Raw genomic sequence first — 52,606 nt, 5'->3', positions numbered from 1 at the left:
GCAGGCGAAGAAAACGCTCGCGTCCACTATGTGGTTCCCGATATACGGTCGGGACACCACCACCCCACCATAGGTGGGGGGTTATGACTGTAAATCAATAGTGTTACGGCGGCCATAGCGAGAGGGAAACGCCCGGAAACATTCCGAACCCGGAAGCTAAGACTCCCAGCGCCGATGGTACTGCAGGGGCGACCCTGTGGGAGAGTAGGACACCGCCGGACTCCTTTCAACGGAATGGCCACCCAACGAGGTGGCCATTCCGCATTTAACACACGAACAACACCACACGGCATCCGCGCCCACTATGCGACGGGAAGGATTGTGCACATGGCACGAGACGATCGAGGCGATCGAGGGGAAGATCGCGACGACTCCCGGCGGAGTACTGGCGGCGAAGGTGACCGAAGAGGACCGAAGAACGGGCGTCCTGACGGTGGTCGGCCGGAGCAGCGCCCGTCGACGGGACGCGGCGGAGGGCGGGACGGACGATACGGACGTCCGCGTTCCGGTGACTCTGGGAGCTTTCGCCCGCAGCGCGGAGACGCGAACGGGGAACGGCGGAGTGGTCCGAACAGGGGTGCGGATAGCTCGCGGTCGCGGGTGGACCGGACAGCGACGCCTCATTCGAACGATCGTGATCGTCGGTTCGGCGATCGCGACCGGCGCCCTGGCGATCAGGGACGCAGTGGCGACGGACGCGGAGGCCGGGACAGCGGTCGGTTCGACCGTCCAGGCTCGGACGAACGCCGTCGCGGTGATCGCTGGTCCTCAGACCAGCGTCCTGGCGGTGATCGTTCGTCCTCGGGCGACCGTCGTGCTGGTGGGTACCGGCGCGCGAGTGGCGCCGACGAGTGGAATGAACGGCGTACCGACGGTTCGCCCCGGCGGGACGATCGGCGTACGGGCGGAACAGGCGCCCAGAATGATCGGCGGCCGAGTCGCGATGGTGGCCGCGACAACGGTCGACCGTACGGGGATCGTCGCACCGGGTCGGGTGACCGCGGGAATGGCGGTCGCGATTATGGAGACCGCGGTCGGACCGGGTTGGGTGACCGCGGGAATCGCGATGGCGGTCGCGATTATGGAGACCGCGGTCGGACCGGGTCGGGTGACCGCGGGAATGGCGGTCGCGGTCGCGATTATGGAGACCGCCGTCGCACCGCACCGGGTGGCCGCGGGAACTCCGATGGTCGCCGCGACTACCGAGACCAAAGAGGCGCCGACGGTGCAAGCGGGGCCGGCCAGCGCCGCTACAACGAGGGCCGCACGGGCGCCGATCGTGGTGCCGGCGGTCAGCAGCGGGACCGAGGGGAGCGCGAAGGTGCCCGCGATTACGGGCGTGACAGCGACCGTCGTAACGCCCGTGGATATGGACATGACGGGGGTCGCGACCGCTCGCAGAAGGGTCCGTGGTCGGAGTCGCGGCGGGGAGACAACGATGCACAGGGGGGCGAGCGCGGATTCGCGCCACGGAGTGTGCGGCCGCGTCACAATGACCCCGAGCTGCCCGAATCGATCACATCGAAGGACCTCAACAGGGCGGCTCGGAACGAGCTGAAGACTCTCAGCAAGGAGAACGCCGAAGAAGTGGCCCGGCACCTTGCGATGGCCTCCCAGCTCATCGGCGAAGACCCGGAACTGGCGCATCGGCACGCGCTGGCCGCCGCACGACGAGCCGGACGCATCGCGATCGTTCGCGAGACGCTTGCGATCACCGCGTACGAGACGGGAGACTTCGCCCTGGCACTGCGCGAGCTGCGCACCTATCGACGCATCTCCGGTAAGAACGACCAGCTGCCGCTCATCGTCGACAGCGAGCGGGGTATCGGCCGGCCGGACCGGGCCCTCGAGGAGGGACGTTCCGTTCCGCGTTCGGAACTCCCCAACGAGGTGCAGGTCGCGCTGGCCATCGCCATGTCCGGGGCACGTCTCGACCTCGGGCAGACGGATGCCGCCCTGGCCGAGCTCGAGATCCCGCAGCTGGACCGTCGGCGCGCGTTCTCCTACAGTCCGACGCTCTTCGACGCGTACGCGACGGTGCTGGAAGACCTGGGCCGTAGTGCTGAGTCCGAGGAATGGCGCAACCTCGCGGAACGCGCCCGGGAGGCGCTCGGGCAGAACGACGAGGACGTCATGGTCGTCGAAGACGAAGGCGGAGACGCGATCGGCGACGGATATGGCGGGGACGCCACCAGCGACGGGGTCGTCGAAGAGCTGCCCGGCGACGGTGATGCCGCCGACGGTGAGCCCACCGATCATGCGGGCGACGGAGCATCCGAGGTCGATACGGCGACGGATGACGATAGCGCGCGCGGCGAGGCATCCGGTGAGCGCGGCGATGGGGAGTGACGGCCGGCGTCGGCTGTTCCGCCGAGATGCGGAGCGATCGCCGCTCGACGGGGTTGACGTCATCCTGGCCGATCTCGACGGGGTGCTGTACTCGGGCGCCGAGCCGATCCCGCATGCGGCCGAGGCACTGAGGCGCGCCCAGGACAAGGGCGTGCGGGTGGGATGCCTGACGAACAACGCCTCGCGCACCGACCGGTCCGTCGCCGATCACCTCAACCAACTCGGCTACGCGGTGCACGCGGACGACATCATCACCTCGCCTCAGGCGGCTGTCATGATGCTGCACGATCTCATCCAGCCCGAGTCCACAGTGCTGGTGGTCGGGGGAGACGGGCTCGTGTCGGAACTCGACAAGGCCGGGTACCACGTCACGCGCTCGGCCGAGGACCGTCCGGCCGCCGTGGTGCAGGGGTTCGCGCCGGACGTGGGGTGGGCGCAGCTGGCGGAGGCGGCTTTCGCGCTGGCGGATGAATCCGTGCAGTGGGTCGCGACGAACACGGACTGGACGCTTCCACAGCCACGGGGAGTGGCTCCCGGAAACGGAACGCTCGTCTCCGCGGTGCACACCGCAGTCGGGCGGCTTCCGATCGTCGCCGGAAAGCCGGAGCGGGCGATGTACGACCTCGCGGTGCAGCGATTCGGCGCGAAGGCACCGCTGGCGATCGGCGACCGGCTCGACACGGACATCCTCGGCGCTAACCGGGCAGGCGTGCCGTCTCTGCTCGTGCTCACCGGCATCGACCGAGCGAAGCAAGTGCTGGCAGCTGGCCGGGACGAGCGACCGCAGTACCTGCTCTCCGATCTCCGTGAGCTCGACGAGCCGTATCCGGCGGTGAAGGTGTCCCGATCCGGCGATGCGGTCGAGGTGCGGAACGCATTCGTGCGCCTCCAAGGCAGCGCGGTGCAGATCGTGCGCAGGGGCGATCGGGAGATCGACCTGCTTCGGGCGGCCAGTGCGCTCATCTGGAACTGCGGCCGGCCCATCTACGCGCTCGAGGTTCCCGAAGAGTTGTACACGTGAGCGGTGTCCGGGGCCCCGAGGCGATAGCCCTCGCGGTACCGTGGACTGATGCTTGACCAAATGGTGCACGAGGGAGACGACGGGCTCCTGTCCCGGCTGCGCCTCATCGAAGAGCGTCCGCTCGAGGAACGCGCGGACGCGTACACACGCATTCACACGGAGCTCGCCGAGGTGCTCGAGGGCCAGGACGACCACCGTCAGGATGCCTGAGGCCGCGGCGGGAGCCGACGGGGTGGCCGAACGGGCTTCCGCGACCACGGGCTCTTCGGGCGACGGCTCGTCGGGCGCAAGGTCGGAGACGGGTGATCAGCGCCTCGATGCGGCCGTGACCGCTCGAGGACTGGCGCGGTCGCGCACCCACGCGGCTCGGCTCATCGCCGACGGGCGGGTCAGCGTGGATGGCAAGCCCGTGGTCAAGGCATCCGCCCGGGTACGTGAGGGCGGCGAGATCACCGTCGATGCGCCGGACCACTACGTCAGTCGTGCCGCGCACAAGCTCATCGCCGCGCTGGACGGATTCCACCTGGACGAGACGGTCGCGGATGCCACCGCGCTCGATGTCGGCGCATCCACAGGGGGCTTCACGCAGGTGCTGCTCGAACGCGGGGCGCGGCGGGTGATCGCTCTCGACGTGGGGCACGGACAGCTCGCGCCGTCCATCGCCTCGGACTCGAGGGTCACGGTCGCCGAGGGCGTCAACGTTCGGTATCTCGGCACGGCGGAGCTCGGCCAGCTCACCGGTGGCGAGGCGATCGGGATCGTGGTCGGCGACCTGTCGTTCATCTCGCTGACTCTGGTGCTGCCTCCGCTCGTGAGGGCGGTCGGGCGTGACGCAGAGTACGTGCTCCTCGTGAAGCCGCAGTTCGAGGTGGGCCGCACGGGCATCCGCGAGGGCATCGTGCGCGATCCCGCGCTGCGAGAGGATGCGGTCACGTCGGTCATGTGGGCGGCGTGGGATCTCGGGATGCCGACCGCCGGCATCCTTCCGTCCCCCATCGCGGGAAGCCACGGGAATCGTGAGTACCTCATCCGGCTCAGCACACGCGCGGGTCGGCATCCGACAGAATGGTTGAACGACATCGGCGCGATGGTGGGAGAGTGAGCGTGGGCGGACCCCGGCGGTACTTCCTCGTGGTTTCGCACACCGGTCGTGGGGACTCGATCCAAGCGGGCATCCAGGTGTGCCGGCAGCTCATCGCCGCCGGAGTCGTTCCGGTTCTCGGAGCGGATGAGCGCGCCGAGCTCGTGGACGCCGCATCCGATCTCGCATCGCTGGCGGTGCTCGGCGACGATGTGATGCCGGATCAGCTCGAGCTCGTGATCGTGCTCGGGGGCGATGGAACGATCTTGCGCGCGGCGGAGACCGTGCGGGACTGCGACGTTCCGCTGCTGGGCGTGAACCTCGGACACGTCGGATTCCTCGCCGAGAGCGAGCGGGACGACCTGGAGCTCGCGGTGAGCCGCGCCGTCGCCAGGGACTACACCGTCGAGGAGCGCATGACATTGTTCGTGCGCGTGAAATCCGGCACCGAGGTCATCTACACCAGCTGGGCGCTCAACGAGGCGAGCATCGAGAAGGCCAGTCGCGAGCGCATGATCGAGGTCGTCGTCGAGGTCGACGGCCGGCCGCTGTCGAGCTTCGGATGCGACGGCGTTGTGATGTCCACCCCGACGGGGTCGACGGCGTACTCGTTCTCCGCCGGGGGTCCCGTCGTGTGGCCCACCCTCGATGCACTCCTGCTCGTGCCGCTGAGCGCGCATGCCCTGTTCTCGCGCCCGCTGGTCGTGGCCGCCGACTCTGTGCTCGCCGTCGAGTTGGTGCGTCGCACCGACACGCCGGCCGTGCTGTGGTGCGACGGCAGGCGGGCCTTCGACCTTCCGCCGGGCGCGCGGGTGATGGTCGCGCGATCCGACACCCCCGTGAAGCTGGCGCGGCTGCACACGGCGCCGTTCACCGACCGGCTGGTGCGCAAGTTCAACCTGCCGGTCACAGGCTGGCGAGGACCGAACGCCCGTGATTGAGGAGATCTCGATCCGCGACCTCGGGGTCATCGAGAGTGCCACGCTGCCGCTCGGGCCCGGGTTCACGGCGCTCACCGGCGAGACCGGTGCCGGCAAGACCATGGTCGTGACGGCGCTCGGGCTTTTGCTGGGTCAACGTGCCGACAGCGCCGTCGTTCGGTCAGGCAGCGCGCAGTTGTGGGTGGAAGGACGGTGGCTCGTCCCTGCTGACGGAGAGGTCGCCGAGCGGGTCAGGGATGCCGGTGGCGACCTCGACGACTCCGGTCAGGCATCCTATGGCGAGCTCGTGCTGAGCCGCTCCGTCGCGGCGGAGGGCCGCAGTCGCGCGGTGGTCGGCGGTCGCGGGGCGCCCGTCAGCGTTCTCGGCGAGCTCGCGGAGCAGCTCGTTGTCGTGCACGGACAGTCGGACCAGATCAGGTTGCGGTCGGCGACGGCACAGCGTGAGGCGCTTGACAGGTTCGCCGGGGCGCCCCTGACGGAAGCGCTCGACGCGTACCGTCAGGTGTTCCGGCGCTGGAGCGCGAATCGGGAGGAACTGGCCGAGCTCATCGACGAGCGGGATCGCCGCGCCCGCGAGGCCGACGACCTGCGGGTGGCGCTCAGCGAGATCGAGGCCGTGGCGCCAGAACCGGGCGAGGACGAGGCGCTCGCGGAGCAGGCGGAGCGGCTTACGAACCTGGAGTCGTTGCGCATAGCGGCGTCGGTCTCCCGGGAGGCACTGTCGGCGGAGGACTCCGACGGGCCAGACGTGCGGGGGCTCCTGGAGACGGCGCGCCGAGAGCTCGAGCGCGCCGGCGCGCACGACCCGGCACTCCAGGCGCTGGCGGACTCGATCGCGGGGCTCGGATTCCAGGTCGAGGATGCCGCAGCGCAGCTCTCCACCTACCTGGCGGCGCTCGACGCGGATGGCACGCGAGACTTGGAAGTGATCCAGGAGCGCCGTGCCGAACTGACCGCGCTCGTACGCAAGTACGGCCCCAGCCTCGACGAGGTGCTGGAGCGCGCCGCAAGCGGTGGAACGCGTCTGGCAGAGCTGGAAGGCGACGAGGAGCGCATCGAGCAGCTGAGCACGCTCGTCACGGAGGACGAGGCGGAGGTCGACCGGCTGGCGGCATCCGTCTCACACCTCCGGTCGAAAGCGGCACACGAGCTCGCCGCACTCGTGACGGAAGAACTCGCGGCGTTGGCCATGGCGGATGCCGAGGTCGTCGTGGACGTGCAGCGGCGCGACGACTACACGCTCGCAGGCCGTGACGCCGTATCGATCCTGCTGCGACCGCACGCCGGCGCCGAGCCGCGACCGCTCGGCAAGGGCGCGTCCGGCGGGGAGCTCTCGCGGGTGATGCTGGCCATCGAGGTGGTGCTCGCCGGGAGCGATCCCGTGCCGACGTTCGTTTTCGACGAGATCGACGCGGGGGTGGGCGGGGCGTCCGCGATCGAGATCGGCCGACGACTGGCCAAGCTCGCAGAGACCGCTCAGGTGATCGTCGTCACGCACCTCGCGCAGGTTGCGGCATTCGCGACCAACCACCTGACCGTGGTCAAGGCGGGGGACGGATCTGTGACGGCATCGAGCGTTCGGCAGCTGGACGGAGACGACCGCATCTCCGAGATGGCGCGCCTGCTTTCCGGGCTCACCGACTCGGAGAGCGGCCTCGCCCACGCACGGGAGCTCATCGAGCTTGCGAGGGACGGCGTGGGCGCCCGGTCGTAGACCGGGTGGGTATCACGATCAGCTCGTGACATCCGCCGTCGCAGCCGATCCGAGCGCCGCACCAAGGGCATCCAGCTGATGCTCGATGCCTTGCGTTCTGTATTCCGGCTGGTCTTCGCCGTCGAGGTAGACGCCATGCTCGGTGAGCACCAGTTTCGTACCCGATCCTGATTGGTGGAACTCCACGGTGGTGAGGGACACCGAGATGCGTGTCTCACCTCGCAGCATGAAGTTCGTGTACACGATCCGCTCGTCGGGCACGATGTCGTCGTAGCGCGCGACGTAGGTGTAGACCGCGCCGTCCGGTGCGCCGCTGCGGCAGAATTCGCGGCCGTCGACTCGGAAGTCGAGCTCGTACTGGGTGCTCGAGGCATCCTCGTCAGCCTCGCCGAGGAACCAGGCGCGTTTGGCGCGCGCGTCGGTCCAGGCATGGAAGACCTTTTGCGGGTCTGCGGGGTAGGTGCGCTCCAGCACCATCGTGTCGTGAGTGACGTATCGTTCGGACATCTTTCGCTCCTTCGAATCTCTTTCTGATCATTCGTGCTCGTCGGCGAGGTAGTCGCCGAGCCGGTCGAGCCGGTCGTTCCAGGCGAGTCGCCTTTCGACGAACCACTTCTCCGCTCGGTCGAAGACGGCGCGGTCGAGGCTGCAGGTTCGCACTCGTCCCGTCTTGCGGCTGCGCACCAGCCCGCTGGCCTCCAGCACGGCGAGGTGCTGGAGGACGGCAGGCAGCGACATCGTCAGTGGACGGGCGAGTTCGCTGACCGCCTCGTCGCGAACAGCCAGCTGCTCGACGATGCTTCGACGGGTGGGGTCGGCGAGCGCGCGGAACACGTCGTCAATTTGGTTAAGCACATCCTTAACTAATCATGCCAGGAGCCCCAGGTCAAGCGTCATCTCGGCCCGGGCATCGAGGCCGGTGTGTCGTGCTCATGCGTCCGCTGCGGGCGCAGACGCGCTGATAGGATGAAAGCCCGTGGTGGAAAAAACTGACGCGGGCCCTTCAACTGATCGCAGCAAGCCGAACGGCACTACCAAGCACATCTTCGTGACAGGTGGTGTCGTTTCTTCTTTGGGCAAGGGCCTCACGGCCGCCAGTCTCGGCAATCTGCTGACCTCCCGCGGACTGCGGGTCGTCATGCAGAAACTGGACCCGTACCTCAACGTCGACCCGGGAACGATGAACCCGTTCCAGCACGGTGAGGTCTTCGTCACCGACGACGGCGCCGAGACCGACCTCGACATCGGCCACTACGAGCGGTTCCTCGACATCAATCTCAGCCAGGCCGCCAACGTCACCACCGGGCAGATCTACTCGCAGGTGATCGCCATGGAGCGCCGCGGCGAGTACCTCGGCGACACCGTGCAGGTCATCCCGCACATCACCGACGAGATCAAGCGCAGGATGCGGCTGCAGGCATCCGACGATCCCCAGCCCGACGTCATCATCACCGAGATCGGCGGGACGGTCGGCGACATCGAGTCGCAGCCGTTCATCGAGTCCGCCAGACAGGTGCGCCACGAGCTCGGGCGCCAGAACTGCTTCTTCGTGCACGTGTCGCTCGTTCCGTACATGAACGCGTCGGGCGAGCAGAAGACCAAACCGACGCAGCACTCGGTGGCGGCGCTGCGGTCCATCGGAATCCAGCCGGACGCGCTCGTGCTGCGCAGTGACCGTTCGGTCTCCGAGGGCAACAAGAAGAAGATCGCGCTGATGTGCGACGTGGACGAGCGCGCCGTCGTGAACGCCGTCGACGTGCCGAGCATCTACGACATCCCGAACATGCTGCACGACCAGGGACTCGACGACTACATCGTCGACCAGCTCGGCCTCGCCGCCGAGCAGCCCGACCGGGAGAGCTGGGAGACCCTGCTCAAGGTGGTGCACGAGCCCAAGCACGAGGTGACCATCGGCCTCGTCGGCAAGTACGTCGACCTGCCGGATGCCTACCTGTCGGTCACCGAGGCGCTGCGGGCCGGCGGCTTCGCGAACCGGGCGAAGGTGAACCTGCGCTGGATCGCCAGCGACGGATGCCAGGAGCCGGAGGGCGCGGCTCGAGAGCTGGCCGATGTCGACGGGATCTGCGTGCCCGGCGGCTTCGGCATCCGCGGCATCGAGGGCAAGCTCGGCGCGCTGCGGTTCGCGCGCGAGAACGGAATCCCGGCGCTCGGGCTCTGCCTGGGCCTGCAGTGCATGGTGATCGAATACGCGAGGAACGAGGCCGGCCTCGACGGGGCATCCTCCAGCGAGTTCGACCCGGACACGCAGTTCCCGGTGATCGCGACGATGGCCGAGCAGGTGGAGATCATTGCGGGCGGCGACCTCGGCGGCACGATGCGGCTGGGCCTGTACCCGGCGAAACTGCAGGACGGGTCGATCGTGGCCGAGCTGTACGGCGCGGACGAGGCATCCGAGCGGCACCGTCACCGCTACGAGGTGAACAACCACTTCCGTGAGCAGATCGCCGCCGCTGGGCTCGCCTTCTCCGGCACATCGCCCGATGGCCACCTCGTGGAGTACGTCGAGCTGCCGCGCGAGACGCACCCGTTCTATGTGGGGACCCAGGCGCATCCGGAGCTGCGATCGCGGCCGAACAGGGCGCATCCGTTGTTCCGCGGCCTCATCGCCGCCGCTCTCATCCGCCAGGAGTCGACGCGTTTGTTCGAGGTGAAAGAGGATGCCTGAGGCCGCATACGACGATCTTGCTGACGAGCCTTACACCGGGCTGGTGACCGAATCCGACGTCGTGTACCGGGGTCGGGTCTGGGACGTGCGACGCGACACGGTCGATCTCGGCGGCTCCACCGTGGTGCGGGAGTACGTCGACCACACGGGTGCCGTCGCAGTTCTCGCGCTCGACGACAAGGACCGGGCGCTGCTGATCAGGCAGTACCGGCATCCGATTCGCTCGAAGGACTGGGAGTTGCCCGCCGGGCTGCTGGACATGACGGGAGAGCCCCCGCTCGATGCCGCCAAACGCGAACTGGCCGAAGAGGCCGACATGGTCGCCGACGAGTGGAATGTGCTCGTCGAGTTCGCGAGCACACCGGGCGGCAACAACGAGCTGATCCGCATCTACCTGGCCAGGGGGGTGCATCCCGCAGAGGAGGAGTTCGCCCGCGAGGAGGAAGAGGCCGACATCGAGGTGCGCTGGGTGCCGCTGGAGGAGGTCGTGCGCGGCGTGCTCGAACGGCGGCTGCGCAACGGGCCGCTCGCTCTCGCGTCACTCGCCGCAGTCGCCTCACGGACGAACGGATACGCCTCCCTCGGCGAGGCGGACGAGCCGCTGCGGCGGGGATCGTGGCTGAGCCGTCCGGTGGCATGACTCCGGAGGCCGCGGTCGGGACGTACCTGCGGCACGTCGGAATCGAACGCGGGCTCTCGCGCAACACCGTCGCGGCGTACCGTCGCGACCTCGGGGCGTACGCCAAATGGCTCGCCGAGCGGGGCATCCACGACATGGGAGCGGTCGGCCCCCGTGCGGTAGACGACTACGCCCGGCACCTGGTGACCCGCGGAGAGACGGATGCGACGCAGCGGCTGGGTGCGGCATCCGTCGCCCGCATGCTCTCCACCGTGCGCGGCCTGCACCGCTTTCTCCTCGACGAGGGGGAGGTGCAGGAGGACGCCGCGCGCGACGTGCGGCCGCCCAAGCTGCCGTCTCGCTTGCCGAAGGCGTTGACCGTCGCGCAGGTGGAGTCGCTCCTGGCGGCGACGGACGGGGACGAGCCTTCGCGGATCCGCGACAAGGCGCTGCTGGAACTGCTGTATGCGACCGGCGCCCGGGTCTCCGAGGCCGTCGACCTCAACGTGGACGATGTGATCGAGCGCGATGTCATCCGGCTGACAGGCAAGGGCAGGAAGCAGCGGATCGTGCCACTCGGCCGCTACGCGCGACAGGCCGTTGACGAGTACCTGGTGCGGGTACGGCCGCTGTACTCGGTGCGCGGGCGCGCGACCCCCGCGTTGTTTCTCGGTGCGCGCGGCGCGCGGCTGAGCAGGCAGAGCGCGTGGCTCGTCATCCGTGCGGCGGCGGAGCGGGCCGAACTCACGGCATCCGTTTCGCCGCACACGCTGCGACATTCGTTCGCGACGCACCTGCTTGAGGGCGGCGCCGACGTGCGCGTGGTGCAGGAGCTGCTGGGCCACTCGTCCGTGGCGACGACGCAGATCTACACGCTGGTCACGGCGGACACGCTGCGTGACATGTACACGACGGCGCATCCGCGGGCGCGGTGAGGGTTCGTCGTCAGCGCACCTGCTCGAGCATCCAGCGCCAGGTCGGCGCGAACACCATGGCCCTCTCGGTGCGCGGCCCTGCGTCGTCGACGGTGTGGCCGTGCGACTCCAAGGGGTTGCCGATGTCGAGTGAGCTGAGCAGCACGTGACCGCCGGTGGGCACGTGGGACGCGTGCCGGGCATCCGGAGTCCCCATGCCGAGCCGCTGCCAGGAGCCCACGATGCGGTGGAAGTAGATGTCGTGCACGTCGTCGAAGCCGTACATGCGAGACGGGGGAGTCGCGCCGCGGGTGCGCATCCACGAGGCGGCGACGTCGCCATACGTCTCCACCGGCGAGGAGTACATCAGCACGCCGCGCACGCGGTGATAGTGCGAGATGAACGCGGACTCGCCGCCGCCCTGGGAGTGCCCGGCGAAGACGACGCGGCTCCAGTTCGGATGCCCGTCCACGATGTACCGTCCCCAGTCGCCTGACGCGTCCTGCTTCTCGAGGTAAGCGATGGCGGCCGCGAAACGGCGTTCGATCGAGTTCGCTGCCCCCACGCGGCTGAACCGTGACGGGTGCGAGCCGTCGTACCGGTTCTGTTGCAGTTGGGTGTAGCACTCCGCGTTGGCCCGGCAGGTGCGCGTGACGGATCGGCCGATGTTCCAGTAGTCGAGGCCGAGCACGCTGTAGCCCACAGAGACGGCCGTTGCCAGATACTCCCGGTAGTTGTTGGGCACCTCGCCGGTTGCGGGGAGGAAGACGAGGAGAGGGGCGTCGCCCGCCGCGTGCTGCGCGACCTCCTGTGCGTTCGGGTCGTGCACTTTCAACGCGAGATAGGGGAGCGTGAAGCTGAGCACCTTGCCGTTCTGGGAAGGCAGGCTTCCGGTGCTTTCGGATGTCTGTGCGCGGGCGTATTGCGCCGGAGGAGGCACCGGAACGACGCCTGCGGTCAGGCCGGCGAGCAGCATGGCAAGAGCGGACGCAGCAGTGGTCCACATGCGTCGCCTGCCGTTCATGCGGGCCAAGGTAGCAACAGCTTTCGTCCACGCGCTTGAGGCGGGCCGCTCAAGGGTGCGAGCCCGCTCAGGGATTCCACAGCATCGGCGGCGGTCGCCGGCGCCGGGAACCCGACTCCGCGGTGCGGATCCGGTGCTGCGCCTGCGGAACGGCGGCGTTCCGGACTGTTCACCATCCCGATGCTCGATAGACTCGATCGCGAATCCTTGAGCCAGAGTCAAGCAGAGCCGAGCGGAGAAGTCGTGGCGCGTATTCCAGCCGACGAGCAGGAACTGCCGGGCCTCGGCGGCACCGCCGTCGAAACGCTGGGCCCGACGGGACGTCCGCTGCGCCAGTTCCCGATCCCTCCGGCGCTCACGGAGCACGGGCCCGCCCGGGTCATCGCCCTGTGCAACCAGAAGGGCGGCGTGGGCAAGACCACCTCGAGCATCAACCTCGGCGCGGCGCTCGCCGAATACGGGCGCAAGGTGCTGGCGATCGACTTCGACCCGCAGGGTGCGCTGTCGGCTGGGCTCGGCGTCGCCACCCACGAGGCCGTCACCATCTACGACCTGCTGCTCTCCACCGCCCACGACCCGGCCGAGGCCATCCAGCACACGGCGACGCCGGGACTCGACGTCATCCCGGCGAACATCGATCTCTCGGCGGCCGAGGTGCACCTCGTGAACGAGGTCGCCCGTGAGCAGGCCCTCGCCCGCGTGCTGCGCAAGGTCGCGGGAGACTATGACGTCGTGCTGATCGACTGCCAGCCGTCGCTGGGCATCCTCACCGTCAACGCGCTCACCGCCAGCCACGGGGTGCTCATCCCGCTGGAGTGCGAGTACTTCGCGCTGCGCGGTGTCGCTCTGCTCATCGAGACGATCGACAAGGTGCGCGAGCGCCTCAATCCCGCTCTTGAGCTCGACGGCATCCTGGCGACGATGTACGACGCCCGCACGCTGCACTCGCGCGAGGTCCTCGAACGAGTGGTCGACGCGTTCGGCGACAAGGTGCTCGAGACCGTGATCAGCCGCACGGTGAAGTTCCCCGACGCAAGCGTCGCGGCCACGCCGATCACCCAGTTCGCGCCTGAGCACCAGGCAGCCGACGCCTACCGTCAGCTGGCGCGGGAACTGGTCTTCCGTGGCGCCGCCGCCTGAGCCGTCGGCGCAGCACGACGCACAGGATGCCGTCGAGAGCGACGTCGTCGAGGGTGCAGCGGGTGCACCGTCGTTCCGTGTGGCACTCGAGGTGTTCGAGGGGCCGTTCGACCTGCTGCTGAGCCTCATCGGGCGGCACGAACTGGACATCACCGAGGTCGCGCTGAGCAAGGTGACCGACGAATTCATCGCATACCTCAAAAACATCGACACCGCGGATGAGCTCGACCAGGCCAGCGAGTTCCTCGTGGTGGCCGCCACGCTCCTCGACCTGAAGGTCGCAGGCCTTCTGCCGCAGGGAGAACTCGTCGACGCCGAGGATGTCGCCCTGCTCGAAGCGCGCGATCTGCTGTTCGCCAGGTTGCTGCAGTACCGCGCCTTCAAGGAGGCCTCCACCTGGTTCGCGCAGCGCCTTGAGGCGGAGTGGGCCAGGCATCCACGCTCCGTGCGCCTGGAAGAGAAGTATCGATCACGCGAACCAGAGCTGCAGTGGACGCTCAGCGTCGACGACTTCGCGGCCATAGCCGAGCTCGCGTTCGCGCCGAAGGCGATCCCCGTGGTCGAGCTCGATCATCTGCACGCGCCTCTCGTGAGCGTGCGCGAGCAGGCTGCGCTCGTCGTGGCGCAGCTGAGGCGCGGCACGCCGCACACGTTCCGCGAGCTGATTGCCGGCGCCGAGCGCAAAGGCGTGATCGTCGCACGGTTCGTGGCCGTTCTGGAACTGTACCGGTTCGCGGCGGTGGCGTTCGAGCAACTGGAACCCCTGGGCGAACTGACCATCAGATGGGTGGCGGATGCCTGGTCCGACGAGAATCTGGCGAACCTGGGAGCCGACTATGGATGATGACGCGCAGTCCTTCGACCTGCAACCGCCGCCGGAATCAACGGAGCAGGCAGAACCCCCGCACGAGGAGAAGCATGCGTACGACGTGCCGAGGGCGATCGAGGCCGTACTCATGGTGGCGGACGAGCCGCTCCCGCTGGTGACCCTGGCGACCGCGGTCGGCGCGCCCGTCGCCGCCGTGCGGCAGGCGATCGACGGGCTCGTCGCCGACTTCGACGGCGAGACCGGTGGACCGGTCCGCGGCTTCGAGCTGCGCGAGGTCGGAGGCGGCTGGCGGCTCTACGTGCGCGCCGAGTACGACAGCCTCGTGACCGACTTCGTCAGCGAGCAGGCGCCCGCCAAGCTGTCCCAGGCGGCGCTCGAGACCCTCGCCGTGGTCGCCTACCGCCAGCCGATCACCCGGGGCGCTATCGCGTCCATCCGTGCCGTGAACGTCGACTCCGTCGTGCGCACATTGCTGTCCCGCGGGCTCATCACGGAGCTGTTCACGGACGCCGAGACCGGTGCGATCAACTACGGCACGACCGACCTGCTGTTGCAGCAGCTGGGCATCAACTCGATCGAGGAGCTCCCGCTCATCTCGCCTCTGCTCGCCGATGGTGCGGAAGGGTTCGAGGGCGATGTGCGCTGACAGAGCCGGCCGCGGGCCGGCCGAGAAGCCGGATGCCCGCAACGGTGCCGATCGCGCAGATATCGGTTCGGAGCCGGGGGAGCGTCTGCAGAAGGTGATGGCGGCGGCCGGTGTGGCATCGCGCAGGGTGAGCGAGCAGCTCATCATCGAGGGCCGCGTGCGCGTGAACGGCGAGGTCGTGCGCGAACTCGGCAGCCGCATCGACGCCGCCGTGGATCGACTGGAGGTGGACGGCATCGCCGTGCAGCTGGATGCCTCCAAGCACTACGTCATGTTGAACAAGCCGACCGGCGTGGTCAGTTCGATGCGCGATGACCGTGGCCGTCCCGACCTGACGCAGTTCGCCGACCGGTACGAGGTGCGGCTCTTCAATGTGGGCCGGCTGGATGCCGACACCAGCGGCCTGCTGCTGCTGACCAACGACGGCGAGGTGGCGAACGTGCTCGCGCATCCATCGTTCGGCGTCACCAAGACCTACATCGCGACCGTGCGGGGGAGCGTGATGCCGGCCACGATGGCGAAGCTCATGCGCGGGATCGAGCTCGACGACGGTCCGATCGCGGCGGACAAGGCGCGGCTGGTGCAGGCATCCGGCGGGCAGAGCATCGTGGAGGTGACGCTGCACTCCGGGCGCAACCGAATCGTGCGGCGCATGCTCGACGCGGTCGGGCATCCTGTCACCGCTCTCGTGCGACGCCAGTTCGGGCCGCTGAAGCTGGGCAGCCTGCGGTCGGGCGATACCCGCGAGTTGACTAAAATCGAGCTCGGCCAGGTGCTCACTCTTGCCAGGTCGAAATCGGAGCGAACGTGAATCAGAACCCTGTCGCGCGCCTCGACGGCAGCGTGCGCGTCGTGGGGGCCGGGCTGCTCGGGGCATCGATCGGGCTGGGCCTGCGGTCGCGCGGTGTCGACGTCATCCTGGCGGATGCCTCTCGCGCCGGTCTGAGGCTCGCCGTCGACTACGGTGCGGGTCGGTTGCCGCACGAGGGCGATGACCCGTCGGTGATCGTCGTGGCGGTGCCGCCGGACGCCACGGCATCCGTCGTCGCAGCCGAGCTCGCGGCGTTCCCGGATGCCACGGTGACGGATGTCGCCAGCGTGAAAGGCGCGCTGCTCACCGAGCTCGAACACCTCGGCACCGAACTCGGCCCCGTCGACTTGAGCCGGTACGTCGGCTCACACCCGCTCGCCGGCCGGGAGCGCGGCGGGGCGATCGCCGCCCGCGCGGACCTTTTCATCGGACGGCCGTGGGTGGTGTGCCCGCGACCGGAGGTGCCGCGAGAGCGCGTCGTGGCGATCGAGCACCTCATCCTCGACCTGGACGCGACACCCGTCACGCTGCCTGCGGACGAGCACGACGCGGCGGTGGCACTCGTATCGCACGCACCGCAGGTGGTGTCGTCGCTGATGGCCAAACGGTTGGACGGTGCGCCGTCGTCCGCTCTGGCGCTCGCCGGGCAGGGCGTGCGCGACGTGACCCGCATCGCCTCCAGCGACCCCGAGCTGTGGGTGCAGATCCTGTCGGCCAATGCGCCCGCCGTGGTGGACATCCTGCGGGCGTACCGCGACGATCTCGACGCCGTTATGAGCGCACTGGCGGATGTCGAGGCATCCGGTGCCCGCCGCGCGATCGCGCAGGATCTCGCCGCCGGCAACGCCGGGGTGGCCGGGCTTCCCGGCAAGCACGGGCAGGATCGCCGCTACGCGGGCATCGTCGTCATGGTCGACGACCGGCCGGGCGAGCTCGGGCGGTTGTTCACCGAGCTGGGCGAGATAGGGGTCAACATCGAAGACTTGCGGCTGGAGCACTCGCCCGGCGCGCAGATCGGCCTGGCCGAGATCGCGGTGCTGCCCGAGGTGAAGACCCGAGCGATCGAAGACCTCTCGGCACGAGGATGGAGGACCGCCGGATGACCGAGCCCACTCCCATCGTCGTCGCCGTGGACGGGCCCGCGGGCAGCGGCAAGTCCAGCGTGAGCAAGGCCGTCGCTTCCCGCCTCGGCTTCGCGTTCCTCGATACCGGCGCGGCCTACCGCGCGCTGACCTGGTTCGCGATGCGACGCGGCATCGACGTGACCGACATGGGCGCCGTGGTCGACGCCATCGCCGACTTCGACTACCGCATCGACACGGAACCCGGCCGCCTCCGGGTCTTCGTGGGTGGGACCGACGTCACCACAGACATCCGCGATCCCGAGGTGTCGGCGCGGGTGAGCGCCGTGGCCCGCATCCCGGAGGTGCGGCTGCGGCTGAACGAACTGTTCCGAGGACTGCTGGCAGGCACGGACCACGAGGGGATCGTCGCCGAGGGCCGCGACATCACGACGGTGGTGGCGCCCGACGCTCCGGTGCGCATCCTGCTGACCGCGGCGCCCGAGGTGCGCGCGGCCCGCCGGGCGGGCGAACTCGACGGGCACGCCGCAGCGGATGTCGCGGCGCAGCTGCACGCCCGCGACCACGCAGACCTGCAGGTGGTCGACTTCATGACCGCGGCAGAGGGTGTGACCACGGTGGATTCCACCGACTTGGATTTCGATGAGACCGTCGACGCCGTGATCGACGTGATCCAGGCCGCGCGCGCCGCAGACGCGCGCGGGGCCGCCCCGTCTCGAGGAGGAACGGATGTCTGACGCCCATCCCACCGAACGCGCCGCCGACGACTTCGAGGCGGGTCCCGACGACCTCGTCGAACGTCTGGCGAACGTGGACGACGACCTCGCCCACCAGCGAGCCAACGCTCTGCGGGCCGGTCTCGAGGACTACGAGCTCGACGACGCCGACCTTGACGTGCTGGATGCCGTCACCGAGAACCCGGACGAGATCCAGTACCTGCCCGCGCTGCCGGTCGTCGCGATCGTCGGGCGCCCGAACGTGGGCAAGTCCGCGCTCGTGAACCGCATTCTCGGCCGTCGCGAGGCCGTCGTCGAGGACGTGCCCGGTGTGACGCGGGACCGCGTCACGTACCAGGCGGAATGGAACGACCGCCGTTTCAGCGTGGTCGACACCGGCGGATGGGAGCCCGACGCGAAGGGCATCGACGCCTCGGTCGCTGCGCAGGCCGAGGTCGCGATCGACCTCGCAGACGTGGTGATGTTCGTGGTCGACGCGAACGTGGGCGCGACATCCACCGACGAGCACGTCGTTCGGTTGCTGCGCAAGTCGAAGAAGCCCGTGTTCCTCGTCGCGAACAAGGTGGATGACGCCCGCCACGAGCCGCAAGCGACCGAGCTGTGGTCGCTGGGGCTGGGGGAGCCGCATCCGGTCAGCGCACTGCACGGCAGGGGAGTCGCCGACCTGCTCGACGAGGTGCTGAAGGTGCTGCCCACAGAATCCGCCTTCGCGCAGCGCGAGATCGGTGGTCCGCGTCGCGTCGCCATCGTCGGGCGGCCCAACGTGGGCAAGTCGAGCCTGCTGAACAAGGCGGCGGGGGAGGAGCGCGTGGTCGTCAACGACCTCGCCGGCACCACCCGCGACCCGGTGGACGAGCAGATCGAACTCGGCGGACGCGTGTGGCGCTTCGTCGACACCGCGGGCATCCGTCGCCGCGTCCACCTGCAGCAGGGCGCCGACTTCTATGCGTCGCTGCGCACGAGCACGGCGCTGGAGAAGGCCGAGGTCGCCGTCGTCGTACTCGATGTGAGCGAGCCGATCAGCGAGCAGGATGTTCGCATCATCGACCTCGTTCTGGAGAGCGGGCGCGCGCTCGTGCTCGCATACAACAAGTGGGACCTGCTCGACGACGACCGGCGCCGCTACCTGGAGCGCGAGATCGAGCAGGACCTCGCGCACGTGTCGTGGGCACCCCGGGTGAACATCTCTGCACGCACCGGACGGCACCTGGAGAAGCTGGTCCCCGCGCTCGAGACGGCGCTGGAGTCATGGGACACGCGCATCCCCACCGGCAAGTTCAACGCGTTCCTCGCCGAGCTGACGGCGGCGCATCCACACCCGGTGCGCGGAGGCAAACAGCCTCGCATCCTGTTCGGAACGCAGGCCTCGAGCCGGCCGCCGACCTTCGTGCTGTTCACGACCGGGTTCCTCGACCCCGGCTACCGGAGGTACATCCAGCGCCGACTGCGCGAAATCTACGGCTTCGAGGGCACCCCGATAGTGCTGAATATGCGCGTTCGCGAGAAGCGGCGGCGCTAGTTTTTCGCGAGACTAGCCGTATGCGCTGAGACCGGGCGCCATGCGCCCAGGGTCGGCGCATGCACCTAGTCTCACTTGTTGCGGTGGTGGCGCATCGCTCAGTTCGCCCCGCGCACGGCGTAGCGATGCAGCGTGACGCCCTGGTCGTACGTCTGCTGCTCGAGCAGGTCGAGATCGACGCGAGGGTGCGGGTCGTCGAACAGCGGTCGCCCCGCGCCGAGGATGGTCGGATGCGTGAACAGCATCAGCTCGTCGATCAGCCCGGCGCGCAGCAACTGCGTGGCAAGCGTCGCGCCGCCGACGCCGATGTCGCCCTCGGCACTCTGCCGTAGCGCGGCCAGCTGGTCGATCGCGTCGTCTCCCCCGATGATGCGCGTGTTGTGGGATGCCGTCGTGCGGGTGCGCGAGACGAGCACCTTGGGCATCGAGGTCCAGATCTCTCCGTACTCGCGCAGGTAGGCGGGAAGCGACTCGTTGGTGCGGGCATCCGGCCAGAAGGGGTCCATCATCTCGTAGACGATGCGTCCCTCGACGAACATCGACATCCCTTGAGCACGCCGGTTGAATTCGCGATGGAGCGGCTCTCCGATGCGGACCCAGTCCGGGCCGTCCAGATCGGAGTGGTCGCCGGCCTGGTGCTCGATGTAGAGGTCGAGCGAGACGTTCATCCAGTACACGAATCTCGCGCTCATGTTCAGATCTCCCCCTTCTTCACGGCCTTGCGCAGTGCCTGGTAGTCCTCGACCGACTGATCCGCGTAGGCGGATGCCCACTCCGCGACGGCGGAATCGAACGGGGTGCCGCCGCCGAGGTATCCCGCGATGAACGGGGCGGCAGGGGATTGCGCGTGGGCGCGCGCGAGCACCGTGCCGCAGGCATCCACGTAGTCGGTGAACGGCCGGAAGTCGAGCGTCTCGGTGTCGATGGAGACGTTCTGGTCGCGGAACTGCCGGATGTAGAACGCGTGCCCGTCGTACTTGACCCAGCCGAGGAACGGGTCGCTGACCGCCTGCAGTACGTGCTGGTTCGCGACGACGCGGTGCCCGTGTTCGTCGGGCTCGACCCGGTCACCGAAGACCGGCGCCCTTCCCGCCTTGGCGCCGCCGAACTCGACGGCGACGGACTCGACCGCTTCCTTCACTTGCAGCACCAGCGACTCGCCGGCGGGACCAGACAGAACGATGATGTAGCAGCGGCTGCCGACGCTGCCGACGCCGACGACGCGACGCACGGCATCCGTGGGCACGTACTGAGAGAGCAGCACCGCGATGTCGGACGGCACCGTTGCGAGGTAGCGCTTGACGATGCCCAGGATGCGTTTCTCCGTCGTCTCCGGCACGTGCGACAGCACCGGCGGATTCTCGGCGATCACCGTCGAGCCGTCGTCGGCGCGCTTCGTGATCTTGCGCACCACTCGCGCGGAGGTGCGACGGGATGCCGCCTCGATCGCATGATCGAGCACCTTCTGAGAACTCGAATGCCGCTGGCCCCTGTGCACGTCGGCTCGGATGTAGTACCGCTCCAGCACACTCAGCTGCGTGATCTGCCGCATTGCAATGCGGTAGCTCGCGGCGGCTTCGAGCGCGGCGGTCTGCACCTTGGACTCCTTGAATCCACGCTGCCGGGCGGCGACCACGACGCTGGTGACGAACCGCTTCACGTCCCACTCCCACGGTCCGTACGCGGACTCGTCGAAGTCGTTCAGATCGAAGACGAGTGAGCGTTCGGGCGAAGCGTAGATGCCGAAGTTCGCGAGGTGCGCGTCACCGCAGATCGTGACATCGACGCCCGTGCGAGGCGCGTCGCGGAGGTCGGCGGCCTGGATCGCTGCCGAGCCCCGGTAGAACGCGAACGGGCTGGCCGTCATCCGCTCCAGGCGCAACGGGACCAACTCGGACACGCGCTGCTCGTGCTGCTTGCGCAGGATGCCGACCGGATCGCGGCCTTTGGCCGGCTTGTATTCCGCATGTCCCGAGCGCGGAAGCTTGCCGCGGGCAGCCTTGCCCGCGTCGAACAGCTCGGCCGCACTGTGGATCGCCTCATGCTCGAACCGAAGGCGTCCCTCGTCTGCGCTCATGCAGATAAGACTAGGGCGGCGCAGGTCCCGCACGCTGAGGTCGTGCGCGCCGGACTCAGAGGGTGAGGCTCACGACGGCGCGGCCCGGCTGCGGCCGGGAGACGATGTCGAATCCTGCGCCGACAAACACGGAGAGCACGCCGTGGAACAGCTCGGCCGACGACGCCGTTCGTTCATCGGTGTCGACGGGATAAGCCTCGACGATCCGTGCGCCGGATACTCGCGCATGCTCCACCGCCGCTGTGAGCAATGCGGATGCCACGCCTCGCCTGCGGAATCCGACCCGCACGACGAAGCACGTGATCGACCACACGCTCGGGTCGTCGTGCTGCTGCGCTGGCCGCCCCTGCGCGACGATACGGCTCGTGCGAAGCCGCGGGTAGGCCGATCGCGGTTCCACTGCGACCCAGCCGGCTGGCTCATCGCCCACGTAAGCGATCAGGCCAGGTCCGGGTTCTCGTCTCACCTGCTCGCAGAGCGCGGACTCGAGAGTGGGGACATCCGTCTCGCGCCACTGCGCGTTCGACAGCTTGAAGAACTGGCACCAGCACGTGGCCGGGTCTCCGCGGGTGCCGAACACGGTACGCACGTCGCTCCACGGCACGTCGCCCACCGGCTCTACTCGGATGTCTGTCACCGCGTCGTCGCGCACCTTCGTCGCCATGCGGTCAAGCTATCGCGCGCCGCCGACATGCAGCTATCGCGGGTCCCAGGAGTTGGTGCGGTCGCCGTCTCCGCACCCTGTAAACTGTCCAAGGCTGTTCGCGGACGGCTACGGGATGTGGCGCAGCTTGGTAGCGCACCTGACTGGGGGTCAGGGGGTCGCAGGTTCAAATCCTGTCATCCCGACAGAAAAGCCCAGGCGAGAAGCGGTTTTCTCGCCTGGGCTCACGTTTCGCGAACTCTCGGCGTTCTGGTCTGCCGGTGCATCCAGTCCCGGATGCCAGGAGGCTGCGACGCAAGACCGGCGACATGCGCGAGACCCGTGGCCGGAGTCCTCCGCATCGATGCCCCGCTCGAGTGCCGTTTCAGGGCGTTCGAGGGCTGAGGCCGGCGATCATGACGTCGATCAGAAGCTCCTGATCCCGGCCGTCACCCAGGCGCACGGCATGCTCGAGACCGCACACGAGCCGCTGGACGTGTCCGATCGAGATCTCGGGTCTGATCCGGCCCTCCCGAATGGCCGCTTCGAGAGCGACATCGGTGAGGCGGACGAGCTCTTCTCGCAACACGCGGAATTCGGGTGAGACATCGTCAGCGATGAGCACTGTCTGCAGGCCGTCGCAGGAGATCTGCATTTCGGCGCCTCGCTTGACGAGGCTTGCGAATGCCGATCCGGCAGAGGGACCCTCGGCGGCGTCGCGGGCGATCTCGACCAGTTCTTTCAGCGCGTCCAGGTTGAGCGCTTCGAGAAGCGACGTGACGGTCGGGAAATGGCGATACACGGTCCCGACTCCGAGACCCGTGTCGCGCGCGATGTCATTGAGCCGGATGCTTTCGGGTGCACGAGCGCGCGCGGCGTCGAGGATCCGAGCGCGGGAGCGCGCCGCATCGGCTCTCAGGGCGGGCATCCGCTCATCGTAACAAAACGGATAGCTTGTCCGGTTGCACTAGAGTAAGCGGACAACCTATCCGCTTTGGAGGAGAGCAGATGAACTGGGATCCACAGCGACTGCCCGATCTGAGCGGCCGCGTCTACGCCGTGACCGGCGCCACCGGCGGAATCGGCTACTTCGCTGCCGAGCAGCTCGCGACGGCCGGCGCTGAAGTGGTGCTCGCCTCCCGCGCGCAGACGAAACTTCAGCAGGCGAGCGAAGCCATCCTCCAGCAGGCGCCCGGCGCAATCACGCACCACGTTCGGATTGATCTCACGTCGCTTGCGTCGGTCGCCTCAGCGGCCGACCGGCTCGCGGAACTTCCTCGTCTGGACGGAATCTTTCTCAACGGCGGTCCCATGGAGTTCTCGCGTCGCGCGCTCACCGAGGATGGCCTGCCGCTCATGCTCGGCGCTCACACCGTGGCCAACGTCGCGCTCATCGCGATGTTGATGCCGTTTCTTCTCGGTCAGGGAATAGATGGGCACCGTCGCATCGTCCACGCCTCGACGGGCTACGTTCAGCGGTTCCCCACGAGCGTCGCCGACGTCGAGCACACACCACGCACCGGGATCGGTGCGTATGTGAAGGCGAAGACGGTCACCGAGGTGTTCGCGTTCGAGCTCGACCGCCGCCTTCGAGCGGCAGCGCTTCCACTGGACTCGATTGTGACGCGTCCAGGTGTGGGTGTGGATGCGAAGACGCCCCGCAGGCCGGGCGTACGCGATGAGACCGTGCGATACCGGCGCAATCCCTATACTCCGTGGGCACAGGGTAAGGACGCCGCAGCCTGGTCCGGCGTTCGCGCGCTGACGGACCCCGATGCGCAGGGCGGCGAGTACTACGCGCCCGCGGAGGGCATGCGAGGCAAGCCCGTGCGCGTGGCACCAGACCCACGCACGGTGGATCCGGGACCGGGCATCGCCGAGCAGGTCTGGACCAGGCTTGCAGAGCTGGGCGGCGCCGGATCTCCGCTCTGAGGGTTAGGCCGGAGGTGGATCCGCGGCACGTCGGGTATCCATGGGACATGACCACGATGCGTACACCCACGGAGCCGGCGACCCTCGCGATCGTAGGAGGCGGGTACCGGGCAGAGGCATTCCTGAGGGTGGCGGATGCACTGCCCGAGCGGTTCAGAGTCACCGCCGTCATGGCTCGCAGGCCCGAGAATCGCCAAGAGATCCGCGAGCGGTGGTCGGTTGACACCGTCGACTCGATCGACGACCTCGACCGCGGCAGGCCCGGCTTCGTTGTCGTGGCGGTCAGCCCATCCGTGTCGACCGAGATCATCCTCGCCCTGACCGGAGCAGGCCACGCAGTTCTCACGGAGACGCCGGTGGCGCCCGACCTGCCGTCCTGCCTCGCACTCGTCGACGCCGTCCGCGAAGGTGCACGCATCCAGGTCGCGGAGCAGTACCACCTCGAGCCCTTGGTCTCGGCGCAACTCGAAGTGGTTCGGAGAGGCGTGGTGGGCGAGGTGTCGGAGGCATCCGTCTCGATCGCCCATGACTATCACGGCATGAGCGTGCTGCGGCGGTTCCTCGGCATCGAGTTCCAGAATGCGCGCATCACGGCCCGCCGATTCTCCGAACGCCTGCAAGACGGGCCGAGCCGGCAGGGCGATCCGCTCGAGGACCGTCTCGTCGACGGCATCCGCACCTCGGCGTGGCTCGAGTTCGACGGTGGAGCGCACGGTGCCTACGAGTTCCACGACCAGCAGTACCGGTCATGGATCCGCACACCCTCGGTTCAGGTGCGCGGATCCCGGGGCGAGCTCAGAGACGAGACAGTACGCCACCTCCAGGATGGGTTCACACCGGTGACGAGCCGCATCGAACGCGTCGAGGCGGGTGGTGCCGGGAACCACGAGGGGAAGTTCCTGCGGTCGTACGCCTTCGAGGGAGGCATCCTCTACGACAACCGATATCGCCCGGCTCGGTTGGCGGACGACGAGCTGAGCATCGCGGCGCTTCTCGACGGGATGGCTGCCTACGCAGGCGGTGGCGCCCCCGTGTACAGCGTCGCCGAGGCGTGCCAGGACCAGTACCTGCAGCTCGAGATCCGCCGTGCGATCGAGGCGGGTTCCCCTGTCGCCACGGCCACACAGCCCTGGGCTGAACGGTGAGCGAGACTCCGGCCCGAGCGCTCAGTAAGCGCCCTTGATGACGAAGTAGGACCCGCGGATGACGCCGGCCAGCCGCGACTTCTGCCGGGCGAACTTGAAGTTCGACGCCAGCTCTTCCGGCACCTCCATGCCTTCGGCGAGCTTGAAACCCACGGCCCGCTTTCCGTCGTCATCGAGTGTGTACATCACGTTGATGGAGAGCCCGGACTCGTAGAACACGTACGTCATGCGGATGCCGTCCACCTCGAACTCCGTCACCTCGAGCGGACGCGAAGCGATGACGATACCTCGCTCCTCGGACAGGATGCGCTTCACCCGATCGAGCGCTCCCGTCGCCTCGTCGGCCGGAACGACGGTGAACGTGTGGTCGTACTTGTTCTTGAAGTAGCGCGCCTCGTTGGCGCGCAGGCCCGCAAGCGCTTCGGCCACGGGGGACGACTCGAGTCCCGTGGTCGACACGTTCACAAAGTCGACGGCGTACCCCATACATCCCCCATAGTCGGTGTTTCAGGCAACCGTACTCGACGGGGATGACGGCGCGGCCGCGCCGGCGAGAGCCGACGTGAACGCAGCATCCACGCGTACCCGCTCCCCGGTCGCGAGCAGGTCGAGCATGCACCCGCGCAGCAGGGCGAGCACGGCCCTCGAGCGCATCTTCGCGTCGTCGGTGCCGTCGCCGAACGCATCGAAGAGTACGAGCCAGTCGTGCACGGTCTCGGCGGCGAAGCCGGCCAATGGGCCGTCCTGCGCGATCAACGATCGCCCGTACGCTTCGACCCAGAGGTTCAGCAGTCGGCGATGCTCGGGTGCGGCGAGCCAGGCCCACACCTTCCCGGCGACCGTTGCGAGGTCGGCGTGAGAGGACGAGCGACGCACCTCGTCGAGCATGGTGAGCTCATCCGCGCGTGCCTCGGCGAGGATGGCCCGCACGACGCCGTCCTTGCTGCCGAACAGGAACATCAGCACGCCGGCGCTCGTACCGATCGCGTCGGCGAGCGGCCGCAGGGACAGGTCGGCGAGACCATGCTCGGAGACGTACTCATACCCGCGCCGGGCGAGCTCGTGGCGACGTGGCGAGGCATCCGTTCTCTCTTCGGGCATGCCGCGATAGTATCGCCACTGGAACGACTGTTCCAGTGAGTTCTTCACGGAGGATGACATGGATGTCACAGTGCGGACCGCCGACCGGCCCGGCGACCTCGGATGGATGGTCATGGCGAACGCCGAGGTGTATGCCCAGCAGTTCGGCTGGAGCACCGACTACGAGACGCTGGTTGCTCGCATCGTCGCCGACTTCGCCGAGGGCGCCGGCTCCGAACGACAACGTGCCTGGATCGCCGAGGTCGACGGCCGCCGCATCGGCTGCGTGATGTGCGTCGATGCGGGGCAGGACGTCGCCCGGCTGCGCCTGCTGCTCGTCACGCCCGACGGCCGCGGGCGCGGTGCCGGGAGCGCGCTCGTGGATGCCTGCCTCGACTTCGCCCGCCGCTCCGGCTACCGCAGCACAGTCCTCTGGACCAACTCGGTGCTCGAGTCTGCTCGGCACATCTATCAGCGGGCCGGCTTCCAGCTCGTCGCCGAGAAACCGCATCACAGTTTCGGCGCCGACCTCGTCGGACAGGACTGGGAGCTCGTCCTGTAGGAAAAGCGCAAGCATGCTGCAAACCGGCGGCGCCAGGAATTTCTTCCCTCGTGACGCCGTGTTGCGTTCGGTTCCCGTCTGTTACCGGTCGCGCGGGTTGCGCGCCCCGACGGCCATAGTGTGGCGTCACCTGTAGGCGCCCGCAAGGTCGCCGAACCATCCACGCATCGTCGCGTCGGCTCCCCGAGGGTTGAGCCTGTCGAAACCGGGACGCGACGTGAACCTCGTTTCGACAAGCTCGACCAGCAGTGCGGGAGACCGGATGCCTGTGCACGCGCCACCCGACACGAAGAGGAAGTCCCATGAAGAAGCTCCTTCAACGCGCAGCCGTCGTCTCCGTCGCCGGGTTCATGGCGCTCGGTCTCGCCGCGTGCAGTGGTGCAGCGGATGCGTCGTCGACGAGCGGCTCGGGCAAGAAGAGCACCGTCTACTTCGGGGTCTCCGCCGCCGAGACCGGCCAGTACGCGCAGTACGGACAGCAGTTCAAGGAGGCGTTCGACCTCGCCGTCGAGCAGGTGAACGCGAAGGGCGGCATCAACGGCCACCCGGTTGCGCTGAAGTACGAGGACTCGCAGTCCGACCCGAAGCAGTCGGTGCCGGTCGCCCAGAAGTTCGTGGGCGACAGCAGCGTGGTGCTGGTGTTCGGCGACTACTCGTCGGCGGCATCGATCCCCGCCTCCCCGATCTACACGGCGGGCAAGCTGCTGCAGTACGGCTTCAACAACTCGAACCCCGACTTCACCGCGAAGGGCTCGGAGTACCAGTGGTCCACGTCGATCACGACGAGTGACACCTACAAGTGGACCGCCGACTACATCAAGAAGCGGGGCATCAAGTCGGTCGGCGTGAGCTACCTGAACACCGCGGACTGGGGCATCCCCGCCTTCCAGGCCTTCAAGTCGGAGGCCGACAAGATCGGTCTGAAGATCACGGACTCCGAGGCCGTGCTCGACACCGCTGACGACTACAAGCCGTCGCTCATCAAGGCGGTCAAGGGCAACCCGCAGGCCTTCGTGCACGTCGGTTACGGTCCGGACGCCTCCAAGATCGTCACGCAGCTGCGCGCGATCGGGTACAAGGGCACCTTCTTCGGCGGCCAGGACGAGGAGTCCTTCGACGGCACACCGGCTGCCGAGGGCGCCATCAACGGGGCCCAGTTCGTGGAGACGAGCACCGACCCAGCGGTGAAGAGCTTCGTGACGGCGTTCAAGAAGAAGTATCCGAACGAGACCGACGTGACGAGCTTCGAGGCAGGCGCATACGACGCGCTCAACGTCGCGGTGGCTGCGGCCAAGAAGGGCGGCATCACACGGGAGGGCATCCTCAAGGGCTTCAAAGAGGTCAAGGATGTTCCGAGCGTCGTCTACGGAAAGATCACATTCGACCCGACCACCCGCCGGGTGCAGTCGCCGCAGCTCACGCCCACGATTCTCAAGGGCGGCAAATGGGTCGTCTACAACGGCTGAGCCGTTAGACCTGCGCACCCATGCTTGACACACTGATCGCCGGCATGCTCCGAGGGAACGTCTACGCCCTCGGAGCGGTCGGCATCTCCCTCGTCTTCGGCGTCATGAACGTCGTCAACTTCGCCCAGTTCTCGTTCTTCGGTCTGGGCGCCATGCTCACGTGGTTCTTCGTCGCCCGCCTCGGGCTGTCGTTCTGGCTGGCGCTCCCGCTCGTGCTGGTTGTGTGCGCGGCGCTCGGACTGATCATCAACGCCGCCGTCGTGCGTCCGCTGGCGAAGTTCCTGCCGCTGGCGGCGATGCTCTCGACGTACGCGGTCTCGCTGATCCTCGACAACACGTCGCAGGCCGCGTTCGGCGCGAACTCGCGCGTCTTCCCGCAGGTGCTGCAGACATCCAACCTGCACGTCGGCAACATGCGGTTCGGCACCGCGGATGTCGTGATGCTCGGCATCACGGCCGGCGTCATGATCGTGATGTCGCTGTTCCTCAAATACGGCAAGGTCGGCAGGGCCATCAGGGCGACCGCGCAGGACCAAGAGGCGGCCCTGCAGATGGGCATCCCCGTCGCGCTGGTGCAGAACCTCTCGTTCGTGATCGCGTCGGCGCTCGGAGGGCTCGCGGGCATCTTCATCGCGCTGTACGTGGGTGTGGCGGATCCGACATCCGGGCTCGAGACCGGCATGACGGCGTTCGTCGCCGCGACGCTCGGCGGTCTCGGGTCGCTGGTCGGCGCCGTGATCGGCGGCTTCGTGCTCGGCATCCTCGAGTCGTTCGGCATCTACTTCTTCGGCGGAAGCGCCGATCAGATCATCGTGTTCGTCATCCTGATCGCGGTGCTGATCATCCGGCCGGGCGGGCTGCTCGGCAAGGTGCCGCTGATCTCCAGCGAACCGCTGACCGGCACGTTCCTGGGGAAGGGCAGGCCGTTCAGGATTCCGCGCTGGGTCTGGCCGGCGGCGCTCGCGGTCGCCGCTGTCATCGTTCCGCTGATCGGGAACGATTACGTGCTCAGCACCGGCACCCAGGTGCTCGTCTACGCGATCATCGCCTCCGGCTTCACGATCACCGCCGGGCAGGCCGGGGTGATGGCACTCGGCCAGGCAGGACCGATCGCCATCGGCGCATACACCTCGGCGTTGATCACCCTCTACCTGCACGTGTCGTTCTGGGTGGCGCTGCCACTGGCGGGCCTTGCCGCCGCCCTCATCGCGTCGATACTCGCCTCGCCCATCTGGGGCGTGAAGGGGCACTACATCTCGATCGCGACGCTCGGTATCGGCATCGTGATCGTGGCGGTCATCCAGCTGATCGTGCCCCTCGGCGTGCAGGGCATCCCGTGGCCCAAGATCGGCGACACCGTGCTGTTCACCGCGCAGGACTTCTACTTCATCGACCTGGGCGTGCTGGTGCTGACGCTGCTGGTGATGTGGCGCATCCGTCGTTCCCACCTCGGACGGGTGATCTCGTCGGTCGGAGCGGATGAGGTCGCGGCGCTCGCCTCCGGCGTGCGGGTGCGCGACTACAAGGCGCTGGCGTTCGCGATCTCCGCGTTCTTCGCCGGCATCGGCGGGTCGCTTCTGGCGCATCAGTACACGTACATCGACACGTCGATCTTCTCGATGCTGATGTCGCTCGTCGTGGTGACGATCGTGATCCTGGGCGGCGTGAACCTGCCGTACGGGGCCGTGGTGGGCTCGCTCATCCTGATCGGCGGGCTCGAGGCACTGCGCTTCACGGACGAGCTGCGCATCGTCGTGTACGGGCTGGTGCTGATCCTCGTGGTGAGGTTCCGGCCTGGCGGAATCCTGGTGAGGAACTCGTGAGCCCAGAAGGAGTGCGGCCAGAAGGAGTGCGCACAGAAGGAGTGCGCACAGAAGGAGTGCGCACAGAAGGAGTGCGCACAGAAGGTGTGCGCCCAGAACGAGTGAGCACAGAGGCGGAGGAGCTGCTGCAGGTGGTCGGCCTGGAGCGGCATTTCGACGGGCTGAAGGCGGTCGACGGCGTCTCGTTCACGGTCGCGCCGCACGAGGTGGTCTCGATCATCGGCCCCAACGGATCGGGCAAGACCACCACGCTCAACCTCGTCACCGGAACGATCCGGGCGAACGCGGGCATGATCATCCTGGATGGCCGTGACATCGGTCATGCGGACACCGCACGGATCGCGGAGGACGGCATCGGCCGCACCTTCCAGAACGGACGCGTGTTCGCGACGCTCTCCGTGGCGGACAACATCGAGGTGGGCATCCACTCGACGCTGACGGCCAGCAGGCCGTTCCGCAGGCTCTCGCACGTGTTCCTGCTGCGCTGGATCCCGCTGCTGGCCGAGCTGTTCATCGCGATCGTGGGAACACCTGCATCGCGGAGGGAGCGCAAGGCGATCGACGCGACGATCGAGGAGGAGATCCAGCGGTTCCAGGCGCGGCTCGGGCCCAGGCGCGACGATCCGGCGTACACACTCAGCTACGCCAACCGGCGCCGCACCGAGATCGCGCGGGCGCTGGCCCTGAAGCCGAAGCTGCTCGTGCTCGACGAGCCGACCGCGGGGATGAACCAGTCGGAGACCGCGGAGGTGCTGGAGCAGCTACTCGAGCTGAAGGCATCCGGTCAGGCGATGCTGCTGGTCGAGCACAAGCTCGACCTCGTCATGACCGTCTCCGACCGCATCATCGTGATGGACGGCGGCCGCATCATCGCGCAGGGCAGACCGGAGGAGGTGCGCAGCGATCCCGCGGTGATCGAGGCCTACCTGGGGCGGCGTCGCGGGCTCGGCGGGGAGGTGCTGGCATGACCGCGCTGCTCGAACTCGATGATGTGCACGTCTACTACGGCCCGTTCCACGCGCTGCGCGGCAACACGATCACGGTCGGCGAGGGCGAGATCGTCTCCCTGCTCGGCGGCAATGCCAGCGGCAAGTCGACGACGATGAAGACGATTCTCGGGCTGACGCCGGTGAAGAAGGGATCCGTGCACTTCGCCGGCCGCGACATCACGCGTTCGTCCACCAGGCAGCGCATCAAAGCGGGAATCGCCTCAGTGCCGGAGGCGCGCCGCGTCTTCCCGCAGCTCACGGTCGACGAGAACCTGCTCACCGGTGCGTACACGAGATCGGACCGCGTGGGAATCGCCGAAGATCTGGAACGGATGCGCGAGCACTTCCCGCGACTCGCCGAGCGTCGCAGACAGGAGGCGGGAACCCTCTCCGGCGGAGAACAGCAGATGCTGGCGTTCGCGCGCGCCCTGATGAGCCGGCCCAGGCTGATCTGCATGGACGAGCCCACGATGGGGCTTTCGCCCAAACTCGTCGACCAGGTGCTGGACGAGATCGCCCGCATCAACAGGGAGCTCGGCGTGGCGGTGCTCTTCGTCGAACAGCAGGCGGAGCTCGCGCTCTCCATCGCGTCGCGCGGCTACGTGCTGGCCACCGGTGCGATCGTGCTGGAGGGCGAAGCGCGCGATCTGCTCGATGACCCGCAGATCCAAGAGGCCTACCTCGGAAAGGGACGACAGTCATGACCACCACCCCCAGGCTCGGCTACTTCACGCGGCTGCTCGACGATGTGGAACCGGTGGAGCGCTACCGCAACGCACTGGCGCAGATCGTGCGCGCCGAGGAGCTCGGGTTCGACACGGCGTGGGTCGCGCAGCACCACTTCCATCGCGACGAGGGCGGGCTGCCGTCGCCGTTCGTGCTGCTCGCACAGGCGGCGGCGCAGACCTCCCGCATCGTGCTCGCCACCGGCATCGTCACGCTTCCGCTGGAGGCGCCGCTGCGCGTGGCCGAGGACGCCGCCGTGCTGTGGCTCCTCTCCGACGGCCGGCTCGAGCTCGGCATCGGCTCCGGAGGCACGGCGTCGTCGTTCCCACCGTTCGGGCATGCTCCCGAAGACCGGCCGGCCATCTACGCCGATCACAAGCAGACCCTGCTTCGCGCGCTGTCCGGAGAGGTGCTGACCAGCGACGGCGGCGCACTGTATCCGCCTGCGCCGCAACTCGCCGACACGCTGTGGGAGGCGACGTTCTCCGCCACGGGCGCCGAGCGCATCGGCGGGTCCGGGCACGGACTCATGCTCTCGCGCACCCAGCCGCGACGCGAGTACACGGGCCGCGGGTCGGCATCCGATCAGCTCGAGATCGTCGACCGCTACGTCGCCGCGTTGCCGGGTGTCGAGCCGCGCGTGATGGCGTCCCGCTCCGTTCTCGTGGTCGACAGTGAGGAGGATGCCCGAGAATGGCGCGCGCAGGGCATCGCACGCTCGCTTCCGGCACTCCGTGCGCAGGGCGTCACCGTACCCGAGGCAGACGATGCCGAGCTCGCCGCCTACCTCGACCTGCACATCGGCACTCCGGAGCAGGTGCTGGCGACGCTGAAGGACGACCCGATCCTGCCGCGCGCGACCGACATCGTGCTGCAGGCGCATCCGGTCGATCCGCCGCACGAGGTGGTGCTCCGCTCGCTCGAGCTCATCGCCGAACGGATCGCGCCTCAACTCGGCTGGAAACACTAGGAGGAACCCCATGGCCACCGACGTCATCGACGAACTCGTGGGCATCCGCGAGGGAGACGCGCTCTTCGAGCTGCGGCTGCGGCGTCCTGAGGCGAAGCGGAACGCGCAGGCGAGCTACGATGCCCTGTTCGCCTCGGACGAGCTCAAGCACGTCTCGCAGCTCGAGAGGCTCGCGGTCGCGTACTGGGCGGTCGTGCTCGCGCAGAGCGGCACCGCTTCGCACTACCGGGAACTTCTGGCGGCGGCCTCGCAGGACACGCTTGCGGCGCTCGAGGCGGCAGTGCCCGGTGCCATCACCACCGGCCCGTACGGGGACTATCCGGAAGGACCGCTCACGACCGAGAACGTCGCCGGTGAGCACTGGGAACCCACGGCCGAGCTCGCCGCAGTGGTCGGTCCGCGGCTGGCGGCCGCGCTGACACACACCCATCTGCTCACGTACCGGCCGAGAGACGCGACGCCCGACGCGCTGCAAGCGCTCCTGGACGCCGGCTGGTCGACCACCGGCATCGTGACGCTCTCGCAGCTCGTGTCGTTCCTGAACTTCCAGCTCCGCGTCGTCGCGGGCCTCACCGTGTTGAAGGGAGAGCTGTGATGCCCGAGCAGGTCATCCGTCACTCGTTCGAACGTCCCAACGCGTTCACCCAGGCCCAGCTCGGCTGGGAGGCGTGGCTCGAACCGCTGCCCGTCGACGACCTCACCGAACGTCACTACGCCGGGCTTGTCGACAAGGGACGCGCGAACAGCCCGTACTTCCGGCTGCTCGTGCGGGACCCGGACATCCTCGGTGCCCGTACCCGCACCGACAACGACATCTTCTACAACGAGAAGGGCGGACTCACCCGCGCCCAGCGCGAGCTCTCCGCTGCCGCGGCCTCGCGTACGAACGGATGTCTGTTCTGCGCGTCCGTGCACGCCCGGTTCGCCTCGCAGAAGTCGAAGCGACCCGACGACGTGCAGCGGCTTCTGGACGACGGCACGTCAGCCCCGCAGGACGACCCGCAGTGGCGCGCGACGATCGACGCATCGGTCGCACTCACCCGCACGCCCGGCCTGTTCACCGCCGAGAACGTGCGGCAGCTGCGGGATGCCGGGCTCGACGATCTCGCGATCGCCGACGTCATCCACGGTGCCGCATTCTTCAACTGGGCGAACCGGCTGATGCTGTCGCTGGGGGAGCCGACGCCACCCGCCGGGTGAGACCTGTTCGATGCGGCCGTTCATCGGGCCTGGCGCTGGGCCGGCTCCGATTGGCTCGACAGCACCTTGAGGATGTCTTCGACCCGCTCCTTCGCGTCGCCGAACAGCATCTGCGCGTTGTCGCGGTAGAACAACGGGTTGTCTACACCCGCGTATCCGGCCGCCATCGACCGCTTGAACACGATGACGTTCTCCGCCTCCCAGACCCGCAGCACGGGCATCCCCGCGATCGGGCTTCCCGGGTCCTCGGCGGCGGCCGGGTTGACCGTGTCGTTCGCGCCGATCACCAGCACGACCGAGGTGGAGGCGAAGTCGTCGTTGATCTCGTCCATCTCCAGCACGATGTCGTACGGCACCCGGGCCTCCGCCAGCAGCACGTTCATGTGCCCCGGCAGGCGTCCGGCGACCGGGTGGACGCCGAACCTCACCTCGACACCCTTCTCCCGCAGGCGACGGGCGAGCTCGGCGACCGGGTACTGCGCCTGGGCGACGGCCATGCCGTACCCGGGCGTGATGATCACGCTCGAGGCGGCCTCCAGCATCGCCGCCGCGCCGGCCGCGTCGATCTCCCGGTGCTCGCCGCCGGCATCCGTCTTCGACGGTGCCTCGATCCCGAAGCCACCCGCGATGACGGACAGGAAGGACCGGTTCATGGCCTTGCACATGATGTAGGAGAGGTAGGCGCCGGAGGAGCCGACGAGCGCACCCGTGACGATCAGCAGGTCGTTGTTCAGCAGGAACCCGGCAGCTGCCGCGGCCCATCCGGAGTAGCTGTTCAGCATCGAGATGACGACGGGCATGTCGCCGCCGCCGATCGAGGCGACCAGGTGCCAGCCGAGCGCCAGGGCGAGCGCCGTGACGACGATCAGGAGCCAGAGCTGCGGTGCCGCGATGTACCAGACGGTGAGCGCCACGAAGACGACGAGGGCGCCGATGTTCAGCGCGTTCTTGCCGGGCAGCATGAGCGGCCTCGAGGAGATGCGTGCCGAGAGCTTGAGGAACGCGACGACGGACCCGGTCAGGGTGACGCCGCCGATGAAGACCCCGATGAAGACCTCGCCATGGTGCACGCCCAGGAGATCCGCCGGAATGCCTCTGGTGTCGATCGCGCCGTTCCAGCCGACGAGCACTGCCGCCGCGCCGACGAAGCTGTGGAACAGGGCGATGAGCTGAGGCATCCCCGTCATCTCGACGGTGCGCGCCCGCCACAGGCCGATGATCGCACCGATGACGATCGCGACCACGAGGAACGTGAGGCCGAGCGGCAGGGACGACGAGCCCCACGCACCGGTCAGCACGACGATGACGGTGGCCACGAGGGCGATCGTCATGCCGATGATCCCGTACACGACGCCGCGGCGCGACGTCTGGTGCTTGCTGAGCCCGGCGAGGCTCATGATGAAGAGGAGTGCCGCGACGATGTAGGCAGCGTCGGCGATCGCGGTTGCCGCGCTCACCGGTCTTCCGCCTTCGTGAACATGGCGAGCATGCGGCGGGTGACGGCGAAGCCGCCGAACACGTTGATGGATGCGACGAGCACCGCGACCGCGGCGATCACCTGAACCACGGGGGAGGGCGCCATGATCTGAACCATCGCGCCCACGATGATGATGCCCGAGATCGCGTTCGTGACGCTCATCAGTGGGGTGTGCAGTGCGTGCGCCACGTGACCGATGACGTAGAACCCGACGACCACGGCGAGCACGAGAACGAGGAAGTGCTGCGGCAGCGGCGGAGGGGCGAACGCGCACACCGCGAAGAGGGCCGCGATCCCCAGTGCGACCAGCCCTGTCAGGGCGCGCGGCGACATCCTTCGTTTCGGTTCTGGCGCCTCCTTCTCGGGCTTGGGCATCGTCGTGCTCGGAGCCGCCGCGACAGCCGCCGGCGGAGGCGGCCACGTGATCGATCCGTCGCGCACCACGGTGACCGCGCGCTGAACGACGTCGTCGAAGTCGATGACCAGGCGGCCGTCCTTGCCCGGCGTGAGGAGCTTGATCAGGTTGAGCAGGTTGGTGCCGTAGAGCTGGGATGCCTGGGTGGGCAGCCGTCCGGCGAGGTCGGTGTAGCCGAGGATGATCACCCCGCCCTCGGTGACGACGCGCTTGCCGGGAACGGAGCCCTCGACGTTCCCCCCCTGCGCCGCCGCCATGTCGACGATGACACTGCCCGGTCTCATGCTGGCGACGTCCGTGGCAGTGATGAGCCGGGGAGCCGGACGACCGGGGATGAGCGCGGTGGTGATGATGACATCCACCTCCGCCGCCTGCTCCGAGTAGATCTCGGCGGCCCGGCGGTCGTACGCCTCGCTGGTCGCCTTGGCGTACCCGTCGGTCGATTGCTCGACGGCCACGTCGACGGGCAGGTACTCGCCGCCGATCGAGTGCACCTGGTCGGCGACCTCGGGGCGCGGATCGGTCGCCCGCACCACGGCGCCGAGGCTGGATGCCGCTCCGATCGCGGCGAGGCCTGCGACACCCGCTCCCGCCACGAGCACCTTCGCCGGCGGCACCTTTCCCGCCGCTGTCACCTGCCCGGTGAAGAAACGGCCGAACTCGTGGGCCGCCTCGACGACGGCGCGATAGCCGGCGATATTGGACATCGAGCTGAGCACATCCATCGACTGGGCGCGGGAGATGCGGGGAACGGCATCCATCGCGATGGCGGTGAGGTCGCGAACAGCCAGCGACTGCAGGAGTTCGGGCCGAAGCGAGGGACTCAGCATGCCGACTATGGTGGCGCTGTCCTTCAACCGGGCGATCTCGTCGGAGGTTGGCGGGTTGATCCGCAGCACGACATCGCACGACCACGCCTCGGCGGTGTCGACGATCGCGGCGCCGGCGCCCTCGTACGCGTCATCGGGAAAGGATGCCGCGGCTCCCGCCCCGCGTTCGACCACGACCGTGTAGCCGAGGCCGGCCAGTTTCGCCGCGGTGTCCGGGGTCGCGGCGACACGCGTCTCGCCATCGGGCTCTCTGACGATTCCCATGCGGAGTGGGTTGCCGCTCCGCTCCGATGCGGTGCTTTCCATGATTTGACCATAGGGGAACTTCCCCGGGCGGCATCGGAGGGTGGAGATCAACTCGCTTCAAACAGCTGCGCCGCCCGCGAGGCGCGGCAGACGCGACCCCTGACCGAAGGTCTGTATGACTATCAATACAACATCAGGGCTATACAACTCTCGTGGTGTAATCTTGGTGTGGGACGTGGACATCGAGTTAGTCGAGGAGTGGCTGACGTTGCTGGATCAGTCCTCTTATGAGCAGGTCATCGCGGCGCTCGAATTGCTTGCCGAACGCGGGCCGCAACTGGGACGACCGCTGGTCGACACCGTCGTCGGTTCTCGCCACAAGAACATGAAGGAATTGCGACCGGGCTCGAGTGGCCGTACGGAGTTGAGGGTGTTGTTCGCTTTCGACCCGGAAAGCCGGGCAATCCTCTTGGTCGCCGGAGACAAGACCGGGAACTGGAGCAAGTGGTACCGGGAGAGCATTCCGATCGCCGGCGATCGGTTCACGATGCATCTGGAAAAGCTAAGGAAGGAGAGAAGGCCATGACGAAGTTGCTTGGCGAGCTGGTGCGGGAGCGTCCGGTCGACCGTGCTCGCGTCGACGCCCATAAGCGTCAGATGCTCGATGAACTCCGTGCGTATCGGTTGCGCGAGCTACGCGAGGCATCCGATCTCACCCAGGTCGAACTCGCCGGAAGGCTCGGCGTCAGCCAGAACCGCGTTTCACGGATTGAGCATGGCGACATCGAACGCGCGCAGGTTGACACCCTGCGCAAGTACGTCGAGGCAGTCGGCGGCCACCTTCGCGTGGAGGTCGAACTGGGTGACGAGCGAATCCAGATCGCCTGAGCATTCGCGCGCTGTAAGGGATGCCCTGCGTCGTTCGCCGTGTCCGTCGGCGCGCGGATCGTGATCGGATGTGGCAGGGTTCTGCGCATGGCTGATGGTGTTGTGCCACGGATTCCGTTTCGTCCTCGATGCCATGGAGATGTGGGGTGCGTCGGGCGTCGCCCGTTAGCACTCAGGCAGCGTTTCGCCTCGTACTCTGCGGTGCGTGGCCGCTAGAGGGCAGCGTCGCGGAGCATGGCGTTGGCACTGAGGATCAGGCGGTCGGTATACGCAGGATCTTCTCCATCGGCTTGCCCTTCGCGAGTTCGTCGACGAGCTTGTCGAGGTAGCGGATCTTCTGCATCAGCGGGTCCTCGATCGTCTCGACCCGCACCCCGCAGATCGAGCCGGTGATGAGCGAGGCGTTCTCGTTGAGGCGGGCATCCGCGAAGAAGTCCTCGAAGGTGGCACCCGACTCGAGCCGGCTGTGGAGGGCCGCGGCGCCGTATCCGGTCAGCCAGCCGATCACCTCGTCGAGCTCCGCCTTCGTGCGACCTTTGCGTTCGACCTTGGCGAGGTAGAGCGGATACACCGAGGCGACAGTGGTGGTGAAGATCCTGCTCATGACTCGAGCCTAACGAGCGGGATGCGGAGAACGCGGCGTCGGTTATGGTGCGTTCATGGTGCACCCGATGGATGACCGCGGCGTCGCACAGCGGGTGTTCGCCGTCGCCGACGCGTTCGAGCGCGGCGACGCGCTGACGCTGAGCGATGTCGCGCGGCGGGCCGGCCTGCCGGTCTCCACGACCCATCGCCTGCTGAAGGAGTGGGTCGACTGGGGCGGCCTCGTGCGCGGCGACGACGGACGGTACCGGGTCGGACTGAAGCTGTGGCGGCTGGGCGTGCGGCAGCCCACCGCAAGACGGCTGCGGGAGCTGGCGCTGCCCTACCTCGAGGACCTCCTCGAGGCCACCGGAGAGCACGTGCACCTCGCCGTGCGCGACGGACTCGGTGTCATCTACCTCGAGCGGCTCTCCGGGCCGGGGGCGATCTCGGTGATCAGCGACGTCGGCGCCAGGCTGCCGTTGCACGCGACGGGTGTGGGGCTCGTGCTGCTCGCCCACGCGCCACAGGACACCCTGGAGGAAGTCCTGGCATCGCAGCCGCGCAAATTCCTGCCGAACACGTTGACGGGGGTGCGGGAGCTTCGGGCACGGCTGGCGAACATCCGTGCCACGGGCATCTCCGTCTCGATCGAGGAGCTGACCAGGGGCGCGTTCTCGGTGGCGGCGCCGGTACGGGATGCCGGTGGGGAGGTCGTCGCGGCGGTCTCGATCATCGCCCACGCCGATCGCAAGGACGAGCCGCAGTTCGCGCTCGGGGTGCGGATGGCTGCACGCGGCATCTCGGGAGCGCTCGGCGCGCGCCCGTAATTGTCTTCCACTCGGTGGAAACGTGCGTCGTGGATGCCGCGGCGCCCGGCACGATGAACGTGACCTTCCCATCGACGTGAGAGGCATAGCCGGTGCGAACCCAAGTCGCCATCATCGGAGCCGGCCCTGCGGGGCTGCTGCTCGGGCACATCCTGCACCGGGCCGGCATCCAGTTCGTCATTCTCGAGCAGAAGAGCCGGGAGTACATCCTGGGGCGCATCCGTGCCGGCGTACTGGAGCAGGGGTCGGTCGACATCCTGCGTGAACTCGGCCTCGACAGCGACCTTGCGGAGCGCGGGCTCACACACCACGGCATCTACCTGCAGTACGAGGGTCAGCGTCACCACATCGACTTTCTCGACCTCGTCGGACGCACGGTGACGATCTACGGGCAGCAGGCGCTAGTGAAGCACCTGCTGGCCGAGCACGATCGCATCGGGTCGGACGTGCGGTTCGAGGTGTCCGACGTTCAGCCGCACGACGTGGAGAGCGATGCGCCGTTCGTGACGGCCCCGCACGACGGCGACGAACTTCGGATCGACTGCGACTTTGTGATCGGATCCGACGGCTACCACGGCGTGTGCAGGCCGGCAATTCCGGGCATCCGCGCGCTGGAGCGCAGCTATCCGTACGCGTGGCTGGGCATCCTCTCGCACATGCCGCCCTCCACCGACGACCTCATCTACGCCCTGCACCCGTCAGGGTTCGCGATGCACTCGATGCGATCGCTCGAGGTGTCGCGCCTGTACCTGCAAGTCGATCCGGACGAGTCGATCGACGACTGGCCGGATGACCGCATCTGGGAGCAGCTGCAGCTGCGGCTCGGCACGCCGGGGTGGACCCTGCACGAGGGCGCAATCAGCGAGAAGTCGATCACCCCGATGCGCAGCTTCGTCGCCTCGACGCTCGAGCACGGGCGGTTGTTCCTCGCCGGCGACGCCGGCCACATCGTGCCGCCGACCGGCGCTAAGGGCCTCAACTCGGCCATCGCCGACGTAGCGCTGCTGGGCCGGTCGCTGGTGGCGCGGTACGGCGGGGATGAGACACCGTTGAAGAGTTACAGCCGCTCAGCATTGGCCAGGCAGTGGAAGGTGCAGCAGTTCTCGCAGTGGATGACGGAGATGCTGCACGTGCACCGCGAGAGCCCCGACGAGGCGACGAGGGCATTCCGGTACCGCACGCAGGTCGGCCAGCTTGAATACACCACAGGTTCGCGTCACGCTCAGTCGGCCCTCGCCGAGCAGTACGCCGGACTCCCGTTCTGAGCCGATTACTCGAGGTGGATGCATGACAGAGCTCAGCCAGGAACAGATCAGCGCCGAGATCGCCGCGGTGCACGCCGCCGCAGGAACCGGTCCGTTGCCGCCGCACCCGCTGCGGGACTTCCGGCCGTACCGCAGCTCGACGCTGCGGCATCCGACCCACGAACTCGTGCGCGCCGACCCCGAGGAGATCGAGCTCGTCTCGCCCGCGTTCGGACACTCCGACGTGGCACCGGAGGAGAGCGACCTCACGATCCAGCACAGCGGCGAACCGCTCGGTGAGCGGATCATCGTGGCCGGACGTGTGCTCGACGGCGAAGGCCGTCCGGTACGGGGACAGCTCATCGAGATCTGGCAGGCGAACTCGTCCGGTCGCTACGTGCACAAGCGCGACCAGCATCCGGCGCCGCTCGACCCGAACTTCACCGGCGTGGGCCGTGCGATCACGGGCGACGACGGGTCGTACCGCTTCATCACGATCAAGCCGGGGCCCTACCCGTGGAAGAACCACCGCAACGCGTGGCGGCCCGCGCACATCCACTTCTCGCTGTTCGGCTCGGCCTTCACGCAGCGGCTCGTGAGCCAGATGTACTTTCCGAACGATCCGCTGTTCGCGCTCGACCCGATCTATCAGTCGATCGTGGATCCCGCTGCCCGGGAGCGCCTGAAGTCCGTGTACGACCACGACCTCAGCGTTCCGGAGTGGGCGATGGGCTACCGGTGGGACATCGTGCTCACGGGCGGAAAGGCCACCTGGATGGAGCCAGAGGAGGGCGACCATGCCTGAGCAGGAATATCTCCAGACTCCATCGCAAACCGTAGGCCCGTTCTTCGGGTACGCACTGCCGTACGACGGCGGGCCGGATGTCGCCTCCCGCGCCGATCCCGACTCGATCCGGCTGCACGGCACGGTGTACGACGGGGCGGGGGAGCCGGTACCCGACGCGATCCTGGAGATCTGGGGACCCGACGCATCCGGAGCCCCGATCCACGAGCGAGGCAGCCTGCACCGGGACGGCTACGCGGTGACTGGGTTCGGTCGGGCAGCGGTGGATCGCGCGGGGCACTACACGTTCACGACGGTGCGGCCGGGCGCAACGGCGGAGGGACGCGCGCCGTACATTCTCGTCACCGTGTTCGCGCGCGGACTGCTGCACCACCTCTTCACCCGCGCCTACTTCTCCGACGACGACCCGTTCCTGCAGACGGTTCCGCCCGAGCGCCGAGGCACGCTGCTCGTCGAGCAGGACGGCGAGCGCAGCTACCGGTTCGACATCCGGCTGCAGGGCGAGGGCGAGACGGTGTTCCTCGACTTCAAGGGCGACGGGCGTGGCTGAGGCGTTCGACTGGGGCCTGCTCGAACCCGCCGGGGTCGCGGGCCTCGTGGCGTCGGACGACCGTGTGCTCGAAGCGATGGTGGAGGTCGAGCGGGCCTATCTGGCGGCGTGGTGCGAAATGCTCGGCGTCGAGTCGAGCGCCGTGCTGGGCGCCGAGGTGATCGACGAGGATGCCCTGCTGCGGTCATCGAGGCAGGCCGGCGTGGCCGTCGTCGGGCTGGTGCACGAGCTCCGCCGGCACGGCGGGGAACGGGTTCACCAGGGCATGACGAGCCAGGACGTGCTCGACACCGCGCTGATGCTCGTGTCAAAGGATGCTCTGGGTGCGGCGCGCGCACAGCTCGAGTCTGCGGGTCGTAGCCTTCGTGACCTCGCGCTCGAGCACCGTGCGACGCCCACGATCGCGCGCACGCTCACTCAAGAGGCGGAGCCGACCACGCTGGGTGCAGCGATCTCCGTCTGGCTGGATGCCGTCACATCCGCTCTCGAGGCGCTCGACTCGGTGTCGTATCCGGTGCAGCTCGGCGGAGCGGTCGGCGACGGCAATGCGATGCTGCGTCGCAGCGGCGATCCGGCCGCCGTCGCCACGCTCCGCAGCCGGGTCGCGGGACAGCTCGGTCTCGCGGATCCAGGGCGGTCGTGGCACACGGAGCGGTCGGCGGTGCTCGCGGTGGCGAGGTCGGCCGCGAGCGTCTGCGCTGCCGGAGGCCGGGTCGGGCGTGATCTCGGCCTGCTCGCCCGCGACGGAGTGATCACGCCTGGTCACGGTGGTGGGTCGTCGTCGATGCCGCACAAGCACAACCCGGTCGACGCGGTGCTGTTGGTGGCGAACGGCCTTCGTGTCGGGGGAGCGCTGGCCGTCCTGCAGTCCGCAGCGCTCAGCTACGACGCCCGCCCCGCGGGGGAATGGCACGCTGAGTGGCAGGCCTGGCGTGAGACGCTCCGGCTCGCGGCCGAGAGCGCAAGTCTGCTCGACCACGCCTCGAGCGACCTGGTCGTGCATGCCGGGAGGGCGGCAGCACGTGATGCGCAAGCGTCCTCAGAGGCGGTGAGCGACACGGGCCATCGCGCCGCGGACCAGAGCAACACGATCGCTGCCGGGCACATGGTCGACGCCGCGGTCGAGCGGTTCGACGAACTGGCGTCGGTGGGCGGCGCAGTTGACGGAGGAACGCGATGACGGATCTCCGACTGCGCGGCTCCATGATCCCGACCGCACCGACCGCGCTCGGCGCGCCGCTCCTGGTGCTCTTGCCGTCGCTGGGAACGACCGCAGAGCTCTGGGACGGCGTCGTCGCGAAGTTCGCAGCGGAGCCGGGCCGGCCGCGCATCCTTCGAGTCGACCTGCCCGGCCACGGCGCCTCGCCGCCTGCGAGAGAACCCTTCACGGTGGGCAACCTCGCCGCGGCCGTGCTGCACGTCATCGACGAGGTCGGCGGGGGAGCGTTTCATCTCGCGGGCGACTCCCTCGGTGGCGCCGTTGCGCTGGAACTGGCGATCACCGTGCCCGAGCGGGCGCTGAGCCTGACGATGTTCTGCTCAGGAGCGGCCATCGGTACCCCGGATGGCTGGGCGGAGCGAGCGGCGCAAGTGCGGGCATCCGGAACCGCGTCCGTCGTCGCGGGCAGCGCCCAACGCTGGTTCGCCCCCGGTTACCTGGACCGGAACCCCGATGGCCCCGGCGGACACGCACTGCGAACGCTCATCGATGTCGACGACGAGTCGTATGCGCTGTGCTGCGAGGCGCTCGCCGCTTTCGACCGCCGCGACGCGCTCACTGAGGTGCGAGTCCCTGCGCTGATCGTCGCCGGCCGCCACGACGTCGTCACCACGCCGGAGCTCATGCGCCAGCTGGCGGATGCGCTGCCCGACTCCCGATTCGTGGAGCTGGATGCCTCGCACCTGATTCCGCTCGAGTGCCCGCAGGAGACGACCGCGCTGATCGAATCGCAGCTGGGTGGTCAAGAGCCGCCGGCCGATGACATGCCTTCAGCAACCGGTGACGTTCGGTCAGCCGGCATGCGCGTGCGACGCGAGGTGCTGGGTGACGCACACGTCGACCGCGCGGTCGCGGCTATCACGCCGGAGACCGCCGGCTTCCAGGACTTCATCACCCGCTATGCCTGGGGTGAGGTGTGGGCGCGACCGCAGCTGACCAGGGGTGAGCGGTCGATCGCCACGCTTGCGAGCCTCGTGACCGGCGGCCACGAGAACGAACTGCGGATGCACGTGCGCGCGGCCCTGCGCAACGGTCTGACCCGCGCGCAGATCGCCGAGGTGATCCAACACACCGCGCTCTACGCCGGGTTGCCTGCCGCCAACAGCGCACTCGCCGCCATGCGCGAGGTCTTCGCCGAGACATCCAATACGACCGAGACATCATCCGTGTCGTCCGACGCTGGTTCGCCGGATGAGGGAGCCGAGACATCCGAACAGAGCCGGGAGAACGATGGATAAGACGTACCCCACCGCCGCCGAAGCGGTTGCCGACATACCCGAGGGCGCATCGCTCGCCGTCGGCGGGTTCGGGCTTTCCGGCGTGCCGATCGTGACCATCCGTGCCGTGCTTGCCCGCGGGGTCGGCGGCCTGACGGTGGTCTCGAACAACTGCGGTGTCGACGGATGGGGCCTCGGGGAGCTGCTGGCTGCGGGGCGCATCCGCCGCGTGATCGCGAGCTACATCGGCGAGAACAAGGAGTTCGCCAGGCAGTACCTGGGCGGCGAGGTCGAGGTGGAGCTCACGCCGCAGGGCACGCTGGCCGAGCGGCTTCGGGCGGGCGGTGCGGGCATCCCCGCGTTCTACACAGCAACTGGCGCAGGCACCGCGGTCTCCGACGGTGGGATGCCCATCCGCTACGCCGCCGACGGCACCGTGGCCGTGGCGAGCGAGCCGAAGGAGCTGCGCCCGTTCGATGTGTTCGGCACATCGCGCGAGTACGTGCTCGAGACCGCGATCCGTACCGACTACGGGCTGGTCCGTGCCGCGGTCGGCGACAAGCACGGCAACCTGCGGTTCGAGAAGTCGACCCGCAACTTCAACCCCCTCGCCGGAATGGCCGGGCGGATCACGATCGCCGAGGTGGACGAGCTCGTGGAGCCGGGCGAGCTCGCGCCTGACGACATCCACCTGCCGGGGATCTACGTGGACCGCGTGGTAGCTCTGACGCCCGAGCAGTCCGCGGACCTCCCGATCGAGAAGGTCACCGTGCGCCAGCGACCGGCGCAGCTCGCGAATCAGGAGGGGAACTGACATGCCGCGCAGCCGCGACGAAATGGCGGCCCGAGCCGCGCTCGAGCTCGAGGACGGATCGTACGTGAACCTCGGGATCGGGCTGCCGACGCTCATCCCGAACCACCTGCCCGAAGGGGTGCATGTGGTGCTGCATTCCGAGAACGGCATATTGGGCGTCGGACCCTACCCGTGGGAAGGCGAGGCGGACCCGAAGCTCATCAACGCGGGCAAGGAGACCGTCACGGTGCTGCCCGGCGCAAGCTACTTCGACTCGTCCACCAGCTTCGGCATGATTCGCGGAGGACGCATCGCCACCGCCGTGCTCGGTGCGATGCAGGTCTCCGCATCCGGCGACATCGCCAACTGGGCCGTGCCGGGCAAGATGGTGAAGGGCATGGGAGGCGCGATGGATCTGGTGAACGGAGCCGAGCGCGTCATCGTCGTGATGGAGCACGTCGCGAAGGACGGCTCGCCCAAGCTCGTCGAGCAGTGCACGCTGCCGCTCACCGGCCGCGGATGCGTCGACCGCGTCATCACGGATCTCGCGGTGATCGACGTCACCGGCGACGGCCTCGTGCTGCGTGAACTCGCACCGGGCGTCACCGAAGACGACGTGAGGCGGGCGACGGGCGCCGGGCTCGTCGTCGAACTGGAGAAGACGGATGCCTGAACTTCGCGACGTCGTGATCTGCTCGCCCCTGCGCACCCCGGTCGGTCGCATGGGCGGGGCGCTCGCACCGGTGTCGGCGCTGGCACTGGCCGAGACGGTACTGCGCGCCCTGCTCGAGCGGACGGGAGTCGATCCTGCCGCGGTGGAGGGCGTGATCGGCTCCCAGGGGTACCCCACCATGGAGGCGCCCGCCTTCGGGCGGGTCGCCGCGCTCAACGCGGGCTTCCCGGTCACCACAACCGGATACCAGCTCGACCGCCGCTGCGGCTCCGGCCTGCAGGCCGTGATCAACGCCGCGATGGAGGTGCAGACCGGAGCCAGTGACGTGCTGATCGCGCTCGGCGCCGAGTCGATGTCGAACGCGCCGTTGTACACCGAGCAAGGCCGGCGCGGCATCCCCTCGGGTGGACTGATGCTGCACGACGCTCTGGCTCGAGGACGCGAGACGGCGGGAGGCCGGTCGTTTCCGACGCCGGAGGGCAACGTCGGTTCGGCCGAGCAGTTGCGACGCGACTACGGGATCCCACGTGCGGCGCAGGACGAGGTTGCGCTGCGCTCTCACCAGCGCGCGGTCGCCGCACAGCAATCCGGTGCGTTCGACGACGAGCTCGTGCCCGTGGTGGTCCCGGGAAGGCGAGGGGAGACGGTCGTCGACCGCGACGAGCATCCACGAGCCGACACGTCTCTGGAAGCGTTGGCGGGACTGCGCCCGATCCTTGGACGCGACGATCCGAATGCGACCGTCACGGCAGGCAACTCGAGCGGGCAGAACGACGCGGCCGCGGCCGCGATCGTGACCACCCCCGAGCGTGCTACCGCGCTGGGCCTCTCACCGCTGCTGCGCATGCGCTCCTGGGCTATAGCGGGCAACGATCCCCGCATCTTCGGTGTCGCGCCCGTGCCCGCGGCAAACCGGGCCTTGGAGCGCGCGGGCGCCACGTGGGCGGACCTCGACGTGATCGAGCTGAACGAGGCATTCGCGGTGCAGGTGCTCGCGTGTCTCGCCGACTGGGGGATCGACGCAGAAGACCCGAGGCTGAACCCGCGGGGCAGCGGCATCTCTATCGGGCATCCGATCGGGGCGACGGGACTGCGGATGCTCGCCACGCTCGCTCACGAACTCCCCGCGCTCGACGGCACTCTCGCCATCGAGACGATGTGCATCGGGGGAGGGCAGGCGCTCGCCGCCGTGTTCGAGCGGGTGTAGGACTCGACGCGGGCTCGGTGGTAAGTTTTCGCTCGCCCTCACACAGTGACGTGGAAGGAGCTTCAGATGAACGGCGAACCCATCCCCGAGGCGTCGCGCCGCATAATGGCGCGGCTGGACCGCATCAGAACCTGGTCGCTGTCGCCGGCCTTTCTGGCCATCATCGGCCTCGGATTCCTGTTCACGTTCTACGACATCTTCGACATCAACGTGTCGTTCGTGCAGACCTGTACGCAACTGGTGCATGGGTGCACGCCCGAGATGGCGCTGACCTACCTGCCGCTTCCGACCCTGCTGAACCTGCTCGGCTATGTGGTCGGCACGCTTGTGCTCTCGCCGCTGTCGGACCGGATCGGCCGTCGCAACATGCTCTTGATCACGATGCTGATCACCGGTCTCGGCTCGCTGTACACGGCACTGTCGACCGACTACGTGAACTTCACGATCTCTCGCATCGTCACGGGGATCGGCATCGGCGCGGACCTCGCCATCGTGAACACCTACATCGGCGAGGTCTCGCCCAAGCAGTCGCGAGCCAAGTTCACCACGGTCATCTTCATCATGTCGGCGCTGGGCGCCTTCTTTGGGGTCTGGCTCGGGTTGCTGCTCACCACAGCGTCGGCGCCCTGGCCGACCGGGCTCCCGTTCGCGCTGGGCCTGGCATCCGGATGGCGGTGGATGTACGCCATCGGCGCGATCCTCGCCGTGATAGCCATTCTGCTGCGGTTCCAGCTGCCCGAATCGCCGCGCTGGCTGCTGCAGCGAGGACGCGTCGACGACGCGGAGAAGATCGCCGAGGGCATGGAGGCACGCGCGGCACGGAGAGGGGCGCTCGCCCCTCCGATGATGGACGATGTGCCCACGCACTGGCCGCCGGCGCGGACCGTGCCGTACGCCGACATCTTCCTCAATCCCGTCTACCTGAAGCGCGTCATCCTGCTCTTTCTGCTCTGGTTCTTCGGCTACATCACCGTGTACGCCTACGCCGCCGGATTCACGTCGGTGCTCACCTCGCTGAAGTTCTCGCCACCCGAGGCGGGCGTGATCGCCGCGGTCGGGACGATCGGCTTCGTCGTCGAGGCGATAGTGATGTCGTTCATCGTGGAGAAGCTCGAGCGGCGGTACTGGCTGCCTGTCGGCACGATCGTCACATTCATCGGTGCGATCCTCATCGCCGTGGCCGGCAAGTCCCTTGCTGTCGACTTCATCGGCGCGATGCTGATCTTCGCAGGCTTCAACCTCTGGGTGTCGCCGACCTACGCGCTGACCGCGGAGAACTTCCCCACCAGGGCACGCTCGACGGGCTTCGCCGTCGTGGACGGCGTCGGGCACGTCGGCGGAGGCATCGGCATCCTCGTGCTCGCTCCGCTCATTCCACAACTGTCGGTGTTCTGGGCGCTGATGCTGATCTCGTGCTTCCTCATCATCGCGTCGATCATCGCCCAGTTCACGGTGCACACCCGCAACCGCGTGTTCGAGGACGTCTCGCCGTGAGGCGCGGGCGGCGATCCGGACCTCGATGCCCGGTGCACCGCCCGCAATGTCTAGCCGTTCCCGCTCAGTGCTTCTTGTCCGCCGTGTAGACGTGCACCCCGTCGGATTCCGGCACGAAGACCTGCGCGGGATCGCCGATCGCGGCGACCTGGTGGAAACCGAGGCCTGTACTGCCGAGCGGAATCGTCGTAACGAAGTCGTCGGTTTTCGCGTCGATGACCATCACCGACGGAGGAAAGAGTTGCGGAAGCGGCGGCGGTCCGGCCGCACCGGCCTCGGCTGCGTAGAAGCGGTTGTCGGCGCTGTTGTACCAGACCTCGTCGGCACCGCCTGCGTCGTGTCCGGAGTAGGTGGCGAGGATGCGGCCGGTGACGGAGTCGATGAGAACGGGCGCGCCGTTGTTGCAGCCCAGTAGCAGCTGATTCTGCGGTCCGACGGCGAGGCCGCCCGGTTGGCACTGCTCATCGATCGGCAGCAGCGCTTCCAGACGAACCTCGAGCGGGTCGATGCGTGCGACAGCTCCGCCCGGCAGGTCGTGCGTGGCGCGAATGGACTCGACGAACGTGCGCGTGCCGGGATCCCACTGCGGCTGCTCGATCGAATCGGGACCGGCACCGGGGATCACCACGTGCCCGAGCACACGATGCGAGCCGTCTGCCGCTGGTCGCGCGTCGATCAGCGTGACCCACGGCGTGGGCGCTCCCGATGCGGATGTCGCATCCGGGCTCGAGACCGCGATGATCTGATCGACGGGGTCGTATCCGATCTCGTCCGCGGTCGGAGCTCCCACGGGGACGGAATCGATGATTCGATACGGCGCCGTGGCCGAGATCACCTTCACTGAACCGGATCCGTCGCCCGCCCAGACCTGATTCAGGTCGTCGGCGAAAACACCTGCTGGGCCGCCGCTGAATCCAGGCACCTGTGCGATCAGACTCATGGTCTTCGCGTCGAGCACATCGAGCGACGAGTTCGCGAGATCGCTCAGATACACGCGCTGTGTGCGCTGATCGCCGAACATGATGTCCGCGAACAGTGGTTCACCTGGTGGGGTGGGAATGCTGATGACGGATGTCTGCGTGTAGCTGGAGCCCTCGCTGGGTCCGTGTCTTCCCGCTGCCGAAGCGGGCACTCCGGAAAGGGGGAGCGTGAGAGCCGCGATGCCGGCGAGAACACCGGTTGTCACGCCGGCCCTCCGTAGGTGCCGCGCGCCGGCCGTCGCAGTGCGAAGCGGATGGGTATCGATCATCGTTGACCTCCTCGGCCGGTCGGGCACGGATACCGGCTTATGTTGTATATCGGCAAAAGTTAGCATAGAATCGACATGACGTCGGGGCCTCCTGGTCCGTTCCCCTCGTGATGTTGCGCTGGGGCCACAACCCGTCGCGTCGAGTGCCCGGTCGTGCGGGCGATCACCATGCCGCTTACGTCACTGAGACTCCGACTGCTCGTCGTCTCGCTCCTCACGGTCTCGTTCCTGGGTGCACTCGACAACACCGTCGTCTCGACGGCGCTTGCGACCGTCGCCGGTCAGCTCGGAGCCCTCGAGCACATGAGCTGGATCATCGTCGGCTACACCCTGGCCAGCACCGTGCTGCTTCCGGTGCTCGGGAAGCTGGGCGACCTGGTGGGACCGCGATCCGTCTTCCTGACCTCGTTGGCGGTGTTCATCCTCGCGTCAATCGCGTGCGGCTTCGCGCAAGACTTTCTCTGGCTCATCGTCGCCCGCGTGGTGCAGGGCATGAGCTCCGCCGGCCTGCAGCTGATGTCGCAGACGATCGTCGCGGAGGCGACCTCGCCTCGCCAGCGGCCGAAGTACCTGGCGATCATCGGCGCAGCCTTCCCTGTGGCGATCCTGATCGGCCCGGTGCTCGGCGGTCTGATCACCGACTACTGGGGTTGGCCGTGGGTGTTCTGGGTGAACGCCCCCGTCGGCGTGCTCGCGTTCGTGCTCGCCCTGTTCGCCGTGCCGCACGTACAGCAAACCGGTCGGCCGCGCTTCGACATCGCCGGAGCGGCGACGCTGACGATCGGCCTGGTTGCGCTCGTGCTCGCGGTCACCTGGACCGGTCCGGCGAGCGTCGCCGCTTATGCCGCAGCCGCCCTCGCTTTAACCGTCTTCGTCATCGCCGAGCTGCGCGCCGCGGAGCCGATCGTGCCGCTGCGGCTCTTCGCCGACCGCACGATGGCGACGGGCACCGCCATCTCGGCGATCGTCGGCATCGGGTTGTTCTCCATCACCGCCTACCTGCCCACGTACTTCCAGATGGCGTACCGCACGAGCGCAACAATGTCAGGTCTCGTTCCGATCGCGACGGTGTTCGGCATGCTCGTGAGCAACCTCACCACCGGATGGCTGACCAGCCGCACCGGCCACTACCGTGTGTTCCCGCTCGTGGGCACAACGCTGGGCGCAATCGGCCTCGGAGCCATGGCCGTGCTCCCGACCGGACTTCCCCTCTGGGTGCCGATGGCCGTGATGGCGGTGGTCGGGCTCGGCACCGGTGCGTTCATGAGTCTGATCGTCGCCGTCGTGCAGAGCGCCGCACCCCGATCCGAGCTGGGATCCGTCACCGCCACGGTGAATCTCGTTCGCCAGGTCGGATCCACTCTGGCGACCGCCGTCATCGGCGGCATCATCGGGCTCGGCGTCGCCGCTGCACTGCCGGGCGGAACGGATGCCGCGACCCTCACGCCCGCGGTCGTGCACGCTGCGTCCCCAGATGTGCAGACGCAGGTCGCCGCGATCTACCGCGACGTGTTCGCGCCCGTCTTCGCCGCGTTGGCGATCACCTACGCGATCGGGATCGTGGCATCCATCCTGCTGCCCGGCGGCAGGCTGTCCGACGACAAAGAGCATCCGGCCACGGAGCCGATCGAAACCCTCACCGCCTGAAACACCGAAGTGGAGAACCCCATGACCGACTCACCTGTGATCGCCGTCGTCGGCAGCGGCCCGATCGGCTCCGCGTACGCGCGCGTTCTGCTGGAGTCGCTGCCCGACGCCCGCGTGATCATGTTCGAGGCGGGCCCGCAGCTGACGGACCGGCCGGGCGAGAGCGTGCGGAACATCGCCGATCCGGTGGCGAAAGACCGCGCGAGGGAGATGTCTCAGGGACCGCAGGCCGGCGAGTTCCGGGAGTCGCTCGGAATCCCGGCTGGGGCCGTGGTCGAAGGGATGTTCACCGCCCGCCAAGGCACGTTCCTGCTCGACTTCGGCGGAGAGGGCTCGGCGCACGCACCCACGTTCCCGGCCGCCGCCGCCGCGACGAACGTCGGCGGTCAGGGCGCGCACTGGACGTGCGTCACCCCGGCACCGGCGTTCAGCGAGAAGGTGGGCTTCATCCCCGACGACGAGTGGGACGACCTGATCGCCACCGCACGCCGCCTGCTGCACGTGCAGAATGCCGCGTTCGCCGACTCACCGATCGGCGCGGCCATCCGGTCGCTGCTCGACGACGAGTTCGGTGCCGAGCTGCCGCCCGGCTACGGCGTGGGCACGCTGCCCGTCGCCGGCGACCCGCAGCCGGACGGCTCGATGCGGTGGGCCGGGGCCGACGTCGTGCTCGGACCGCTGATCGAGCCGGGAACGCCGGAGTCCCGGCGCTTCGAACTGCGCGACCTGACGCTCGTTCGTCGCGTCGAGCACGAGAACGGCGTGGTCACGGGAGTGACCGTCGAAGATCTCCGCAGCAGGAAGACATCCTTCGTTCCGGCCGACCTGGTCGTGGTGGCAGCCGACGCGTTCCGTTCGCCGCAGTTGCTGTGGGCATCCGGCATCCGTCCCGCCGCGCTCGGCCGATATCTCACCGAGCACCACGTCGTGATCAGCACCGTCGCGCTCGACGGCGAGCGGATGTCGCGACTCGTCACCGACGACGAGCTCGCGCAGGAGCTGGCCAGGCGCGCGCAGAACCCGGCCGACCCCGTCGCAGCGGTCAACCGCATCCCGTTCTCCGAGCCGGGGCATCCGTTCTCGCTGCAGGTGATGTACGCCGAGAACCCGCCGTTCACGCTCGACCCCGCGCATCCGCAGTCCGGCAACCGGTGGGGGTACGTGAACATGGGCTACGGCGTGCGCAAGCGGCCGCGAGCCGAGGACGGCGTGAGCTTCGACGACGCCGAGCCGGACTACCGCGGGTTCCCGAACATGACGATCGAGTACGCGCTGACGGACGCCGAACTCGACGAGATCGCGCAGGCCACCGAACGCCTCCGCCGTGCAGGGACGGCGCTCGGCACGTTCGTCGCCGAGCCGCGCCTCATGCCGAACGGGTCGAGCCTGCACTATATGGGCACCATGCGCATGGGCGAGACGGATGACGGCACCAGCGTCGCCGACCCGTACTCGCGAGTGTGGGGCTTCCGCAACCTTCTCGTCGGCGGGAACGCGCTGATCCCGACGGCGAA

53 protein-coding genes, 1 tRNA gene, 1 rRNA gene and 1 pseudogene (1 of these 56 running past the window's edge) are annotated in these 52,606 nt (G+C 68.1%); 42 read left to right on the top strand and 14 right to left on the bottom strand.

Features of this window, described 5'->3' with window-relative positions:
* Positions 1 to 104: 104 nt before the first annotated feature.
* A 5S ribosomal RNA gene (rrf, locus tag ACYVI5_RS06605) occupies positions 105 to 221 on the top strand.
* A 547-nt stretch (positions 222 to 768) separates the two neighbouring features.
* Here the strand turns inward: rrf and ACYVI5_RS06600 are convergent.
* A complete protein-coding gene (locus ACYVI5_RS06600; protein WP_460579488.1) occupies positions 769 to 1,377 on the bottom strand; it encodes a hypothetical protein in 609 nt (202 codons plus the stop codon).
* A gap of 210 nt (positions 1,378 to 1,587) precedes the next feature.
* Here ACYVI5_RS06600 and ACYVI5_RS06595 point away from each other — a divergent pair, with 210 nt between their 5' ends.
* Genes ACYVI5_RS06595 through recN form a run of 6 tightly spaced genes read left to right on the top strand, consistent with a single transcriptional unit; the run spans position 1,588 to position 7,106 of the window.
* On the top strand, positions 1,588 to 2,349 hold the full coding sequence (locus tag ACYVI5_RS06595) for a hypothetical protein (RefSeq protein WP_460579487.1): 762 nt from the start codon (positions 1,588 to 1,590) through the stop codon (positions 2,347 to 2,349).
* The gene (locus ACYVI5_RS06590; RefSeq protein ID WP_460579507.1) at positions 2,339 to 3,370 is read left to right on the top strand and encodes an HAD-IIA family hydrolase; all 1,032 of its coding nucleotides are present in this window, start codon (positions 2,339 to 2,341) and stop codon (positions 3,368 to 3,370) included. The genes ACYVI5_RS06595 and ACYVI5_RS06590 overlap by 11 nt, the downstream gene beginning before the upstream one ends.
* A 48-nt stretch (positions 3,371 to 3,418) precedes the next feature.
* Complete coding sequence (locus ACYVI5_RS06585) at positions 3,419 to 3,580, top strand: hypothetical protein (RefSeq protein ID WP_460579486.1); 162 nt, start codon at positions 3,419 to 3,421, stop codon at positions 3,578 to 3,580.
* Positions 3,573 to 4,472 carry a TlyA family RNA methyltransferase gene (locus tag ACYVI5_RS06580; protein ID WP_460579485.1) on the top strand — a complete coding sequence of 300 codons (900 nt, stop codon included), beginning with the start codon at positions 3,573 to 3,575 and terminating at the stop codon, positions 4,470 to 4,472. Before ACYVI5_RS06585 ends, ACYVI5_RS06580 begins: the two co-directional genes overlap by 8 nt.
* A 2-nt stretch (positions 4,473 to 4,474) precedes the next feature.
* On the top strand, positions 4,475 to 5,392 hold the full coding sequence (locus ACYVI5_RS06575; protein WP_460534031.1) for an NAD kinase: 918 nt from the start codon (positions 4,475 to 4,477) through the stop codon (positions 5,390 to 5,392).
* The gene (gene recN / locus ACYVI5_RS06570; protein ID WP_460579484.1) at positions 5,385 to 7,106 is read left to right on the top strand and encodes a DNA repair protein RecN; all 1,722 of its coding nucleotides are present in this window, start codon (positions 5,385 to 5,387) and stop codon (positions 7,104 to 7,106) included. Before ACYVI5_RS06575 ends, recN begins: the two co-directional genes overlap by 8 nt.
* Positions 7,107 to 7,124: 18 nt before the next feature.
* Here the strand turns inward: recN and ACYVI5_RS06565 are convergent, their stop codons facing one another.
* Positions 7,125 to 7,613 (bottom strand): SRPBCC family protein, encoded by a 489-nt coding sequence (locus tag ACYVI5_RS06565; RefSeq protein ID WP_460533541.1) that lies wholly within the window; start codon positions 7,611 to 7,613, stop codon positions 7,125 to 7,127.
* Positions 7,614 to 7,640: 27 nt separating this feature from the next.
* A complete protein-coding gene (locus ACYVI5_RS06560; RefSeq protein ID WP_460533543.1) occupies positions 7,641 to 7,961 on the bottom strand; it encodes an ArsR/SmtB family transcription factor in 321 nt (106 codons plus the stop codon).
* Positions 7,962 to 8,085: 124 nt separating this feature from the next.
* Here ACYVI5_RS06560 and ACYVI5_RS06555 point away from each other — a divergent pair, with 124 nt between their 5' ends.
* From ACYVI5_RS06555 to xerD, 3 genes and pseudogenes are all read left to right on the top strand, one after another.
* Entirely contained in the window at positions 8,086 to 9,792 is a 1,707-nt protein-coding gene (locus ACYVI5_RS06555; RefSeq protein WP_460579506.1) for a CTP synthase, read from the top strand.
* Positions 9,785 to 10,270, top strand: a pseudogene (locus tag ACYVI5_RS06550) (NUDIX domain-containing protein); the annotation flags it as partial. The gene ACYVI5_RS06555 and the pseudogene ACYVI5_RS06550, both read left to right, overlap by 8 nt.
* Positions 10,271 to 10,428: 158 nt before the next feature.
* Positions 10,429 to 11,346 carry a site-specific tyrosine recombinase XerD gene (gene xerD, locus ACYVI5_RS06545; RefSeq protein ID WP_460579505.1) on the top strand — a complete coding sequence of 306 codons (918 nt, stop codon included), beginning with the start codon at positions 10,429 to 10,431 and terminating at the stop codon, positions 11,344 to 11,346.
* Between the two features lie 10 nt (positions 11,347 to 11,356).
* Here the strand turns inward: xerD and ACYVI5_RS06540 are convergent, their stop codons facing one another.
* Positions 11,357 to 12,349 carry a BPSS1187 family protein gene (locus tag ACYVI5_RS06540; protein WP_460579483.1) on the bottom strand — a complete coding sequence of 331 codons (993 nt, stop codon included), beginning with the start codon at positions 12,347 to 12,349 and terminating at the stop codon, positions 11,357 to 11,359.
* A 243-nt stretch (positions 12,350 to 12,592) separates the two neighbouring features.
* Between ACYVI5_RS06540 and ACYVI5_RS06535 the strand changes: the two genes are divergently transcribed.
* Genes ACYVI5_RS06535 through der form a run of 7 tightly spaced genes read left to right on the top strand, consistent with a single transcriptional unit; the run spans position 12,593 to position 19,113 of the window.
* On the top strand, positions 12,593 to 13,489 hold the full coding sequence (locus tag ACYVI5_RS06535; RefSeq protein WP_460533563.1) for a ParA family protein: 897 nt from the start codon (positions 12,593 to 12,595) through the stop codon (positions 13,487 to 13,489).
* Positions 13,473 to 14,333, top strand: a complete 861-nt coding sequence (locus ACYVI5_RS06530; RefSeq protein ID WP_460533566.1) for a segregation and condensation protein A — start codon at positions 13,473 to 13,475, stop codon at positions 14,331 to 14,333. Before ACYVI5_RS06535 ends, ACYVI5_RS06530 begins: the two co-directional genes overlap by 17 nt.
* The gene (gene scpB / locus ACYVI5_RS06525; protein WP_460533569.1) at positions 14,326 to 14,964 is read left to right on the top strand and encodes an SMC-Scp complex subunit ScpB; all 639 of its coding nucleotides are present in this window, start codon (positions 14,326 to 14,328) and stop codon (positions 14,962 to 14,964) included. Before ACYVI5_RS06530 ends, scpB begins: the two co-directional genes overlap by 8 nt.
* Complete coding sequence (locus ACYVI5_RS06520) at positions 14,954 to 15,775, top strand: pseudouridine synthase (protein WP_460579482.1); 822 nt, start codon at positions 14,954 to 14,956, stop codon at positions 15,773 to 15,775. Before scpB ends, ACYVI5_RS06520 begins: the two co-directional genes overlap by 11 nt.
* A complete protein-coding gene (locus tag ACYVI5_RS06515) occupies positions 15,772 to 16,878 on the top strand; it encodes a prephenate dehydrogenase (protein WP_460579481.1) in 1,107 nt (368 codons plus the stop codon). Before ACYVI5_RS06520 ends, ACYVI5_RS06515 begins: the two co-directional genes overlap by 4 nt.
* The gene (gene cmk, locus ACYVI5_RS06510) at positions 16,875 to 17,594 is read left to right on the top strand and encodes a (d)CMP kinase (RefSeq protein ID WP_460579480.1); all 720 of its coding nucleotides are present in this window, start codon (positions 16,875 to 16,877) and stop codon (positions 17,592 to 17,594) included. Before ACYVI5_RS06515 ends, cmk begins: the two co-directional genes overlap by 4 nt.
* Complete coding sequence (der, locus tag ACYVI5_RS06505; protein ID WP_460533582.1) at positions 17,587 to 19,113, top strand: ribosome-associated GTPase EngA; 1,527 nt, start codon at positions 17,587 to 17,589, stop codon at positions 19,111 to 19,113. Before cmk ends, der begins: the two co-directional genes overlap by 8 nt.
* 98 nt (positions 19,114 to 19,211) lie before the next feature.
* Here the strand turns inward: der and ACYVI5_RS06500 are convergent, their stop codons facing one another.
* From ACYVI5_RS06500 to ACYVI5_RS06490, 3 genes are read right to left on the bottom strand one after another with little or no spacing between them, the layout of a single operon-like run.
* Positions 19,212 to 19,805 carry a dihydrofolate reductase family protein gene (locus tag ACYVI5_RS06500; RefSeq protein ID WP_460533585.1) on the bottom strand — a complete coding sequence of 198 codons (594 nt, stop codon included), beginning with the start codon at positions 19,803 to 19,805 and terminating at the stop codon, positions 19,212 to 19,214.
* Between the two features lie 2 nt (positions 19,806 to 19,807).
* Positions 19,808 to 21,190 (bottom strand): DUF2252 domain-containing protein, encoded by a 1,383-nt coding sequence (locus tag ACYVI5_RS06495; protein WP_460579479.1) that lies wholly within the window; start codon positions 21,188 to 21,190, stop codon positions 19,808 to 19,810.
* A 55-nt stretch (positions 21,191 to 21,245) separates the two neighbouring features.
* Positions 21,246 to 21,854 carry a GNAT family N-acetyltransferase gene (locus tag ACYVI5_RS06490; RefSeq protein ID WP_460579478.1) on the bottom strand — a complete coding sequence of 203 codons (609 nt, stop codon included), beginning with the start codon at positions 21,852 to 21,854 and terminating at the stop codon, positions 21,246 to 21,248.
* A gap of 111 nt (positions 21,855 to 21,965) precedes the next feature.
* On the opposite strand from ACYVI5_RS06490, the gene ACYVI5_RS06485 reads away from it, so the two are divergent.
* Positions 21,966 to 22,039, top strand: a tRNA-Pro gene (locus tag ACYVI5_RS06485).
* A 179-nt stretch (positions 22,040 to 22,218) separates the two neighbouring features.
* Here ACYVI5_RS06485 and ACYVI5_RS06480 read toward each other — a convergent pair.
* Positions 22,219 to 22,761 carry a TetR/AcrR family transcriptional regulator gene (locus ACYVI5_RS06480; RefSeq protein ID WP_460579477.1) on the bottom strand — a complete coding sequence of 181 codons (543 nt, stop codon included), beginning with the start codon at positions 22,759 to 22,761 and terminating at the stop codon, positions 22,219 to 22,221.
* 80 nt (positions 22,762 to 22,841) lie between these two features.
* On the opposite strand from ACYVI5_RS06480, the gene ACYVI5_RS06475 reads away from it, so the two are divergent.
* Positions 22,842 to 23,765: an SDR family NAD(P)-dependent oxidoreductase gene (locus ACYVI5_RS06475; protein WP_460579476.1), complete on the top strand. Its 924-nt coding sequence runs from the start codon at positions 22,842 to 22,844 to the stop codon at positions 23,763 to 23,765.
* A gap of 47 nt (positions 23,766 to 23,812) precedes the next feature.
* A complete protein-coding gene (locus ACYVI5_RS06470; protein ID WP_460579475.1) occupies positions 23,813 to 24,910 on the top strand; it encodes a Gfo/Idh/MocA family oxidoreductase in 1,098 nt (365 codons plus the stop codon).
* Positions 24,911 to 24,931: 21 nt separating this feature from the next.
* On the opposite strand, the gene ACYVI5_RS06465 is transcribed toward ACYVI5_RS06470, so the two are convergent.
* Both ACYVI5_RS06465 and ACYVI5_RS06460 read right to left on the bottom strand, forming a co-directional pair.
* The gene (locus ACYVI5_RS06465; RefSeq protein WP_460579474.1) at positions 24,932 to 25,396 is read right to left on the bottom strand and encodes a phage tail protein; all 465 of its coding nucleotides are present in this window, start codon (positions 25,394 to 25,396) and stop codon (positions 24,932 to 24,934) included.
* Positions 25,397 to 25,417: 21 nt separating this feature from the next.
* Positions 25,418 to 26,011, bottom strand: coding sequence for a TetR/AcrR family transcriptional regulator (locus tag ACYVI5_RS06460; RefSeq protein WP_460579473.1), 594 nt, complete (start codon positions 26,009 to 26,011; stop codon positions 25,418 to 25,420).
* A gap of 58 nt (positions 26,012 to 26,069) precedes the next feature.
* Between ACYVI5_RS06460 and ACYVI5_RS06455 the strand changes: the two genes are divergently transcribed.
* From ACYVI5_RS06455 to ACYVI5_RS06420, 8 genes are all read left to right on the top strand, one after another.
* Positions 26,070 to 26,552 carry a GNAT family N-acetyltransferase gene (locus ACYVI5_RS06455; protein WP_460579472.1) on the top strand — a complete coding sequence of 161 codons (483 nt, stop codon included), beginning with the start codon at positions 26,070 to 26,072 and terminating at the stop codon, positions 26,550 to 26,552.
* A gap of 302 nt (positions 26,553 to 26,854) precedes the next feature.
* Complete coding sequence (locus ACYVI5_RS06450; protein WP_460579471.1) at positions 26,855 to 28,018, top strand: ABC transporter substrate-binding protein; 1,164 nt, start codon at positions 26,855 to 26,857, stop codon at positions 28,016 to 28,018.
* A gap of 20 nt (positions 28,019 to 28,038) precedes the next feature.
* Complete coding sequence (locus ACYVI5_RS06445; RefSeq protein ID WP_460579470.1) at positions 28,039 to 29,841, top strand: ABC transporter permease; 1,803 nt, start codon at positions 28,039 to 28,041, stop codon at positions 29,839 to 29,841.
* Positions 29,842 to 29,942: 101 nt separating this feature from the next.
* Positions 29,943 to 30,809, top strand: coding sequence for an ABC transporter ATP-binding protein (locus ACYVI5_RS06440; protein WP_460579469.1), 867 nt, complete (start codon positions 29,943 to 29,945; stop codon positions 30,807 to 30,809).
* Positions 30,806 to 31,534: an ABC transporter ATP-binding protein gene (locus ACYVI5_RS06435; protein WP_460579468.1), complete on the top strand. Its 729-nt coding sequence runs from the start codon at positions 30,806 to 30,808 to the stop codon at positions 31,532 to 31,534. The genes ACYVI5_RS06440 and ACYVI5_RS06435 overlap by 4 nt, the downstream gene beginning before the upstream one ends.
* A complete protein-coding gene (locus ACYVI5_RS06430; RefSeq protein ID WP_460579467.1) occupies positions 31,531 to 32,526 on the top strand; it encodes an LLM class oxidoreductase in 996 nt (331 codons plus the stop codon). Before ACYVI5_RS06435 ends, ACYVI5_RS06430 begins: the two co-directional genes overlap by 4 nt.
* A 10-nt stretch (positions 32,527 to 32,536) precedes the next feature.
* Positions 32,537 to 33,121: a CMD domain-containing protein gene (locus tag ACYVI5_RS06425; RefSeq protein ID WP_460579466.1), complete on the top strand. Its 585-nt coding sequence runs from the start codon at positions 32,537 to 32,539 to the stop codon at positions 33,119 to 33,121.
* Complete coding sequence (locus ACYVI5_RS06420) at positions 33,121 to 33,726, top strand: carboxymuconolactone decarboxylase family protein (RefSeq protein ID WP_460579465.1); 606 nt, start codon at positions 33,121 to 33,123, stop codon at positions 33,724 to 33,726. Before ACYVI5_RS06425 ends, ACYVI5_RS06420 begins: the two co-directional genes overlap by 1 nt.
* A 20-nt stretch (positions 33,727 to 33,746) precedes the next feature.
* Here the strand turns inward: ACYVI5_RS06420 and pntB are convergent, their stop codons facing one another.
* Together pntB and ACYVI5_RS06410 are read right to left on the bottom strand one after the other, a co-directional pair.
* Positions 33,747 to 35,123: a Re/Si-specific NAD(P)(+) transhydrogenase subunit beta gene (gene pntB / locus ACYVI5_RS06415; RefSeq protein WP_460579504.1), complete on the bottom strand. Its 1,377-nt coding sequence runs from the start codon at positions 35,121 to 35,123 to the stop codon at positions 33,747 to 33,749.
* 56 nt (positions 35,124 to 35,179) lie between these two features.
* Positions 35,180 to 36,754, bottom strand: a complete 1,575-nt coding sequence (locus ACYVI5_RS06410) for an NAD(P) transhydrogenase subunit alpha (protein WP_460579464.1) — start codon at positions 36,752 to 36,754, stop codon at positions 35,180 to 35,182.
* A gap of 175 nt (positions 36,755 to 36,929) precedes the next feature.
* Here ACYVI5_RS06410 and ACYVI5_RS06405 point away from each other — a divergent pair, with 175 nt between their 5' ends.
* Together ACYVI5_RS06405 and ACYVI5_RS06400 are read left to right on the top strand one after the other, a co-directional pair.
* Entirely contained in the window at positions 36,930 to 37,280 is a 351-nt protein-coding gene (locus ACYVI5_RS06405) for a type II toxin-antitoxin system RelE/ParE family toxin (protein WP_460579463.1), read from the top strand.
* Positions 37,277 to 37,582, top strand: coding sequence for a helix-turn-helix domain-containing protein (locus tag ACYVI5_RS06400; RefSeq protein ID WP_460579462.1), 306 nt, complete (start codon positions 37,277 to 37,279; stop codon positions 37,580 to 37,582). Before ACYVI5_RS06405 ends, ACYVI5_RS06400 begins: the two co-directional genes overlap by 4 nt.
* 253 nt (positions 37,583 to 37,835) lie before the next feature.
* Here ACYVI5_RS06400 and ACYVI5_RS06395 read toward each other — a convergent pair whose 3' ends face one another.
* Positions 37,836 to 38,186, bottom strand: coding sequence for a DUF2200 domain-containing protein (locus ACYVI5_RS06395; protein ID WP_460579461.1), 351 nt, complete (start codon positions 38,184 to 38,186; stop codon positions 37,836 to 37,838).
* A 55-nt stretch (positions 38,187 to 38,241) separates the two neighbouring features.
* Here ACYVI5_RS06395 and ACYVI5_RS06390 point away from each other — a divergent pair, with 55 nt between their 5' ends.
* The 10 genes from ACYVI5_RS06390 (at position 38,242) to ACYVI5_RS06345 (ending at position 48,196) form a co-directional block, all read left to right on the top strand.
* Positions 38,242 to 38,994, top strand: a complete 753-nt coding sequence (locus tag ACYVI5_RS06390) for an IclR family transcriptional regulator (protein WP_460579460.1) — start codon at positions 38,242 to 38,244, stop codon at positions 38,992 to 38,994.
* 92 nt (positions 38,995 to 39,086) lie between these two features.
* Positions 39,087 to 40,259: a 4-hydroxybenzoate 3-monooxygenase gene (locus ACYVI5_RS06385; protein ID WP_460579459.1), complete on the top strand. Its 1,173-nt coding sequence runs from the start codon at positions 39,087 to 39,089 to the stop codon at positions 40,257 to 40,259.
* A gap of 22 nt (positions 40,260 to 40,281) precedes the next feature.
* A complete protein-coding gene (gene pcaH, locus ACYVI5_RS06380; RefSeq protein WP_460579458.1) occupies positions 40,282 to 41,043 on the top strand; it encodes a protocatechuate 3,4-dioxygenase subunit beta in 762 nt (253 codons plus the stop codon).
* A complete protein-coding gene (gene pcaG / locus ACYVI5_RS06375; protein ID WP_460579457.1) occupies positions 41,036 to 41,593 on the top strand; it encodes a peptidase associated/transthyretin-like domain-containing protein in 558 nt (185 codons plus the stop codon). Before pcaH ends, pcaG begins: the two co-directional genes overlap by 8 nt.
* Positions 41,586 to 42,773: a lyase family protein gene (locus ACYVI5_RS06370; protein ID WP_460579456.1), complete on the top strand. Its 1,188-nt coding sequence runs from the start codon at positions 41,586 to 41,588 to the stop codon at positions 42,771 to 42,773. Before pcaG ends, ACYVI5_RS06370 begins: the two co-directional genes overlap by 8 nt.
* The gene (gene pcaDC / locus ACYVI5_RS06365) at positions 42,770 to 44,050 is read left to right on the top strand and encodes a bifunctional 3-oxoadipate enol-lactonase/4-carboxymuconolactone decarboxylase PcaDC (protein WP_460579455.1); all 1,281 of its coding nucleotides are present in this window, start codon (positions 42,770 to 42,772) and stop codon (positions 44,048 to 44,050) included. Before ACYVI5_RS06370 ends, pcaDC begins: the two co-directional genes overlap by 4 nt.
* Entirely contained in the window at positions 44,043 to 44,843 is an 801-nt protein-coding gene (locus ACYVI5_RS06360; RefSeq protein WP_460579454.1) for a CoA transferase subunit A, read from the top strand. The genes pcaDC and ACYVI5_RS06360 overlap by 8 nt, the downstream gene beginning before the upstream one ends.
* Position 44,844: 1 nt before the next feature.
* Positions 44,845 to 45,495 (top strand): CoA transferase subunit B, encoded by a 651-nt coding sequence (locus tag ACYVI5_RS06355; protein WP_460579453.1) that lies wholly within the window; start codon positions 44,845 to 44,847, stop codon positions 45,493 to 45,495.
* Entirely contained in the window at positions 45,488 to 46,702 is a 1,215-nt protein-coding gene (locus ACYVI5_RS06350; RefSeq protein WP_460579452.1) for an acetyl-CoA C-acetyltransferase, read from the top strand. The genes ACYVI5_RS06355 and ACYVI5_RS06350 overlap by 8 nt, the downstream gene beginning before the upstream one ends.
* 66 nt (positions 46,703 to 46,768) lie before the next feature.
* Complete coding sequence (locus ACYVI5_RS06345; RefSeq protein ID WP_460579451.1) at positions 46,769 to 48,196, top strand: MFS transporter; 1,428 nt, start codon at positions 46,769 to 46,771, stop codon at positions 48,194 to 48,196.
* A 64-nt stretch (positions 48,197 to 48,260) separates the two neighbouring features.
* On the opposite strand, the gene ACYVI5_RS06340 is transcribed toward ACYVI5_RS06345, so the two are convergent.
* On the bottom strand, positions 48,261 to 49,445 hold the full coding sequence (locus ACYVI5_RS06340) for a YncE family protein (RefSeq protein ID WP_460579450.1): 1,185 nt from the start codon (positions 49,443 to 49,445) through the stop codon (positions 48,261 to 48,263).
* Positions 49,446 to 49,613: 168 nt separating this feature from the next.
* Here ACYVI5_RS06340 and ACYVI5_RS06335 point away from each other — a divergent pair, with 168 nt between their 5' ends.
* Together ACYVI5_RS06335 and ACYVI5_RS06330 are read left to right on the top strand one after the other, a co-directional pair.
* Positions 49,614 to 51,092, top strand: a complete 1,479-nt coding sequence (locus ACYVI5_RS06335) for an MDR family MFS transporter (protein WP_460579449.1) — start codon at positions 49,614 to 49,616, stop codon at positions 51,090 to 51,092.
* A 21-nt stretch (positions 51,093 to 51,113) separates the two neighbouring features.
* A protein-coding gene (locus ACYVI5_RS06330) for a GMC family oxidoreductase (RefSeq protein WP_460579448.1) crosses the window boundary here: on the top strand, positions 51,114 to 52,606 show its 5' portion. It continues 106 nt past the right edge of the window; only the first 1,493 of its 1,599 coding nucleotides appear in the window; its start codon is at positions 51,114 to 51,116; its stop codon lies beyond the right edge, outside the window.

The organism is Humibacter ginsengisoli, from assembly GCF_054780095.1.
This window is presented reverse-complemented; position numbering and strand designations above follow the sequence as displayed.

Excerpts from the sequence above, each read along its gene's own strand:
- ACYVI5_RS06460 (WP_460579473.1), bottom strand. The coding sequence starts at position 26,011 with ATGCCCGAAGAGAGAACGGATGCCTCGCCACGTCGCCACGAGCTCGCC.
- ACYVI5_RS06490 (WP_460579478.1), bottom strand. The coding sequence starts at position 21,854 with ATGGCGACGAAGGTGCGCGACGACGCGGTGACAGACATCCGAGTAGAG.
- ACYVI5_RS06360 (WP_460579454.1), top strand. The coding sequence starts at position 44,043 with ATGGATAAGACGTACCCCACCGCCGCCGAAGCGGTTGCCGACATACCC.
- ACYVI5_RS06500 (WP_460533585.1), bottom strand. The coding sequence starts at position 19,805 with ATGAGCGCGAGATTCGTGTACTGGATGAACGTCTCGCTCGACCTCTAC.
- ACYVI5_RS06340 (WP_460579450.1), bottom strand. The coding sequence starts at position 49,445 with ATGATCGATACCCATCCGCTTCGCACTGCGACGGCCGGCGCGCGGCAC.
- ACYVI5_RS06495 (WP_460579479.1), bottom strand. The coding sequence starts at position 21,190 with ATGAGCGCAGACGAGGGACGCCTTCGGTTCGAGCATGAGGCGATCCAC.
- cmk (WP_460579480.1), top strand. The coding sequence starts at position 16,875 with ATGACCGAGCCCACTCCCATCGTCGTCGCCGTGGACGGGCCCGCGGGC.
- scpB (WP_460533569.1), top strand. The coding sequence starts at position 14,326 with ATGGATGATGACGCGCAGTCCTTCGACCTGCAACCGCCGCCGGAATCA.
- ACYVI5_RS06400 (WP_460579462.1), top strand. The coding sequence starts at position 37,277 with ATGACGAAGTTGCTTGGCGAGCTGGTGCGGGAGCGTCCGGTCGACCGT.
- ACYVI5_RS06345 (WP_460579451.1), top strand. The coding sequence starts at position 46,769 with ATGAACGGCGAACCCATCCCCGAGGCGTCGCGCCGCATAATGGCGCGG.
- ACYVI5_RS06480 (WP_460579477.1), bottom strand. The coding sequence starts at position 22,761 with ATGCCCGCCCTGAGAGCCGATGCGGCGCGCTCCCGCGCTCGGATCCTC.
- pntB (WP_460579504.1), bottom strand. The coding sequence starts at position 35,123 with ATGAGCCTCGCCGGGCTCAGCAAGCACCAGACGTCGCGCCGCGGCGTC.
- ACYVI5_RS06390 (WP_460579460.1), top strand. The coding sequence starts at position 38,242 with ATGGTGCACCCGATGGATGACCGCGGCGTCGCACAGCGGGTGTTCGCC.
- ACYVI5_RS06350 (WP_460579452.1), top strand. The coding sequence starts at position 45,488 with ATGCCTGAACTTCGCGACGTCGTGATCTGCTCGCCCCTGCGCACCCCG.
- ACYVI5_RS06450 (WP_460579471.1), top strand. The coding sequence starts at position 26,855 with ATGAAGAAGCTCCTTCAACGCGCAGCCGTCGTCTCCGTCGCCGGGTTC.
- ACYVI5_RS06445 (WP_460579470.1), top strand. The coding sequence starts at position 28,039 with ATGCTTGACACACTGATCGCCGGCATGCTCCGAGGGAACGTCTACGCC.
- ACYVI5_RS06395 (WP_460579461.1), bottom strand. The coding sequence starts at position 38,186 with ATGAGCAGGATCTTCACCACCACTGTCGCCTCGGTGTATCCGCTCTAC.
- ACYVI5_RS06565 (WP_460533541.1), bottom strand. The coding sequence starts at position 7,613 with ATGTCCGAACGATACGTCACTCACGACACGATGGTGCTGGAGCGCACC.
- ACYVI5_RS06465 (WP_460579474.1), bottom strand. The coding sequence starts at position 25,396 with ATGGGGTACGCCGTCGACTTTGTGAACGTGTCGACCACGGGACTCGAG.
- ACYVI5_RS06435 (WP_460579468.1), top strand. The coding sequence starts at position 30,806 with ATGACCGCGCTGCTCGAACTCGATGATGTGCACGTCTACTACGGCCCG.
- ACYVI5_RS06430 (WP_460579467.1), top strand. The coding sequence starts at position 31,531 with ATGACCACCACCCCCAGGCTCGGCTACTTCACGCGGCTGCTCGACGAT.
- der (WP_460533582.1), top strand. The coding sequence starts at position 17,587 with ATGTCTGACGCCCATCCCACCGAACGCGCCGCCGACGACTTCGAGGCG.
- ACYVI5_RS06355 (WP_460579453.1), top strand. The coding sequence starts at position 44,845 with ATGCCGCGCAGCCGCGACGAAATGGCGGCCCGAGCCGCGCTCGAGCTC.
- ACYVI5_RS06420 (WP_460579465.1), top strand. The coding sequence starts at position 33,121 with ATGCCCGAGCAGGTCATCCGTCACTCGTTCGAACGTCCCAACGCGTTC.
- ACYVI5_RS06585 (WP_460579486.1), top strand. The coding sequence starts at position 3,419 with ATGCTTGACCAAATGGTGCACGAGGGAGACGACGGGCTCCTGTCCCGG.
- ACYVI5_RS06600 (WP_460579488.1), bottom strand. The coding sequence starts at position 1,377 with ATGTCCATATCCACGGGCGTTACGACGGTCGCTGTCACGCCCGTAATC.
- pcaDC (WP_460579455.1), top strand. The coding sequence starts at position 42,770 with ATGACGGATCTCCGACTGCGCGGCTCCATGATCCCGACCGCACCGACC.
- ACYVI5_RS06410 (WP_460579464.1), bottom strand. The coding sequence starts at position 36,754 with ATGGAAAGCACCGCATCGGAGCGGAGCGGCAACCCACTCCGCATGGGA.
- ACYVI5_RS06425 (WP_460579466.1), top strand. The coding sequence starts at position 32,537 with ATGGCCACCGACGTCATCGACGAACTCGTGGGCATCCGCGAGGGAGAC.
- ACYVI5_RS06470 (WP_460579475.1), top strand. The coding sequence starts at position 23,813 with ATGACCACGATGCGTACACCCACGGAGCCGGCGACCCTCGCGATCGTA.
- ACYVI5_RS06590 (WP_460579507.1), top strand. The coding sequence starts at position 2,339 with ATGGGGAGTGACGGCCGGCGTCGGCTGTTCCGCCGAGATGCGGAGCGA.
- xerD (WP_460579505.1), top strand. The coding sequence starts at position 10,429 with ATGACTCCGGAGGCCGCGGTCGGGACGTACCTGCGGCACGTCGGAATC.
- pcaH (WP_460579458.1), top strand. The coding sequence starts at position 40,282 with ATGACAGAGCTCAGCCAGGAACAGATCAGCGCCGAGATCGCCGCGGTG.
- ACYVI5_RS06580 (WP_460579485.1), top strand. The coding sequence starts at position 3,573 with ATGCCTGAGGCCGCGGCGGGAGCCGACGGGGTGGCCGAACGGGCTTCC.
- pcaG (WP_460579457.1), top strand. The coding sequence starts at position 41,036 with ATGCCTGAGCAGGAATATCTCCAGACTCCATCGCAAACCGTAGGCCCG.
- ACYVI5_RS06455 (WP_460579472.1), top strand. The coding sequence starts at position 26,070 with ATGGATGTCACAGTGCGGACCGCCGACCGGCCCGGCGACCTCGGATGG.
- ACYVI5_RS06335 (WP_460579449.1), top strand. The coding sequence starts at position 49,614 with ATGCCGCTTACGTCACTGAGACTCCGACTGCTCGTCGTCTCGCTCCTC.
- ACYVI5_RS06475 (WP_460579476.1), top strand. The coding sequence starts at position 22,842 with ATGAACTGGGATCCACAGCGACTGCCCGATCTGAGCGGCCGCGTCTAC.
- ACYVI5_RS06540 (WP_460579483.1), bottom strand. The coding sequence starts at position 12,349 with ATGAACGGCAGGCGACGCATGTGGACCACTGCTGCGTCCGCTCTTGCC.
- ACYVI5_RS06520 (WP_460579482.1), top strand. The coding sequence starts at position 14,954 with ATGTGCGCTGACAGAGCCGGCCGCGGGCCGGCCGAGAAGCCGGATGCC.